Genomic DNA, 52,458 nt, shown 5'->3' with positions numbered 1-52,458 from the left:
TTTGTTCACTCTCGTGTAAACAACCATCATTCGAAGCTCTTAAAGCGATTGTCACCTGAGGCTAATTTCCGTAGAAGTTAATCTCTCTAACGCTGTGCGCTGGCTAGTTGCCTGCTTCACCGTGTCAGTGGGGTCGCATTATAGGGAGATTCGAAAAGAGCGCAAGCGCTTTTTATCAAATAAATGTTCGCCTGCTGAAGTTTTCTACAGCACCCCATTTTTAGCTTATTTATCCTACTTTTTATGACTAAATCTGCAGCAGTTTTGTGCTAGGTTATAGATAAAGTTCATTTTTTCAGCAACACACTAGTCTATTGGCTAATAATTCATTACCATATGGCAGGTTATTAACAGTTAGTTATCAATTCATTTATTCTTTAGAGATTATATTTATGCAGAAGTCATTCTTGATCGTCTTGGCCGTAGCCATTATAGGTGCACTCGCTATTTTTCAAATCGCACCGGATCTAAACGGCGCCATTGCTTTCTTTACTGGTGCTATTATCGCGAGCGTTATTTTTTCTCTTCAATCTAAAGCAACTGCTTCTACAGCAAGCAGCAATGAACCATATAGTGGTCCAACTATGACACTATATGTAGGTAATCTTCCTTATCGTGTACACGAAGGCGAAGTTAAAGCGCTATTTGGTGAGTTCGGTCCAGTTAACTCTGTACGTTTGGTTCGTGATCGTAAGACTGGTCGTCGTAAGGGATTTGGATTTATTGAGATGTCAGAAGCTGGCGCTAAAAAAGCGATGGCAAAACTGAATGAATTCGACTTCCAAGAAAGAACATTAAAAGTGCGTGAAGCTAAGTCTCAAGATTCAGATAAAAGTGACAACGCATAATAGTGGTATATAGCTAACCTTGATTAGCTGAAGAGCGTGACACTATAGTAGTGAAGCCTTTTTCAGCTAGTCGGGTTGTTAACCCCTCATTAATCCCCTCTGTAGTATAAACAGCTGACCAATGCTTTTGTTGCTGAGTTCTTGCTGTACTTCCTAGTTGGTCCAACAAAAAGCACACTCGCTGCGCAACCGCTTTACCTGAATCTAATAATGTAACGCCCAGCCCTAATACTTGCTGGATTTCTTTAGCAACGATTGGAAAGTGAGTACAACCAAGCACTAATGTATCCAAATTGGTTAGTTGAATTGGTTTTAGTTGCTCAGCCAGCTTTACGAGATCTATCTCTTCACCTGCGAGTTTGCCTTCAGCTAGCATCACTAACTCCGAAGAACCAAACAGATCAACCTTACAACCTTCAGCGAATTGCTCAATCAGCTCTCTAGTGTAAGAGCGTTTTATTGTGCCCGGTGTTGCTAGCAATCCTATATGGCGTGCTTTTGATAATTGCGCCGCAGGTTTTATTGCTGGTACCACACCGACAATAGGAATAGAGAGTTGCGATCTTAATGCTGGCAATACTAAAGTACTGGCAGAATTACAGGCAACAACGACCATACTGGCATTGATCCGTGCGACTTGCTCACAGATAAGCTCGACACAACCTGCAATTAATACTGACTCTTCTAGCTCACCATAGGGCAAACGTGCATTGTCGAATAGATAGCAATAACTTTGGTCTGGCAGTGCTGTTCTTATTTCATCGAATATGGATAAACCACCAATGCCCGAATCAAAAATTAGAATAGGTCCCGACAAAAGTATTCTCCACGATAAGCTAAAAACAGATGAGTTTGTGTGAGTTGAGCTGCTTAAACATAGCGACAAGCAGCAAGATTAACTATATTGCTTTAGAATTTTCCCACAAGCTAGGTAAAATCGGAAGCTAGAAACTGGACATCCCAGCTATCTAGTATAATATTCCGCCCCTAATTTAATGCCTACGGTGATCAAAATATGAATTTAGCAGCAATGGATCCTACAACCTATGATGTGCAGCTCGAAGCGAAGCGCGTCAAGTTAACTCAGTTATTTGCTGATTTTGACACTCCAGAGCTTGAAACATTTAGCTCAGAGCCTGCTAATTACCGTATGCGTGCTGAATTTCGTGTTTGGCATGAAGGCGAAGATCTTTACTATTATATGTTCGATAAAGAACTCAACAGTAAAGTGCGTTGCGATCAATTCCTACCTGCTAGCGAATTAATTAATAAAATGATGCCTGCTTTAGTTGAACTACTAAAACCAAACACCATTTTACGCCACCGTTTATTCCAAATTGATTTTTTGTCTACCTTAAGTGGTGAAATCTTAGTATCACTGCTTTACCACAAGCAGCTTGATAGCGAATGGGAACAGCAGGCTAAAATTCTAAAGCAAACACTTAGTACTCAGTTTAACGTTAACTTGATTGGCCGCGCCCGTAAGCAGAAAATCATCTTTGATAAAGACTTCGTTGTTGAGTCACTCAATGTTGCAGGAAAGCAGTTACAGTACCATCAAATTGAAAACAGCTTCACTCAGCCTAACGGTAAAGTGTCAGTAAAAATGCTTGAGTGGGCAATTGATGTTACTAAGAACAGTACCGGCGACTTATTAGAGCTTTACTGCGGTAACGGCAACTTCTCTATCGCGTTAGCACAAAACTTTGACCGTGTATTGGCAACTGAACTTGCTAAGCCATCGGTTGAGTCTGCTCAGTACAATATTAAAGTAAACCAAGTTGAGAACTTGCAGATCATCCGTATGTCTGCCGAAGACTTCACTGAAGCGATGGCTAAGAAGCGTAGCTTTAGACGCTTAGAAGGCATCGATTTAGATAGCTATAACTGCAATACCATTTTCGTGGATCCTCCACGTGCAGGTTTAGATGCAGATACCGTTAAGTTAGTACAAGGCTATGAGCGTATCGTTTATATCTCATGTAACCCGCATACTTTGCTTGATAACTTAAACGAACTGAGCAAAACCCATAACATCACTCGTTTTGCATTGTTTGATCAGTTCCCTTATACCGACCATATGGAGTCAGGTGTATTTCTTGAAAAGAAATAGATCACCACACCATTAGCAGTAACCAAAAACGGCATCCTAAGGATGCCGTTTTTGGTTAAGTCATTTACAGACTACTTCTGTTCTTTTTTATGCTGTAAGGCCTCTGCGCCTTTAGCAATCATATGCAACTGAATCACTAAACGATCAGCCAGAATTTTACGGTCTGCACGCTTCATATCTAATGCGGCGGCACCAGCGTTAAACACCAAAGTCACTAACGCCTCTGCTTGCGCATGGGCTAACTCAGGTGAACGATTAGCGGTTGCCTCTGTATAATGCGCCAATTCAGAAATAAAATGCTCGATTTCCCGAGCCACAGCGCCTCTAAAAGGTGCTGACGTTCCTGAACGTTCATGCAACAGAATACGAAATACGTTTGGGTTCGATTCAAGCACTTCCATAAAGGTTTCAACAGAAATACGAATCACACTACCGCCAGCTTCGGCACGTTGACGCCCTTTACGCATCATCTGCCTAAGGGTTAAACCACCTTCATCAACCATGGTTAAACCCAGTTCATTCATATCTTTAAAGTGGCGATAAAAAGAGGTGGGAGCAATATTCGCTTCACGTGCAACTTCACGCAAACTCAGGCTAGAAAAGCTACGTTCAGCACTTAATTGACTAAATGCCGCATCGACAAGTGCCCGCCGCGTTTTCTCTTTTTGTTGTGCTCTAATGCCCATGTTGAACCTACTTACATTGATTATGCTTCGAATAATAACGCTTTTTTACACAAAACGCAGCATCAACAAACTTGACCGAGATCACTATCCACGCTAAATTAGCGTACAGATGTACGCTCAAAGAGAGATAGAACAATAATGAAAAAACCTCCAATCATCTGGATGAATGTGAGTCTGTTTACCATCACATTTGCCTGTGCTGTAATTTTTGTACCTTGGTACGGCATTGCTCATGGATTCGAAGCTATCGAATGGATAGCATTTGTCGTATTAGCTTTTGCTAGTGGCTTATCAATCACTGGCGGCTACCATAGACTCTGGTCTCATCGCACCTACAAAGCCCACGCTTCAATCCGATTTTTATATGCTCTAGGTGGTGCGCTCGCCCTGCAAAATAGCGCCTTGCACTGGTCTTCTGATCATCGAGTGCACCATAAGCATGTCGATAATAACGACAAAGATCCTTACTCTGCCAAGATGGGATTTTGGTACAGCCATATCGGCTGGATGCTACGTGAATATCAGTCACAGCGTTACCATGATTACAAAAACGTCCGTGATCTACAGAATGATAAAATTGTGATGTGGCAACACAAATACTATCTGCCACTACTACTGATCATGAACTTTGGTCTACCGATACTATTAGGATGGCTTAATGGTGACATTCTCGGCATGCTACTGTTAGCTGGACTGTTGCGTTTAGTCGTTGTGCATCACTGTACCTTCTTTATTAACTCTTTAGCGCATATCTGGGGCTCACAGCCGTATACAGATAAAAATACCGCTCGCGATAATGGCTTCTTGGCGCTGTTAACCTATGGCGAGGGTTATCACAACTACCATCATATTTTTGAAAATGACTACCGTAACGGTATTCATTGGTGGCAGTACGACCCAACTAAGTGGCTAATTGATAGCTTAGCATTGGTAGGCTTAGCAGGTAGCCGCCGCGTGGTGCCGCAAGAAAGAATTGAACATGCACGCCTGCAAATGCAGCTGAAACGCACCCAGAATAAGGTGGCACACTTACCAAATAGTGAAGAGCTAATTGAAAAGCTGCAAGCTGAGTATGAAACACTAAAAACGCACCTTGCTGAATATTACGCAGCTAAAAAAGCATTGCTCGAAGCCAAGCGTCAACAGTTGGCAGATAAACACCTATTAAGCCAAGTAAAAGAGTTAAAGTTGCGCTTCAAGCAGCAACAAAAAAATTGGCATAGCTTAACCGCCAGTTTCAGTTAACCTCTACATAAACCAAAGCCGCTATTACAGCGGCTTTTTTGTTTATTGGGTCATGATTTACCAATTCAGACAAAAATAGCGCAATGCAATCTGGCTCAGGTCTCAACTTGTACTTGAGGCCGATTGAAGTCGCCGAGTTATGGGTCTATTATGATCGGCTACTTACCTTTTTAGGGCGATTTAAGCTCATGTCAAATTCAGAAATCAAACTTACCGAATATAGCCACGGCGCCGGCTGTGGTTGCAAAATATCACCAAAAGTATTGGGGACTATTCTTGCCACTCAACTACCTGTTTTTGATGACCCTAATTTACTGGTAGGTAACCAGACACGTGATGATGCTGCAGTTTATAAACTTAACGACACCACAGGCATTATCAGCACTACCGACTTCTTTATGCCAATCGTCGACGACCCATTTACCTTTGGCCGCATTGCAGCGACCAATGCCATCAGCGATATCTACGCTATGGGCGGCACACCTATGATGGCGATTGCCATTTTAGGTTGGCCGGTGAATAAACTGCCTGCAGAAGTGGCTCAAAAAGTAGTTGATGGTGGCCGTAAAGCCTGTGCTGACGCAGGTATTATGCTAGCCGGTGGTCACAGTATTGATTCGCCAGAACCTATCTTTGGTTTAGCTGTAACCGGACAAATTCCATTAGAAGAGCTCAAGCAAAACGATACCGCTAAAGCCGGCGATAAGCTGTACCTGACTAAGCCGCTAGGAATTGGTATTTTAACCACAGCGCAAAAGCAAAAGAAACTTGCCGATGCAGATCTAAATACGGCAGCCGAAGCTATGTGCCAGCTTAATATACTTGGACCTAAAATCGCTAAAATCCCTCAAGTTAACGCACTAACTGACGTAACAGGCTTCGGCCTTGCGGGACACTTACTTGAGATGTGTCACGGCGCAGACCTTAACGCCAAGATTGATGTGAGTTTATTGCCGTTGCTACCAAACGCACGTCACTACCTAGAGCTAGGTTGTATCCCTGGTGGCACTCATAGAAACTTCGATAGCTATGGTGAACATCTACCAACGCTGACCGACGAACAAAAAGCGATTATTTGCGACCCACAAACCAGCGGCGGATTGCTTATTGCAGTTGCCGAAGAAGGCAAAGCTGCACTAACTGCTCTACTCGCAGAAAACGGCATTGAGCCTATTTGTATTGGTCAGCTAATTGAAAATAATGCGGGTAAAACCGTGGAGCTGATTTAATGTCACTCAATAAAGTGCGTGCCAGCGAATATCGCCGCATACTCGTTAGTGATCATCCCATCATGGATGCGCGCGCACCGGTAGAGTTTGAAAAAGGCGCCTTTCCAGCCAGCGTGAATCACCCTTTAATGGAAGACGAAGAACGCCGCTTAGTGGGCACTTGCTATAAAGAGCAAGGCCAACAAGCGGCAATCGAGTTAGGCCATTCTCTGGTTCATGGTGATGTGAAGCAGCAAAGAGTTGCAGCCTGGATTAAGTTCTTTAACGACAATCCCCACGGCTACATTTATTGCTTTCGCGGTGGTTTGCGCTCTCAGTTAACTCAGCAATGGATTAAAGAAGCTGGCTTAGATATTCCTTTTATCGAAGGCGGCTACAAAGCCATGCGTCAGTTTCTGATTGAAACTATTGATAATGCGCCACAAGTTAAACCAATGCTCATTTTAAGCGGCATTACTGGCAGTGGTAAAACGGACTTCTTACTCAAGCGAAAAGAAGCCGTCGATCTTGAGGGCATCGCCCACCATAGAGGCTCAAGCTTTGGTCGTTACCATGAAGGGCAACCTAGCCAGATCAACTTTGAAAACGCGTTAGCAGTAGCACTACTAAAACACCAAGACAGCGATGCAAAACATCTGTTACTCGAAGATGAAAGCTACCTAATTGGCCGCTCAGCCCTGCCTCAAGCATTTTATGCTGGTATGCAGACTGCCAATGTATTGGTATTAGAAGAGTCGTTAGACGCTCGCTTAGCGCGCCTGTTAAACGAATATGTACACAAGATGCATAGTGGTTATATTCAGAGATTAGGCGAAGAGCAAGGATTTACCGCTTTTGCAGAATACCTAGCCCAAAGTATTACAGGAATTAAAAAGCGCCTTGGCAATAAGCAGCATGATGAGTTTCAAGCTATTATCACTAACGCCTTAGCTATCCAGCAAAGCCAAAATGATACCACCGCACACTTAGAATGGATTGAGTTGCTATTGGTCAAATACTACGACCCAATGTATCAATACCAAATTGATAAAAAGGCCGAACGAATTATCTTTAAAGGTGATCATCAGGCAATGCACCAATGGCTCGATAATTTATAAAAAGCACGCTCACTGGCAGACTATCACTTCGAGTAGTCTAGGCTGTTAGTGGGCTTAATTTTATCCGCAGTTTGCGATGATAACTGTGCTCGAACGTCAGTTGCACATATTGATAATCCAACAAATACCCGCCCGAGCGGATCGGTTCAAGCTCCGTATATTTAACACAAATAACGCTATCGACATCCATATCGTCTTGATTGCCTGATAACTGCCAACATAGGCGCCCTCGACTCAGTACGCCACTCTTGTCAGGTAAGGAGTTAACTAGCTGCTGACTAAAGTGCATAGGATGATTAAAACAGCCATAGATCACCGCTAAATCACGCCCAGCGAGATTGTCGACCACGACAATTAATTTAGGCTGACGATGTAAGCCATTAAGATCATCCAGCTCAACATAGCGCCTTATGCGACGATGATAATAACTACTCACGCTCAAGGGTAATTCAGACCAAGTAAAAAACAATAAGCCTAGCACCAGCAGATTAGTGACGGCCAAAACCAAGAATAGTTGCTCAATTTGCCACTGCAATACATTTAGCGTGAACATGGCAAACAACGCTGAGCTCACCATAAACAACGCATTAATAATATTATTGCTAGCGATTGCTTGCGCGCACTCACCGTCTTTCGCCCGAGCTTGAATATACGTGTACAGCGGTACGATGAATAAGCCGCCGCCAACGCCTATCATAAACAAATCAACCATAAGCCGATAATGGCTCGCCTCTGCTACAAAACTTTGCAAGTGATACAAAACATCCATTTGCGGTTTAGCGGGCAATGCAAAGTATAGGTCGATACCAAACCCTGCCAGTAAGACCAAGCCTAACGGCATAATGCCCAACTCAACCCTTTTGCATGACAAGCGTTCACACATAAAAGATCCGACTGCGATACCCACCGAAAATAGCAACAATAACAAAGACACCACTGTTGGGTCAGCGTGTAGCGTAATACGCGCAAAATTAGGAAATTGAGTCAGATAGGTTGCACCGACAAACCAAAACCAACTAATGGCTAAAATCGCCACCCAAATACCCGGAGTGCGACGTGCCTTGTTAATATTGGCAAGTGTTGCGCTAACAATAGAAAAGTGCGGCTTTTGCGTAGAGTGGGCCGGAATGCTTGGGATAAACCTGCTTGTAAACACCCCAATCAAAGCCAAGATAAATACACTGGCTGCCGCCCAATCCGTCGCATTGTTACTGGCGACAATCAACCCGGCAGAAATCGTTCCCGCTAAGATTGCGAGAAAGGTTCCCATCTCAACCCAGGCATTACCCGACACGAGTTCACTGTTATCCAGCACTCTTGGCAACAAAGAATACTTTACCGGTCCAAAGTATGCCGACTGTACGCCCATTAAAAATAACAGTAACAACATCACCATGTAGCTGTGACTAACAATCGCAAATACCGCGAACGACATGATCACTAACTCTAGTAGTTTTAATCTGCGGATTAGTGCGGATTTATCGACATAGTCAGCAACCTGGCCAGCGTGGGCGGAAAACAGTAAGAAAGGTAGGATAAATAAACCCGCCGCCAAGTTAACAAACAGGTTTACATCTATAGGTAACTCATCGACTTGGGAGTAAGCGACTAAGAGCAGCAGCACATTCTTAAATACATTATCGTTCAATGCGCCAAGGCATTGAGTGACAAAATAAGGTAAGAAGCGCCGGCTCAATAACATCAGTGTTAGGTGTGCTCCGCTTTCGCAAAGCGCATCAATAACCTTGGCTCACCTTTACCAAAGTAGTCAGCCTCAAAGCCATGCTCAATAAAACCATGGCGAGCATATAGCGCTTTAGCTGGATTGTCTGGTGCAACGGTTAGCTGCAAATAGTTAACCTCGGCCGGCAAGGTGCTGATCAGTCGTGAGATTAGCTGCCCGCCAATGCCCTGACCACGAGCAGTATCGGCGACAGCAACGGATAAGACCCAGTTGGTATCAATTTCTGCACTCGTCGATGCCAACAGATAGCCGAGCACAGAGCCTTGGCTTTCTTTAGCGATCAAAAAGCCATTAGGCCAGCAATCTAATGCTTGTCTAAAGAAAAAATCAGGGTAGCTATGCCCAGCAAAACATTGCTGTTCGAGGGCATCAATTGCGATTAGGTCTGATTTAGTCGCAAGGCAAAACTCAACCGCATCATTCATTGATTAAGATTTGATCCCATTCTAAAGCAGGAGATCCCACCACGATAAAGTTAGGGTTTTCTAAAGACTCACGCTCATTATAAGTTAATGGCTGCAGATTAAGATCCATGATTTGACCACCCGCCTCTTCAACAATAATTTGCGCAGCGCCTGTGTCCCACTCACCTGTTGGGCCAATACGTACGTAGCAGTCAGCGCGACCTTCTGCAATTAGGCAACTCTTTAACGCTGCGCCGCCTAGTACCACTAATTCACAGTGTTTATCTTGATTGAAGAGTTTAATCACTGACTTAGGATCTTGGCGGCGACTGACTGCTAAGCGCAGTGAATCTGAGTCATTGGTTAGCTGTTTACTACTAATGCGCACTTCGACGCCGTCTTTACGCTTGTAGGAACCTAATCCTGCAATGCCGTAATAACAAACTTCAGTCATCGGTGCATATACTACGCCCATAATCGGGCGATTATGTTCTACTAACGCGATAATCACTGAGAAGTCACCGCTGCCAGCGATAAACTCACCGGTACCATCGAGTGGATCCACTAACCAATAGCGTTGCCAGTCACAGCGGTCCGCAAAGGGGATGTCAGCATCTTCTTCTGAAAGAACAGGAATGTCTGGCGTCAACTCTGTTAGGGCGCGGGTAATAATTTCATGGGCAGCGAGATCTGCAGAGGTCACCGGTGTATTGTCAGACTTTATCTCACGCTCAAATTCACCTTTTTGGTAAATATCACGGATCTTTTTACCTGCAAGCGTGGCAATTTCAATGACTTGATCTACATAATTCTCTGGCTTCATAACTACTCCAACAGCCTAATACCCATGACCTACGTCGATTTGACTAACTTAGTTGTAGATGTTTTTGCGCTAAAAATAAAGCACTTACACTACGAGATTCGGAAAAATCTTCTTCATTCAACAAATCTTGCCAATTTGCTAGCGGCCAAGTCACCATATCAATCGGCTCTGGCTCGTCGCCTTCTAAACGACTTTCATAAAGATCTTCAGCAATAAAAATCTGCATTTTACTGGCAAAATAACCCGGTGCTAAGCTTAGCTCCATTAAATGAGTTAGCTTTTTAGCGCCGTAACCAATCTCTTCTTGAAGCTCTCGATTAGCCGCTTCATGGGCTTCTTCACCCGGATCGATTAGCCCTTTGGGAAAGCCCAGCTCATAGCTATGAGTACCTGCAGCATATTCTCGCCCAAGCAAGAGTTGATTGCCATTAAGCACAGGCACCACCATCACCGCACCACGATTATTGCCTTTCATACGCTCATATTGGCGTTCTACTTGGTTAGAAAATCTTAGGTGCACTTGTTCAATTTGAAACAGTCGGCTTTGTGCAACGACTTCAGCGTGCAAAATTTCCGGTTTCTGATTTTTTTTAGTCATACACATCCCAGTGCCGCTGCCGACTTGTCATTTAATTCAGTATAATCTTACTATTGTTCACCCAATCTACAACATGAATTTTCTAGGATCAGCTAACTATGTTTCCATGGACAGAAATTGACACCGTTTTGCTCGATATGGATGGTACGCTTTTAGACCTGCATTTCGATAATCATTTTTGGGTGCAGTTGATCCCTAAAGTACTCAGCAAACAACGCAATATCTCATTACAAGAGGCGAGTGATTGGGTTGAAGCATGCTATACCAGTGTGGCAGGCACCCTTAACTGGTATTGCTTAGAGTATTGGGAGCAGCAGATGGGGCTGGATATCATGGCGCTGCACCGCACGCTAGCTGAACGCATTCAAATGCGCCAAGACAGTATGCCGTTTCTTGAGGCTTTGCAGCGTGCGGGTAAATCTCGCATCTTGGTCACCAATGCTCACCCTAAAAACCTAGGATTGAAACTAGAACATACCGATTTAGCCTTAGGCCTCGATGCGATGATCTCCAGCCATGAAACGGGTTACCCAAAAGAGCATCCAGAATTTTGGCGAGAGCTATTTGAGCGTTTTAATCTTGAGCCAAGTCGCTGCCTGTTTATCGATGACAATGAAGCTATTTTGCATGCAGCTAAACTTGCAGGCGTAGGTTACCAGCTGGGGATAGCAAACCCAGATAGTCAAAAGCCAAATAAGGTGTTTGATGACTTTCCTGCTATTGAAGATTATCACCACTTGCTTGACGAGCTGCTGCAGCAAAAGTAGAGCATCAGCAACAGAAAAGGCGCTATATCAGCGCCTTTGTAAACTCTATCAAAAATGCTCTAACTAGATAGGTAATCGGCCTTGATAAGTTATCGGATAATAACCTTGGCTATCCTTTTTACCTAAGAAAGATAGCGCCTTTTTCAAGTCATCCGGCTGAGTGTTCACTTCGCGGATTTTGGCGTTAACTTGCACCATTTTTTGATCCGCCAGAACAATTGTTCCATCCAAACCTAAGCCATTTAACTTCTCATCTGTGGTCAATTCTACTTTGCCATCAAGACATGCTAGGCCTAGCGCAATATCACCCAGTGGGTATTTACCAAACTGGTTAGTGACATTCACTTGGTTTAAAAACAACTTACCAGATAACTGCTCACACCAAGGTAAACCTTGCTCAAACGTATCAACTAGCACACTTAAATCGCCATTGATTTTGGTTCTAAAAGGTAAGTTAGTACGTCCTAACAAAAAGCTACTTGGCGCTTCAAATCTTAAGCCTGAGGCATCGAGCCCCGACATTGAATATGCGATAGTACCTTTACCATTAACCGCACTAGCACGGCTACCAATCACTACATCAGCTTTAACCGTGCCAGTTAACAGCGACAGTACATTTAGATCCCAAGTAATCATTTCGACTTGGCGTTTTTGTACGCTAAGCATATCAATGCTACCTGCCCAAATAGTACCGGATACACCACTAATTGTGACATTACTTGGCAATGGAGCCAGCTTTACCGCCATACTTGCCGGAAACAACACCACTAAAAATACTAAGTAGATTAAAAAGCCTAACGCTATCTTTTTTGCTAATTTCACCACAACACCTTATTTCGACAGCTGAATACGACGCACATTAACGTAACCAGGAGTATCTGATTCAGCTAAGTCTAAACTCTCTAATGACAAGCCTTTATTTTGCACCAGCTCGTTAAGATAGTTCAGCAACGTATCGAATGGCACTTCGTCCATCCATACTTGAATTTTATTGCCTTGAGGTTGCATACGGGTAATCTCGAGCCCAAATGCACCTGCTGTTTGGTTAACTGCAGCGCTCAAACTGCCTCTAAACGCATTACTGCTACCACTTTGCTTTAGGCCTGCAATACGGTTGGCGGTTTGCTTAACGTAGTTCAGCGTGCTTTGCTGACCTTCAAGATTACGCTGCGCTTCAGCTTCAGCATTGGCAATTGGTGTCCAAACACCCCAATACAAAATACCAATAACTAACACCACACCACAGGCAGACACCATCTGCTTTTCACGCAAAACTAAGCCGTTCCACCAAGCTTTAAAGTTTTCCATCTTATTTGCTCCTTATGGTTAAGGTGCTGGTGACTTCTGACTCACCGCTATTCATGGCACCGCCAGTCAGCTGATAAGAACTCGCAATGATCTCTTTAAACTTTTCAATTTGCTCGTAGTTTTTAGCCGTTACTTGCATACGAATCTCACTACGATTGCTGTCAAAACGCAGCGTCGTTGGCTTAAGTGCAGGCACTTGTGCAAAGGCTTCTTGCATGCCGCTAAGCATGACAAAGAACTCACTACCACTGCCGCCACCTTGCAAGGTGCGCACATAACTGCCCATTTGTGAGCGTAGGTTAACCACCCGTGAGCTACCCGGTACAACCTGCTTATAAATTTGCTCGCTTTGCGCTTTTATTTCATCAGCAGCAGTATTCATTTGGTGAATGTTTAAGCCTTTATTGACCAAGGCCAATACCACCACAACAGCAAATGCAATAGCTGCATTACGCCATAATAGTAAGTGCTTACCGTATTCTTTCTTTGGCTTATAAACACCCGACAATAAATTCATTGGCGCATTGAGTATGCCTTTAGCTAAAACCAGCATCGGCAAATCAAGCGGCTGAACTTTAACGTCAGTGCCTGTAAGCTGCAGTTCGGTATAGCCAGCAACGGTTGTTTGCGTGCCAGTTGTTGGCAGCAACTGCGGCAGTGCCATATCCAGCCAGCCTTGGCTTAAGCTCACACCGTTGCCCGCTCCCGTTCGCAATAATACTTCATTGCCAAAGCGCATAGCGGCCCAATCGCACTCAGCCAGCGGCAGCGCTAAACAATCAGGAACAATACACTTAGCTTTAAGCCCTGCATCGCTAAGCCACTCGATCCACATTTGCATCTGCTCATGTGCAACCACAGCAATACTTAAGGCATCGCCATTACGTGGGCCAGTCACAAAATGCAGCTCATCAACATTTTGCGCTAAATTTTCTTCCAGCATAAATGGCAGCGCTTTAATTGCTTGGCGTTGGCTTTTTTCTGGTAGATCGACTTCGGTTAGCGTAATGCTTGATGCTGGTACTAATACGTCTACACCGCGATTACCCGCTCTTTCAGTAAGAGTCGATAGTGCACTGGCGTTACTAAGTTCGCCAGAACCTATAATTTCTTGTTCCTGCTCAGACCAAACGAGCCAAGAGCATGATTGCTCGGCGGTTTGCCCTAATCGGATAAATAGTCTTTCACTCACTGATTTATCTCCACGAGTCTCTCTAATTTCAATTAAAGGACTGTTGTTATTTTTGCCCACCAAACTGGCGAGATAACACTTCTAATTTTTTACTGTCGCCGTAAAGCACGCTTTCTAACCTAAATACCGCGGTATCAACTTTCGCGCCGGCATCGAGGAGGAAGTACTTACTCGTTACCCCAAAGCTCGACTTAAGCTTGGCGTCCCCCGCGAGTGATGCCACTGATGAGTTCTCCCAGAATTCATCAATTTTATCGTAACCATCTATCGGTCGCTGATTGATGATACTTTCAGCTTCACCAACAGAAATCTTGTTATCGAACATGCCCGCGAGTATCGCTGCGTGCTCAACAGGCACAGTATTAACGTTCAGCACCTGGGTGGTATTACCCGGAATAGCACACACATACGGTGCTAACTTCAAATACACATCTTGGGTAAAGCCCATCACGGCCCGCAATTCACTCTTATGGCTCATCAAGGTATTGGCTGCGCGATAAGGCACATTACGCGACTCATATTCGGCGTCTTCAGCGCCATAAGGCCCTGCCACAGTATCTTCATCGATATAATCTTTAAGCGTGTGCGCTAAGCGCTCAGCGGCAAACTCATCCATGCCTAATGCAACCAATAAACCTTTAAACTGCACCGCTGGCAATGGTAGTTTGGGCTGACCATTTTCCACTTTTTCGCTCTCTGCCGATAACGAGTTAACGTTAAAGCAGGCGCGCATATCACTAATCTTGCCAGCAATCTCACCTTTTTCGGCTGGAAATATTACATCGGCCAAGGCCCAATACTGCTGCAAATGCACAGTATCTGAATCTTCTAAATCTTGTTTCAGTACTTTTTTAGCTATCTCTTCAGCTGAAATGGCATACCAAAAAGCTTGATCGTACTGCGCCATATTCAAAGTGCGTCGAACCGATAACTGATTACGCGAAGTAATGTTAGTGGCAATAATTGCCACCATAGCCACAATCAGCAACACGACAATAAGAGCGACCCCACGTTGTTTAGAAGGCATAATTACTCTCCCCCACCTTGGCCGTTGTCGTCATCAGGCTTAGAGTCGTCATTATCCTTGTTATTGCCGCCGTTATTATTACCGTCGTTGTTGCTGCCATCATTACTGCCAGCAAGCGCGCCTTGGGGAACTAAAAACTTGCGCTGAACCTTACCGATATCTTCAAATTCAATTTCGATTGCGATGGCTTTTGGCAGCTTGGTCGCGTCAGTTTTTCGCTCCCACTTATCATCGGCAAAGAACGCGTACTCAACTGAAATGACTTTATCCATAATCATGGTTTTAATCGGCTCTGCACCAAACTCAGGCTCAGGGTATGGGTAATACCAACGCTGTAACTTGCCGTCCATCACTACATAAGCCACCGACTGCAAGCTGCCTCTTGGCAGCAGTCCGTCAGGATTTAACCAACCTAAGCGAAAAAACACTAATGACTCTGATTCCGAGTCGAGCATATTACTGCCAGTTTGAAATACGGTGGTGCCTCGTCCACCCTCAAGCAATCTTGGTGTACGCGCTACCATCTGATTCAAATCACGCTCAATAACCCCAAAACCTTGCTGCATCGCCTTTAGCTTGGTGGCAAACTCTCGGGTAGCCGTATCGTTTTTCATCACTGTGCTTAACACTGTATTTGCCGCTAAACCTAGCATGGCAAAAATCGCAATCGCGATAAGCATTTCAAGCAGCGTAAAGCCGCGCGCCGCCTTAATCTGCTTTAAGTACATAACTGCTCACCTCAGCAATGGTGCGAGTAAACCGTTCATCATCGCTAATACTAATGCGGATCATTCTAAAGTTATCATCGGTCGTTTTAATGACCTCTTTACGCCAATACCATTCTTGATTGGCCAGTTCGACTTGGCCGTCTTTACGACCAATTTCAGGAAACTTGGGATCCAGTCGCGCATCAACCATTTGGTTATGTGCCACCCATTGCGCCATGGTGCGCTCTTCTAAAATGGGCATATTGGCAATCTGCTCACCAAGACTTTTGGTGATCGACACTGCGGCAATGGAGAACACGGCTAATGCTACGATCACCTCTAGCAAGGTCATGCCTTTTTGTTTAATCGACATGGTTATAAGACTTCTTCATCTTCAAAGCCCATGCGTAAACGCCCAAGTGAATCACCCACTACCATGACTTCAATATCCTGCTGCGTTTCGTCTTCGCTCACAAATGACAACTCAAACGCGCTCATTTCGCCACTTGGGAAAAGTAAAATTTGTGGCTCAGGAAACTTCTTCTTATCTTCGGCTGATTTTTCAATTAATGGTTCATCGAACCACGAATCTTGTTCTTCATCTTCTTGCACTAAAGGTAAGCCATCTAGCACCAACACCATCTCAACGCCGGGCTCCATTTCACGCTCAACCAACAAACGATCTTGTTGTAATGGTTGCCACTTACCTTCGTCGTAAAACACATACTTATAGCTGGTGTCTTCGATAACAATGCCAACGAAGTGGCCGCTTAGCACAGTTTCATCGAGCACCATTTCAGTGGCTAACATAAACTGTTGCGCAGTGCGCTCAAGCGCCTGCTGTTTGCCTGCACCGCCCATACCTAAGGTGACAGCCGTTGCCGCTAGCCCCATAAGCAAAACAACCAGCAACACCTCCATTAAGGTGAAGCCGGTTTGGCGCGCTAAGTTAGTTCGCGGCAAGATCATCTTATTGGAAGTTCTGTAGGTTCCAGTTACCAATATCGTCTTCAGTACCTGGCTGGCCATCTGGACCTGAGCTGAAGATATCTAACTTACCGTTTTCACCTGGGCTCAAAAGCAGGTAGTCATTGCGCCATGGATCTTGTGGTAAACGCTTAACGTAACCATCTGCACGGTAGTTACGTGGCTCAGGCGAGATAGTTGGCTTTTGCACTAAGGCTTCAAGGCCCTGCTCTGTAGTTGGATAAACGCTGTTATCTAACTTGTACATGTCCAACGCATTTTCTAATGCAACGATATCTGAAACCGCTTTTTGTTGGTCGGCTTTATCTTTGTTACCCATCAAGTTAGGTACCACCATAGACGCTAGGATACCCAAAATAACAATAACCACCATGACTTCTAAAAGGGTAAAACCTTTTTGCTTATTACGTGTTTGCATTAACAAATTCCTTAAACTAAAAATCTCATGCTTCACGTGACAACTGTGTTGCCACTAGCGGTGAGTATTAACCACTAATCATATTATTCAGCGCCAAAATTGGCTGAAGAATAGCTAGAACAATAAACAGAACCACTGCGGCCATACTAACAACCAGCATAGGTTCAAACACCCCAAGAGCAATCGTCACATTAGACTCAAACTCTCGGTCTTGGTTATCGGCGGCGCGCTCAAGCATTTGCTCAAGTTGACCACTTTTTTCACCAGAGGTAATCATATAGAGCATCATTGGCGGAAAAAGTTTGGTATTGGCTAAAGCCGCGCCCAAACTTGTGCCCTCGCGCACACGCAATGTTGCATCTTCAACTGCCGCTTTGACCCTTACGTTGACCAATACGTCGCTAGCAATACGCATTGCATCAAGCAAAGGTACCGAGCTGGCAGTTAAGATACTTAATGTACGGGCAAAACGTGCGGTATTAAGGCTTTTACTCACCTTGCTGATCACCGGTAAACGCAGCAACATACTGTCGTATTTCATGCGGTTTTTCGGCGAGACTAATAAGCGCTTAGCAATAAAGAACAAGCCGATAATTACGCCTAATACAATTAGACCGTAATCACGGATAAAATCTGACGATGCTATTAGCAGCTCGGTAGTCCAAGGTAACTCTTGACCCATATGCTCAAACTGACCAACTACCTGCGGCACTACTGCGGCAAGCAAGATAGCAATGACACCAATGGCTACTACGGTAAGCACGATTGGGTAAATCATCGCTTGGGTCATTTTGCTTTTAAGTTGCTGACGACGTTCTGTGTAATCTGCTAGACGATTAAGCACCACTTCTAAATGGCCAGATTTTTCACCTGATGCCACCATCGCACGGTACAACTCATCAAAAATATGTGGAAACTCAGCCATTGAGTCAGCAAGGCTATAACCTTCAACAACACGGGAACGCACAGCCATAATCATACTGGCAAGACGATCTTTCTCGCACTGTTGCCCCACCGCTTTTAGCGCCTCTTCGACAGGCAAGCCTGCTGCTACTAAGGTGGCGATTTGGCGAGTGATCAACGCGAGCTCAGCGGTAGAAATACCACGCTTTAAAAAGCTCAATCCCGAAGATTTTGCCTTACTTTCTTTTTCTACCACTGGTGTAATCTCCAGTGGCATTAAGCGTTGCTCTCTGAGCTGAGTTCGAGCGTGACGGGCAGTATCAGCCTCAACCACACCCTTTTGCTGTTTACCGGTTTTATCTAAGGCTTTATATTCAAATGCTGGCATGGCTTACTCCTCTCGAGTGACACGCAGCACTTCTTCAAGGGTAGTTTTACCCGCAAGCACTTTACTCATACCGTCATGTCGAATACTCGGCACAGACTGACGAATATACTTTTCAATTGCTAATTCACCGCGACCCGTATGGATCAGCTCACGCACGTTATCGTCAACAACCAATAATTCATGAATACCGGTACGACCACGGTAGCCATTATGACCACATGCCTGACAACCTTTAGCGCGGAAAATCACCCGCGTATCGTCAGCTGTAATGCCGAGTAACTCACGTTCACGATCATCCGGTGTGTGCTCTTCCTTACAGCTAGGACACAAGGTACGGATCAGACGCTGCGCAAGCACACCAAGCAGACTTGAAGACACAAGGAAAGGTTCAACGCCCATATCTTGCAAACGGGTAATCGCACCTGATGCTGTATTGGTGTGCAAGGTTGAAATAACCATGTGACCAGTAAGTGATGCCTGTACCGCAATTTGTGCAGTTTCAAGATCTCGAATTTCACCAATCATTACCACATCTGGATCTTGACGTAGAATTGCACGTAGACCACGGGCAAATGTCATGTCGACCTTAGTGTTAACTTGGGTTTGGCCAATGCCTTCAAGCTCATATTCTATCGGGTCTTCAACCGTTAGAATGTTAGTGTCTTTTGAATTTAGCTCAGTAAGACCCGCATACAAGGTGGTACTTTTACCCGAACCAGTTGGGCCGGTCACCAGAATAATACCGTGCGGACGACGGATAAGTTCATCAAACTTATGGCGCACAGACTCCGTCATACCTAACTGCTCTAAATCCAAGTTACCGGCATTTTTGTCTAATAGACGCAGCACTACACGCTCGCCATGGCTCGATGGCATGGTTGATACACGCACATCTACCGCTCGCCCGGCGATACGCAGTGAAATACGGCCATCTTGTGGCACACGCTTCTCAGCAATATCTAGACGCGCCATCACTTTGATACGTGATACCAATAACGATGACAGCTTACGGTTAGGCTTAAGTACCTCTTTCAAAATGCCGTCCACACGGAAACGTACGACTAATTGCTTTTCGTAAGTCTCAATATGGATATCAGAAGCTTCTTCTTTAATTGCTTCAGAGAGTAATGCGTTGATTAACTTAATAATCGGTGCATCATCATCACCTTCAAGCAGATCTTCTGTTTGCGGTAGCTCTTCGGCAAGCGTGAACAAGTCCATCTCGTTACCGATATCTTCCATCATCTGCTGCGCTTCTGACGAATTAGCCTGATAAGCTTGAGTTAACCGCGACTCAAATGCTGCGTCTTCTAGCTTAATCAGCGGTAGCTCTTTACCACAGTAACGGCGCACTTCTAGTAGTGCGCTCAATGGCGTGCTTTGCGCATGATACAACGACAACTGTTCGTCATCATTAGGCGCTAATGCCACTTTAAATCGATGCGCAAAAGCAAACGGCAAACGTTCTTTGCTGCTTGAATGAAAGACCTGATCGGCCTCTTCTTCAGAAACTCGCCCAAGCTCATTTGAAACTTTGGCTAGCTCTTCATCGGCTTGAATTTGATTTTCAGTCATTGGCAGAATCTTTATCTGTCACGGCCGCATCGGCATCACTATCTTTGCTATTAGAAATGCTCTTTAGCGTTGGATCGGTTTGACGCATCTGTGTATCTAAGCCTTTACCCTCTTTGTAACGATTAAGCACTTCGTTTACATCATCAGGTAGATAGGCTTCTTGATCCCACTCCTCAAGAATTGGCACATCTGTATTAGGCATTAAGTTAACGCCACGCTCTTGCTGTTCAAGCTGCAATGCGCGGAAATAGTTATACTTGCGGCCAGCAATGCCTTCCATGGTAATACCATCACGAATAATGGTTGGCTTAATAAATACCATTAGATTGGTTTTCTTCTTACCGCTTGAAGATGACTTAAACAGATGACCAATAATTGGAATATCACCTAAGAATGGTACCTTCTGCACCGACTCTTGCACTTCCTCTTTGATTAAACCACCTAACACTACGATTTGACCTGAATCAGCCATCACAGTGGTGGTTAAACGACGGGTTGCAAAGGTTACGTCAACGCCTGTTTTACCGTTAATACCAGAGACTTCTTGTTCAATGGTTAGCTTAACAGCGTTACCTTCGTTAACCTGAGGTACCACTTTTAGCTTAACACCCACCTCTTTACGCTCAACGGTTTGGAATGGGTTACTATTACCATTACTTGAATTTTGGCTACCAGTAAGAATGGGCACTTCGTCACCCACAATAAATGAGGCTTCTTGATTATCAAGTGTAGTGATTGAAGGTGTAGCAAGTACGTTTGATTTAGTGTCGCTAGAAACCGCTTGAATAAGTGCACCAAAGTCACCCATAGCCACGCCCCAAGCCATGCCGTTGACTTTACCTAAAGCTTGCGCCAGCAAAGTAATATCGCCTCGAGAATCAGGGTTTTCAGTACAAGTACCGTCATTACAAACCGTAGAACCTTCTTCACCCTGTGCTTGCCAGATACCTGCGCCAATCTCACCAATCGTTGGACCTAAGTTATTAAACTGGGTACCACCACCCGCTTCAGTTGCCCACTGCACACCAAAGCCAACGTCATCGCCTTCACCCACTTCAACAATAATTGCTTCAACAAGCACCTGTGCACGACGGATATCTAGCTGGTTGATCACACTTTCGATGGTACGCATTTGATCAGGTTCAGCACTGATCACCAAGGCATTGGTATCAGTGTGCGCCATAATATTGATTTCGTTACGACGCTTACTGCCGCTACCCGCTTGCGGTGCACCTTTGTCATCAACAAGTTGCTCAGCAAAACCGGTTAGTACTTCAACCAGATCTTCCGCTTTGGCGTAACGCAAGTAACGCACTTTAGTGTTGCCAGTATTGGCCTGCTCAGCATCGAGGTTTTTAATCAACTTAACCACGCGCTCACGACTCTTTTCATCACCACTAACAACAACGGCGTTAGTACGTTCATCGGCAACCACTTTGGGGGCTTGACCAGGCATTTGCGCTTGGTTGGCTGTTGAACGGTAAAGGGTATCAACAATACGCACGATTTCACCCGCAGAGGCGAATTCAAGCTTAACCACCTCAACAGCTGTATCGCCTTGTTTATCAACACGGCGCACAATTTCAACTAACTTGTTAACCACTGCAGCACGGCCTGAGATCATCAACACATTTGATGGGTCGTAGTTAACTACGTTACCGCCACCGGCGTTATCGTTTAACTGACGCAATAGAGGTGCAAGCTGTTTAGCTTCAGTATTATAAAGCGCGACGATACGGGTAACCATCTCGTCACCTAGGCCTGGCGCATTATCATCGGCAACACGGATAGAAGCGGTTTTAGCGTCTTTATCCTTAATAACCTTGATAATGTTGTTGTCCATCTCGACAACGGCATAACCGTAGACTTGAAGTACGTTGAGGAAGAATTGGTAATACTGTTCGTCGTTAAGTAGATCATAACTACGTACATTAATTTTACCGCGAACAGTCGGGTCAACAATAATAGTCCGGTTCAAGTTTTTACCAACAATATTGATAAATTCTTGGATATCGGTGCCCTTAAAGTTAGCCGCATATTGCTCAGACCAAGCGAGTTGTGGCGCTAGTAAAGAAGCTCCCATAACCATACCGGCGATTAGTCTGCGTCTAATCCGCTTATTATTCATTATTATACTTCCCCTAAACCCTTTCGTTGCCGCAAATACCTATGTGTATTACTGCAAATTTTATTGTTATTTCTGCTCAAATTACTCTGGCAGACTAAACATTATTTCTATTAGCTGACCATCACGTTCTACCATTAAGGCAACTTCAGTCATCTCAGGTAGTTGCGCCATCACTTCTAATGCTTGACCCATATCCGTTAGGTCATAACCATTAATTGACTTAGCTAAATCGTTTGCTTTGAAACCAGCTTGCTTAAACAGTTCCCGGTCTTTACCCGAATTGAGACGATAACCCGCAAGTTCGCCACCACTTTTCACCGGTGAGATAGACAAGTAATCTGTAATTTTGCTTGGATCAGCCAAGATTTGTTCACGCGACTGACTCAGTTCAGCAGCCACCGCATGGTTTTGGCGGTTATCGATAGTTTTACCTTTCGATACACTCTTGGCTTTTTGCAGGTGCTGATTCGCCGCGCCATTAGTGTTGTATTCAAGGCCATCGAGCATCAAAGTCTCGTAACGACCACTATTAGTGATAATAATACGATCGGCATAGACTTCTTTTAATGACGCTGAAGTCCCTTTAATTTTATCACCTAAGCTATAAGTATCTTGGCTGCCGCTCGAAGCAATAACCGCTAGGCCTTTCTTTTCAGTGGTTGAGGCAACCACACCTGTCAATTGAATCGACAGCGAAGTTTTAGGCGCATCGGTAATAATCTCTTCAACCGGTGCAGCTTTGGGTTTAGTACCTTGCGCATCTGGCTTACCGAATAAAGAGAGTTGCTGCAGACCAAGTACATTGACTTGGCCGCTAGAATTAGAAGTGACGGGGGTTGGCACCCAGCGCACAGGATCGGAGTTATCTGGAATGAGCTTCCAAGTGATTTGCGCAAGCAAATACAGAGCAATAATCAATCCAAGACTAAATATTGCAGTACTAACAGGCTTTTGGGGCACTCCGGCCGCTTTGGTTAAAAATTTATCTAATAAATCCATATTTATGTGGACCCTCTGTACAGGTCTCTGTTCTGATTATAATAATTTAGCAAAACGGGACTCATGCTAACCCACACAGCTCAGTGCAACAAGCCTATAACAGCAGCAATGTTGGCGATATTTGACCGAATATGCTAACTTTACGCGCCTAAAAAGGGTGTGAAGCCTGCCACTATTCTGCCAGCTAGAGCGTAAAGTTTTGTATATTCTTGCTGAGCTTGTGAAGTTCCCCCTACTTTACTAAAGGTTAAACTACCACTGGAGTCGCTCATGAACGAAAACGAGCAACCGGCAATACAAGTCAGGCTTGATAAATGGCTCTGGGCCGCACGTTTTTATAAAACCCGTGCCATCTCAAAAGAGATGATCAACGGTGGTAAAGTACACTATAACGGCCAACGTACCAAATCGAGTAAATTTGCCGAAATAGGTGCGACAATTAGATTACGACAAGGATATGACGAAAAAGAGATTGTCATAAAAAAACTGTCAGAATATCGCCAAAAAGGGTCTATAGCACAAACCCTTTATGAAGAAACACCGCAGAGTATAGCTAAAAGAGAAACCTATGCCGAGCAACGACGTTTAAACATTCTCAATAACCCAGCTCCCGATCAGAAGCCGGATAAGAAGCAACGTCGTCAAATAATGCGCTTTAAAGAAAGCTAAAAATTGGAAAACTGTTATGACTGAGAAAATGAGTAAAGATAATTTATACCGCTACTTATTCGAAAACGCGAGCGTTCGCGGCGAGCTAGTACAGCTAGAAAGTAGCTACCAAGAAGTGATTTCTGCCCACGAATATCCATTGGCTATTCAAAAAGTATTGGGTGAGTTAATGGCATCAACATCGCTATTAACCGCAACCCTAAAGTTCAGTGGTGACATAAGCATCCAGCTGCAAGGCGATGGCCCTGTGTCACTTGCGGTGATTAACGGCAATAACCTACAACAGCTTCGCGGCGTATCACGTTGGGATGGCGAAATTGCTGATGACGCAAGCCTGCAACAGATGTTTGGTAAAGGCTATATGGTCATTACGCTAACGCCTAATGACGGCGAACGTTACCAAGGTGTAGTTGGTCTAGAGAAAGAGACCTTAGCGGAATGTCTGGAAGATTACTTCCAACAGTCTGAGCAGCTACCGACTAAAATCAAGCTATTTGCAGATACTAAGCAAGCGGCAGGCATGTTCTTACAGGTGTTGCCAACTGATGGCAACCATAATGAAGAATTTGATCACCTATCAATTCTGACTGAAACCGTTAAGCAAGAGGAGTTATTTACCCTTGAAGCGGAAGAAGTCTTACACCGTTTATACCACGAAGAAGAAGTACGCCTATACGAACCTGTAGCGGTTACTTTCAAATGCACTTGCTCAAAAGAGCGCAGCGCTAAAGCAATCCGCACCGTTTCAAAAGAAGAAATCGATGCGATTATTGCTGAACTAGGAAAAGTGGAAATGGGTTGTGAATACTGCAACAGCAAGTATATTTTCGATTCTATCGATATCGAAGCTATCTACGCCAATGCACCAAGCAACGATGTTACTCAGTAAGCATTAATAAACAACCACATAAATAAACAACCACATAAAAGGCGCCGATTAAGGCGCCTTTTTTATGCTTAACATTCAAATACCAACCAATAATACCATCGGTTAAGCACACTTTGATGTCAGTAGTTGTATCTGCAAATCACTTTTTAGCGTTTTTTTTGATCATCCGCACATATTGTGTGCAGCATAAGTTACAATCGGCTAATACATAAAGCTGGCATTAAAGATCAGCAACAGACTATGACCTCAAAGATGGAGACCTTACCTATGGCGGATGGATCAAACCGCGAGTACCTCAACCTTTCAACAGGCCAACTTGTCGAACTTGCGTTAGCACGCGGTGAAGGCGAACTAACAGCAAACGGAGCATTAGTCGCTAAGACTGGAGAACGCTCTGGTCGCTCTCCAAATGACCGCTTTATCGTCAAAGAGCCAAGCTCGGAAGCGGATATCGAATGGGGACCGGTTAACAAGCCTTTTGAAGCCACTGCTTTTAACGCGCTTTGGCAGCGAGTTGAAGCTTACCTAGCCGATAAAGATACTTTCGTGTCAGAGCTCGAAGTAGGTGCCAGTGCAGAGCATTACCAACCCGTTAAAGTCACCACTCAGTATGCTTGGCACCAATTGTTTGCACGTAACTTATTCATCGTGCCACAAGCGTTCAACGCCAGTGACAAGCCAGTGTGGCAGATCATGAACGCACCTGAATTTGAATGTGTGCCTGAGCGCGACGGAACCCATTCTGATGCGACTGTAATTATTAATTTCGCCGAACGTAAAGTGCTACTAGCTGGCCTTAAATACGCCGGTGAAATGAAAAAATCGATGTTCTCAGTACAAAACTTCTTGCTGCCAGCCAAAGGCGTACTGCCGATGCATTGCTCGGCAAACGTCGGCGCAGATGGCGACACCACGTTATTTTTTGGCCTGTCAGGCACAGGTAAAACAACGCTTTCAGCCGATCCTAAGCGTTTTCTTATCGGTGATGATGAACACGGCTGGGCACCTGGTGGCGTATTCAATATTGAAGGCGGTTGCTACGCCAAATGTATCGACCTAAGCCAGAAAAACGAGCCTGTTATCTGGGATGCAATTCGCTTTGGTACCGTGCTTGAAAACGTAGTTACCGATGACAATCGCGTACCTGACTATACCAACTCGAGCTTGACTGAAAACACTCGTGCAGCTTATCCGCTTGAGCATATTGCCCAACGTAAACTCGATAACTGCGGTGCAGAGCCACACGCAGTGGTGTTCTTAACTTGTGACGTGTCTGGCGTTTTACCACCAGTATCTAAGCTAACCAAAGAGCAAGCGGCTTATCACTTTTTGTCGGGTTACACAGCTAAAGTAGGCTCTACTGAAATGGGCTCAACAGCAGCAATTCAGTCAACCTTCTCAACGTGTTTTGGTGCACCTTTCTTCCCACGCCCCGCAGGTGTTTATGCTGAGCTACTGATGAAGCGCATCGAATCTTTTGGCAGCCAAGTTTACCTTGTAAACACAGGTTGGACGGGCGGCCCTCACGGGATCGGTAAACGTTTCAATATTCCAACTACTCGTGCGATCGTCGATGCTATTGTGTCGGGCGAACTAAAAGATGTTGAAACTGAGTACCTAGAGAAACTTAACTTACACGTACCCGTTGCCGTGGCGGGTGTAGATAGCCAGTTACTAAACCCGATTAACACTTGGGAAGATAAAGCTAAGTATGCAGAATTTGCACAGCACCTTGCTGAAAGCTTCCAAGCAAACTTTGAAAAATATCAGGTACCAGATTCAATTAAAGACGCCGGCCCAAACGCATAATCAAAAATGCTCAGACAATAACTAGCCTGTTGTATTGAGTGTGACTCGTTTTGCCAATAAAAATCCCAGCTTAGGCTGGGATTTTTTGTTTAGTTCGAGGCTAGAAGTGCTCTGAGATAATAATAAGAATTACATATTGATACCACTCTATCCTTGTCCACATCATGTAAAGCCAAGCAAACTTAAAGTAAAGCACGCTTGACTTTGGTTACATGCTTAGCTAAGTTTTAAGTCAAGTAAGCTTTACATTGAATAAAACACCTAGCCAAAACACAAGGAACTGTCACATGAAGATACTCGATGCGATATGCGCTAAAGGATTACCCAAACGCGATCTAAAAAATGCCAACCGCGTGAACTTATTAGCGCTATTGTGGGCAGCCACCTTAATGCTCAGCACTTATCTAACCGAAGGTGAACAACTTAACAGTGTCATTCTTGCTATCGTCTTCAGCCTGCACACATTGATTGGCATTGCCATGCTGGTCAGTTATCGCCACTTCTTAATCCAACTCGACGAAATGGAGCGTAAAGTGCAATTAGAGGCTTTAGCTTTATCTGTGGGCGTGACCATTATCAGCTTTTCCAGCTATTCAATTTTAGAAAATGGCGCTATTGTGCCTCCTCTCAATGCCGCTTATCTCATTGCATTGATGGCCTTGACCTACATGGTAGGCATTATTAAAGGAAGGATTAACTACCGATGAAGAACCGTCTAAAAGTGCTCCGAGCAGAGCGCGACTGGACCCAGGCTGACTTAGCAGAAAAGCTAGAAGTATCACGCCAAACCATCAATGCCATTGAAAAAGGCAAGTACGACCCAAGCTTGCCTTTAGCTTTTAAAATCGCTCGATTATTTGCGATACCCATTGAAGCAATTTTTGAAGATGAAACAGAAGTAGAAACGAGTCCAAGTTAATCGCTAAATAGGCGTGCAATGCACGCCTATTCTTTTCTGAAACAATTACAGTTAAAGCTTAAAACTACTGACACTATCTCGCAGTCTTATCGCCATCGCGTTTAACGATTCAGAAGTCTTTACGTTGGTCTGCACATCTATCGATGTCTCTCTAGCAAGGTCATTTACTGTTACAACACTTTGATTCATCTCCATAGCAACTTGAGATTGCTGCTCCGACGCCGTCGCAATTTGATGGTTCATATCTTGAACTCGTTGGATTTCTGTTTGAATGGCTTGCAATGCCAAGCTCGTTTGTTCCGCCATCGTCGAAGTCTTCTGTGCGCTACTCGCATTTTCGTCCATTAATGACACCGACTGAGTCGCCCTCTCTTGCAATAAGCTAATCATTGTCTGGATTTCATTAGTACTCTGCTGTGTTTTAGTCGCCAGAGAGCGTACTTCATCGGCAACAACGGCGAAACCTCGGCCATGTTCGCCTGCACGCGCGGCCTCAATAGCCGCATTTAATGCTAATAAATTAGTTTGATCGGCAATGCCACGAATGACATCTAAAATACCACCAACATTTTCAGTTTCTGCATGTACACTGCGGATCACGTTCTGCACTTTCAAGATATCAGCCGATAGATGCGAAATATCTGTATTCATATCTGCGACTAGGCTTAACCCCTGCTGTGAACGAGTATTCACATCTGTGGAAGAGCTAGAGGCTTCCACTGCGCTTTGCGCTACTTCTGTAACCGTCGCCGTCATTTCATTCATTGCCGTTGCCACTTGCTCTAGTTGGCTCATTTGTAATTGGCAAGAACTATCAACCTTTGTCGACGATGACTCTAAGCTCCCCGATGCTTCGATTAGCAGCTGCGATGAATGGTTAATGTCCTCAATCATTTCTTTAAGCTTAGTAGCCATAAGTAAAGTCGATCTGTAGACACCTAGCGATTTATCATCAACTTGAGGGATATCAGTCAGGTCACCATTAGCAATTTTATCTACTAACGCTTCAATCTCTTTAGGCTCACCACCGATTGGTTTATACATTAACCTTTGTATCAGAAACGACACCCCTGCAATGCCCAGAATAATGAAAATCAACCCAGAAATCAGATTAGTAACAACAGCATCTCTTGAGGTCGCATTAATGTCTTGCCAGCTTGAAAATGCCCAAACAGTCCAGTTCAATGCTTCCGACTTATCTGAAATAACATAGTAGTCACCTCGACCGGGAAGGTGATAGGTGTGGGTACTCGTCCTTTTTGCAGCATGCGCTTTATATGACGGGCGCAATTCAAATAAATTTTTACCCACAAGTTCGGCATCATAAGCCGCCATAATGAAACCATCTTCACGGGACACAAAAATATTATCATCAACGCTCAATTTATTAATAAATGCGGTTAAGTCATCCATCAATAAACTTAAGCCAACAAGTGCAATAACCTGACCGTTTTGCTTTACCGGCACAGCCAACGAAATTGACATATTTCCAGAGCTGGCTTTAAACGGTGTAGTGACCACTCGGTCTAGACCTGTCATGCCCTTTACGTACCACTCTCGCAGCTGCGAAGCTGCGTTAAATGTTGGGTGCAGCCCCTTAGAGAGAGCGTCATACATTGAACCATCTGGTAGACCGATAAAATAATTAGAAATATCTAAACGCTCATTACTTTTAATCAGAGCCTGAATAGCTTGATCATCGACAATCACTCTGCCATCGACGACTTCTAAAGAAACTGCTAATGCCTCTAGACTCGTAAAATAAGTATTCACTTTTTGTTCTGTAGCTGAAGATATTAATGACGTGGTGTTTGAAAGATTACGCTGAAAGCTATTAGTTGATGAGTTACTCACTTGCAAATAACCCAAGATAGAAACAAAAGAGATCGTAAAAACTATCAATAAGCCTATTGATAATAATAATTTATTTTTTGCACTCATATATGCACCGTATGAATAAATAAGCCATTACTTTGATTTTTTAAATCGTCGATTAGCACTTGCCTAATTAATATCATTTTGTCTTTTCCAAAGGGTTTAAAGTGACTTTTTCAATCAATACAAGATCGAAAAAATGTCACCTGAGGTGTTTAATACTTGCAAATTAAGACAGGACAAAAATTCTACTGAATCTTTTAAATTACATATAATAAAAAAACAACAACAAGACAAACTCAACACAAAAAGATGAGAAATGGTTAACATATTGAAAATCAACAATATGTAATAACAAAAATCGCATAACTGCAAGCAAACACAAACAACTCCACCACTCATCAATAGCCACTAATTAATGCCAAAAACAACCTAAAAATAAGTACTTAAACCTAAACGACAAAGAATAGTATTCGAACATTTCGACACAGTTACTCAGTTGCACTTGTTAGCATTTTATTGAAAGATATTCGCCTAATAATAATGCAAATCAGATCTCTAAATTGGGTACCTTACAATGCGCTTAATCCCCTTATCGGCTATTGCTTTAGTGGCTGCCAGCACCAGCAACTTTTGCCTTGCCGCAGATCCACAGCCCGCTAGCACACCTCAGCGAGCAACCACCTTTGTTAACGATGCAATTCTGCCGCTGATCAAACCTTGGCAAGGTGCGAGCGAATCGCTTGTCGTTGCAGCAGACGCAAAATGGGCAACGCCTTTTGAGCAAAATGGCCTTAAAACTAGCCCTAGTTATGATGAAACCTTTATCTGGCTAGATAAGTTGATTGCCCAGAGCGATATGCTTAAAAAAGTCAGCATTGGTAAAAGCCCGCAAGGAAGAGATATTTGGATGATTGTCGCCTCCAAAGAAGGCGCTGATGATGCAGCAAGTTTATCGCGCAATGACAAGCCTACCTTGTTAGTACAAGCCGGTATTCACTCTGGCGAAATCGACGGCAAAGATGCCGGGATGATGTTACTGCGTGACATAGTATTTAACGGCAAAGCCTCGTTACTTGATAACGCCAACCTGCTTTTTGTACCGATTTTCAGTGTTGATGGTCATGAACGCTCAACTGAATATAACCGCGTTAATCAACGTGGGCCGGTGAATATGGGCTGGCGCACCACTGCGCAAAACCTCAATTTAAACCGTGATTACGCCAAAGCCGATGCACCAGAGATGCAGCATATGCTGCGCGCCATCAATATTTGGCAGCCAGACCTGTATATCGATGTGCATGTCACCGACGGTATCGACTATCAATATGACGTTACCTTTGGCTATAACCTTGCCGAGGGACAAAGCCCAGCAATCTATCAGTGGTTAGAGAGTAGCTATCGCCCAAGTATCGAGTCTGCACTTACTGAGCAAGGCCATGTTCCCGGCCCATTAGTTTTTGCCATTGATAACACTGATATTACTAAAGGCATGTCATTGTGGAATGCCAGTCCAAGGTTTTCTAACGGTTACGGCGATGCCCGCCACCTACCGACTATCTTAATTGAGAATCATAGTCTTAAGCCCTATAAGCAACGCGTGCTTGGTACCTATGTGATGCTCGAATCGAGCCTGAAAGCAATTGCAGATGACAGCACCAAACTCACCTCTGCTATTCAACAAGATAAATACCGCTACTCGCCTCGAGTGACTCTGTCATGGCAACAAGAGCAGCAAGCACAAGGCTGGGACTTTAAAGGTATAGGTTATACGCTAGAACAAAGTGCCATCAGTGGCAATGAGATTGTACGTTGGAATGGCGAGCCTAAACTCTACCCTAACCTGCCAGTTATTGGTGGCACTAAAGCGGATGTAACTATCAACCGCCCAGCGGCTTATTACATTCCACCGCAATGGCAAGAGGTAATTGAACGTTTAAGTGTACATGGTGTACGCATGACAACACTGACTAAACCACAACAACAAACTCTACAGCAATATCAGTTGAGCGAGCCAAAGTTTGCCGCCAAAGATTACGAAGGCCGTCAGCGCGTCAACGCAACAGTGCAAAGTGAATCGATCAATATAACTTTGCCAGCAGGCACTGTTCGTATTGATACTAAGCAGCCATTAGGCGATCTCGCCATCTTATTATTAGAGCCACAATCGCCAGATTCGCTATTTCAATGGGGCTTTTTCAATCCCATCTTTACTCGCACCGAGTACATTGAAAATTATGCGGTAGAGCCTTTGGCTCAGCAAATGTTAGCCAATGATCCAAACCTACAGGCCGAGTTTGATAAAGCGCTTAGTGACGAAGCATTTGCTGCTGACGCTAAAGCCCGTCTGCGTTGGTTTTACGAGCGCAGCCCCTACTACGACAATCAGTATTTGAAGTACCCAGTATTAAGGGGCAATCAATAACTACCAGCTAACCATAAAAAAACAGCGCTTCAAGCGCTGTTTTTATTTCTAAGCTTTATATAAATATAAGTTAAACTTTCTTCGTCGCCGATATTGAATAGGTTAACGGCAGCCGCTGACCTTTATGCTCAACGAAATAACGCTTACAAGATTGCCGTCCACCAGCTAACTCGACTGTTACCGTTTCTTCAGTTAATCCGGCAAAACACTTGTAGGGGCTAAAAGGATATTCATCTAAGCGATGGATTTCTAGTCCAGCCTTGATCAATGCATTAATCACGTCAGCTAACGAATGCGGCCAGCTCATAAAAGTATGCGCGTCATCATTGGCATTTTCGGTATAGGTCGCTTCATCTTCAACATCTGGCGCATCCTGATGAAAATAGTTATAGCCCTCAAATACCGCTTGAGCAGGGTGGAACTCCACCATATAAAACTGCCCACCAGCCACTAACTTGCTGGCGATAACCTGTGCCCATTTATCAAGGTCCGGTAACCAAACGATGGCGCCGTATGAAGTGAAAACCACATCAAATTCGCCTTTAACCCTGTCGGGCACACTATAAACATCACTACAGATAAAGTCCGCCGTTAGTCCAGCTTGCTCAGTCAACGATTTAGCTTGAGTGATAGCTGCGGGAGACAGATCAATACCTGTTACGTCGGCTCCCATTCTTGCCCAAGACAAGGTATCTAGACCAAAGTGACATTGCAGGTGCAATAAGCTTTTGCCAACGACATTAAGTTGCGCCAGCTCGATCTCTTGCAGCGAGCTTTTACCTTGTAAGAAACCTGCAACGTCATAAAACTCAGAAGTCACATGGGTTTGCACCCGTTTATCCCAGCTTTGCTGGTTAACCGATAAATAATCCATATTTGGTCATCCCTAAGATTTCTACCTTATATGTTTACGGTTTTGCCGCCGCAGCAGCTCATATAAGTCATTGAGTAATTTCACTAATAAATAAACATTCAGCGTAAATTAATAAGCTAATTCACCACAATCGGTGATCACCACTTAACAAAAAACCAAGATAACATAGTTAAAACAATTAGATAACCTATTGGCACGCTTTCTGCTTATTCATCAATATCAACATTAAGCAGCTTGCCATGCTGCCAACCAAAAATAATAAAAGGACGTTACCCGATGAAATTCACATCTACCTTGCTTGCCGGCGTAATCGCTATGTCACTTTCTGGCTGTATCATCAATGTCAATGGCGCTAGTGCAGGCCCATTAAATCATCAAAAAAAGCAATTACAGATCGATGCCAACCAGATTGATACTTTAGTGGCTGAAACCGCTGCTGGTGATCTTAATATTCAAGGTGTTGATGGCTTAACCCAAATTAAAGTAACTGCTGATATCTATACCTATGGTGATATCGACACTAATCTCAGCCTCAAGCAGAATGGCTCAACCGCAACCTTAGTGGCTGATTTTGACAGCAGCATTAACTTTAAGCGCTCCCCCTATATTGACCTTACCATTCAAGTTCCTAGCAACATGATGTTAGACATTGATGATGGCTCAGGTGATATCGAAATCAAAGGCGTTGCCGCTAACATCAAAGTCGATGATGGTTCAGGTGATGTGTGGATTAAAGGCGGTAACAACCTCGATATCCAAGATGGTTCTGGCTCAGTTGATATTAGCAACACCACAGGCAAGCTAACCCTTGAAGATGGCTCTGGCTCAATTAGCCTGCAGGGAATTGGTGGCGACACCCATATTGACGACGGCTCTGGTGACTTAAGCGTACAAAATGTAAATGGCACAGTTGTAATTGATGATGGCTCGGGCGATATCGAAGTCGATAACACCCTTGGCCTAAGCATTATCGAGTCAGGCTCTGGCGATTTGAGCGTTGATAACATCAACGGCTCTGTCAGCATGCATTAAATACTGACATAACAGCAAACATCTTCCCGGCGCAGGTGCTACAGCAGCAAGACAGATCGGACTAACGTTTTATCTATTTATCTGCTGTGGCACCCTGCCCACCCCATTTAGTCGAGGCCTTTATGAACAAACTCAAACAGCTTTGGAAAACTCATCGTCAGCTAGTGCTATTCATTCTATTGATGTCGGTTTTCAGAAGCGCTGTTGCTGATTGGTATTCGGTACCAACAGGCTCTATGCAACCGACTATCAAAGAAGGCGACCGCATCGTCGTAAATAAAATGGCTTATGATCTTAGAGTGCCGTTTACTGATGCCTCTATTCTAGCAACTGGTCAACCTAGCCGCGGCGAAATAGTGGTATTTGAATCGGTTGCGGCCAACAAACGCTTAATTAAACGTGTTATCGGCCTACCAGGTGATACGGTGAGCTTACGTAATGAAATACTGTTTATTAATGGTCAAGCCTTAGACTATGCCGTGATCTCGAACGACACTCAGCAGTTGCTCGCCAAAGAAAATCTGTTTGGTTTAGTCCACGATATTCGCATTGAAAAAACGGCAAGCGATAAACTGAGCCAGTTTGATACTGTCACTGTGCCAGATAATCACTACCTAGTGATGGGTGATAACCGCCGTAATAGCGCCGACTCTCGGGTTTATGGTTTTGTGCCTAGAGACGAACTAAAAGGCAAAGCAACCCGCATTGCATTCTCGGTAGATTATGATGACTACTATCTTCCAAGGAAAGAACGGTTTTTTACCAGCTTATATGCTGAATAGCTTCATCACTGCACATAAACAAATGGCGTAAGCTCGCTTGGTTAAACAAACTAGTTACGCCATTCTTATTCAAGCCAATACAACAACTATCGCTCACTCGAATGCAGCAATAAGGGCTAGCTTCTGCGCCCGAGACCATTTCTTAAGTGCTATTTCACGTTTCAGCGCATCAGAGTGGCTGCCTACCGTTTCTGAGTAAACTAAGGTTAATGGCCCTTTGCCGCGTAAAAACTTGGCTGATTTAGCACTACCACTTTGATGTTCGCTAAAACGCCGAGCCACATCCGTGGTGATCCCAGTATATAGCTGGCCTTTAGCGCAGCGCACCATATACAGGTACCACAATCTTGTACTGACGTCAGTTGAGCTTTGTTTCACCGCACTAACTTTATCTTGTACCTTGGCAGCTGTTAACACCTCGGTACATTGCTCTGCAGGAGCGATCACTTTAGCCACATTAACCCTTAGCGCTATTGTTTAATTATCTCAGCATCTAAGCCTAACAAGCCGATAAAGAAAGCGTACTCTTTGGCGGTATCATCAAATTGGCGATACCGACCACTCTTACCGCCATGTCCCGCTTCCATATCAGTATCAAACAACAGCATATTGCTGTCTGTCTTATATTCACGTAGCTTAGCGACCCACTTAGCAGGCTCAAAGTATTGCACTTGTGAGTCATGCAAGCCTGTTGTCACTAATAGGTGTGGATAGGCTTGGGCGCTAACATTGTCATAAGGCGCATAGCTAAGCATGTAGTCAAAATAAGCTTTTTCGTTAGGATTGCCCCACTCGTCATACTCGTTAGTGGTTAATGGAATCGACTCATCAAGCATGGTGGTGACCACATCCACAAACGGTACATGCGCTGCTACGGCAAAGTAACACTCCGGCGCTTGATTAATTACGCCGCCCATAAGCAAACCACCGGCACTACCACCGGCTGCAACCACCTTATCTTGGGCGCCATAGCCTTGCTCAACTAAAGCTTTGGTGACATCAACAAAATCGTTAAAGCTATTTTGCTTATTCAACATGCGGCCGTCGTCATACCAAGCGCGGCCAAGCATCTCTGAACCCCGAACGTGAGCAATGGCATACACCACACCGCGATCGAGTAAGCTCAATACCGATGAGCTAAAGTCTGGCTCGATAGTGTAACCATAAGAGCCATAGCCGTATTGATACAAAGGATTGCTACCATCCTTATTGAATAGCGCTTTACGGTATACCAAGGTCACCGGCACTTGTTTACCATCTCGCGCCTCAATAAACAGCCGCTCAGCTTGGTAATCATCGGCATTAAACTCACCCAGCACTTGCTCTTGCTTTAGTAATTTACGCTCATTAGGCTGCGCTAGAGCATATTCAAATACCGACTCTGGTGTGGTTGGGCTCGAATAATAAAGGCGTAATTTATCGCTACTTTGGCTTGGGTTAACATCAAAGCCAACCACATAGGCGGGATCATTAAAGGCTAACTCAAATGATGCTTGGCCATTAAACGGATAAACCCGAATGCGGCTAATACCACGCTCGCGAGTTTGCACCACCATATAGTCATTTAGCAGCAACACATCTTCAATGCGCGAATTGATATCGTGGGCAATAACGTCCTGCCAAGCATTCTTGTCTGCTGCTTGAGCGATATCCACTTTCATTAAACGGAAGTTAGTCGCTTGCCAGTTAGTCAATATGTAGTAACTGTTACCTAGCTTAGAAACTGAATACTCATGGTCTTCTTCTCTTGGCAAAATAGCCGCAAATTGACCTAAAGGCTGATTGGCATCAAGCACACTGACTTCACTGGTCACAGTGCTTTCGGCATATAGCTCGATACTAGATTCATCTAGTGACTTACCTAAGCCAATGTAAAACGCATCGTCTTGCTCTTCATACACTAAAACATCGGCAGACTGCGGCGTACCTAACTGATGACGGAACACTTGGTAGCCCAGTAAGGTCTGCGGATCTTTAGCGATATAAAACACATGTTGGTTATCGTTAGCCCAAACCACCCCACCATCAGTGCCTTCTAGCTTATCTTGTAACAACTCGCCGCTGGTTAGATCTTTAAAATACAGAGTGTAGATACGACGACTCAGCAGGTCTTCAGCGAATATCAACTTAGTTTCATCAGGGCTTACCGACACTTGGCCTAAACCATAAAAGTCTTCTCCCTCGGCGCGTACGTTCACATCAAGTAAGATCTGCTCGTCATCACTATCAAGCGCTGCTTTACGGGCAACAATCGGATATTCAAAGCCTGTTTTGTAATAACGGTAATACCAGTGCTTATGCCAGAAATAAGGCACGCTAGATTCATCTTTATCTAAACGTCCCACCAGCTCATCAAACAACTGTTGTTTAAGAGCGGCAAACGGCTGGAACTCTTGTTGGGTATAGGCGTTTTCGGCATTTAAGTGGGCGATAACATTGTCAGCTTTACGCTCGTCATCCCGCATCCAGTAGTAATCGTCAACACGCGTGATGCCATGAAGTGTCATGCTGTGAGGCACTTTAGCCGCTTGAGGTGGCATTACTGGGAGTTTCGAGGTCATATCATTACATCCAAATAGTCATATCGCGGGGAGTTGACGCGCGAAGTGTTAGTACACTTTAATCGATATTTTTGTTCATTTATTGCGCTAGCGCGCCATTTTGCCACGTCAGCTTGTCATTTTATTCAATAAGGGGCAACATAGCGCCACTTGATTAACGCGCATAATTGTATGCTCTTTAACCAAGATAATTCTCAGGGCGGGGTGTAACTCCCCACCGGCGGTAAGTTATAAGGTGAGTCATTGCCATATAAAAGCCCGCGAGCGCCTAGTTTACGCTATATAAATAGCGCTGAATATCAACTAGGGTCAGCAGATCTGGTAAACAGACCTTAACTACGACGCCCGTCGTTTCTAAGGTTGTACCTACTCCAGAGCCGACGGTAATGAGTATTGATGTAAGTCAGTACACTGAGTCCGGATGAAAGAGAATATAAGAAAAAACCAGAGAACCTTAAGCTATGGTTGGCTTTATGGGGCTCTGCGTTGATCTTATTATGCGCATCCCTTAATGCCACTTTTGGCTATAGGTATGTGCCATTTTCTGCACGCCCTGATTCTGGTCAACCCAATGTCGTATTTTAAGGATGTTATCCATGAATCAGTCTTTACTTGCCGCTTATGGCAATCCAATCGAACGTGTTAATGCTGCGCTTACCGCACTACGCCAAGGCAAAGGTGTGTTAGTGGTAGATGATGAAGATCGTGAAAACGAAGGCGATCTGATCTATTCAGCCGAAACCCTAACCAACCAACAAATGGCACTGCTTATTCGCGAGTGCAGTGGCATTGTTTGTCTTTGTTTAACTGACGAACGAATCGAGCAGCTACAGTTGCCACCAATGGTTAGTGATAACAACAGCCAGTACGGCACCGCATTTACTGTGAGTATCGAAGCCAAAGAAGGGGTGACAACCGGCGTTTCAGCTGCTGATCGTGTTACCACGATTAAAGCAGCGATTGCTGATAGCGCTAAACCTGATGACTTAGCTCGCCCAGGCCATGTATACCCACTACGTGCCCGCCCAGGCGGAGTATTAGAACGTCGCGGCCACACTGAAGGCACAGTAGACTTAATGAAACTTGCCGGGTTAAAACCTTTTGGGGTGTTATGTGAAGTGACATTGCCTGATGGGACTATGGCTCGCTTACCTGAAATCATCGAATTTGGTCAGCAGCACGATATGCCGGTACTGACAATTGAAGATATCGTGGCTTACCGTAATAGCCAATAGTCTTTAGTCAAAAGAGTCGCACCGATAGGTTTAGCAACTATTCCCTCTAATAGTTGCTAAACCATATTAAGAATGTCAATAATCATCAACACCTTATCCCAGTAACAATTAGTATTCCTTCTCTACAAAAATGCAGTAAAATACCCTCAACAGCCCAATTATGGTCACATATTTGATTCAAGCGATTAAAAATCGTGACATAGATTAGACTTCCATGAAGTATCTGAGACACCTTACAACTTATATGGTTATATCTTACACTTTTTACATTTTCATCCTTAACTAATTAACACGGCGCGAATTGCACCCCGTGGAGGGTTAGAATCAAATGTTACCCAAATTAAGCCGATTGAGCTTAAAGAAAAAACTCTTTTTGTCAGCTTCTTTGCCTGTATTTATATTGGTATTATTGGCGATAGTGAGCACCTCAACATTGCTCAAGCAGTATCAACTTGCTGATACCAATGTGCAGGCAATCAAAGCTTCTCTCGCCATTGAAAGCCTTATCAATGAACTACAAAAAGAACATGGTCTATCAACTGGGTACCTAAGCAGCAATGGGCAACTATTCAAACAAGCATTGCTGTTACAGTGGCAGCAAACCGATAAAAGTATTGATAAACTGGCTGGCGCGCCTTCTCTCGCAAAGACACTACTGAATATAAAAAAAGATGCAGAACTGTTTGATTCTCTAGAAGCTCAGATTCACCGGGCTAGCAGTGCCCGAAAGAATCTCATTACAGCAAGACAACGCATTATTGAGCTAAACTATCCGGATCACTTCAATTTTTACTCTCAAGCGACGCAAAAGCTAATTAACTTTAGCTCTCAATTACGCTTTAAAAGTGATAATTCTTATCAAGTTCTTATTCAATCTGATTTACTCAATATTTTAAAAATTCAGGCATTAGCCAGCCAAGAACGAATGTTAGTTAATCAAGCATTGTCGTCACCTACATTTATCATCGAAGACTTTGAAAGAATCAGCCGACTAAACAATCAACTCAAAAATGCTATCGATAATGCCTTCGTTATTATGACCAAGGATAATCTAGCGAAATTTAGTTTGTTTATGACAAGTCCTCACCATCAACAACTTTCAGAAATTCGAACAAAAATAAGACAACAAGCACAGTTTACCAAGCAAGTTAATATGATTAGCAATCTGTTTGGATATAAAGGGTTAATCGATAATTTTAATAGCTATATCACAACCCTTAATCCAAATTACCTAAACAGCTTTAAAGAGAGCGCGTTTGCAATCCAAACAGCCTTAATTCAGTTAGAGAACAAGCATGCACTAACTCAAAATCAGCAACAACTCATAGCTCAACTCAAGCGAAGCAATAACCACTATCAAGCGCTGATAACCCAAACAGAATCCACTAAACAGCCAATACTTAATTCCAATTCGGAATTGGTACTTTTAGACAAAGTTACTCATGAAGTTTTACAGCAGTTAAAGCAACAACCCTTGTTAAAAAGCACAGACTGGTGGCAAGCATCAACATCAACTATCAATGATTTACACCTATTGAGTACACAATTGGCAGAGAAGATTGCGCGCCAAAATGAGATCGAAAAGCAGCGGTTATTATCCTATTTATACATTAGTTTATTTGCCGGCTTATTGCTTTTTTACCTCGTATATTTAATCGGAAAAAGCATTGCTGACAACCTGATAAACTCTGTCACAAATATCGTTACTGATGTCGAAAAGCTAGCTCAGCAACCTGACTTAGCATTAGATTTAGCCGTTCAAGGAAGTGATGAACTTGCGCAGATTTCTGCAGCAATTAATCAAATGGTCTCAGAACGAATGAAATCTAAGTTAGCGCTGCATCAAGCCTCTGCCGTGTTTAGCCATTCAGCAGAAGGGATCATGGTGACCGATGCCAATAATTGTATTGAACTCGTCAATCCCGCATTTACTAAAATTACCGGTTACCAGCTAGCAGATGTAAAAGGCAAAAAAACCAGCATTTTAAGCTCTGATCACCATCAGAGTGATTTTTATCAGGAGTTATGGCAATCGTTAACAGACAACAATTGCTGGGAAGGTGAGATATGGAATAAGCGCAAAGACGGCCAAATTTATCCCGAATACCTTAAAATTACCGCGGTAAAAAATGACCTCAACGAAACCGTTCAATATATCGGTCTATTTCTTGACGTTAGTAACAATAAACAATATGAACAAGACCTTTGGTATAAAAGCAATTATGACGCCTTAACCAAGCTGCCTAATCGTCACCTATTTTCTACTCGCCTACAACATGCCATTGATAATGCAAAAAAAGACAACAGCCAAGTTGCTATTTTCTTTATCGATTTAGATAGATTTAAGTATATTAATGAATTACATGGCCATGCAGCAGGCAATAAAGTCCTTAAGCAATCAGCAACACGGCTAGAAGCGGTTTTAGGTGCAAGTGATTCCGTTGCCCGTATTGGCGGTGATGAGTTCCTTATTATTGCTCCACTGAATAGCAAGAGCTCAGGCGTTGAGTCTTTAGCACAAAAATTAAGTGATGCGCTTTCTCGCCCATTTTATCTCGACGGTAAAGAAACTAGCATTTCATCAAGCTTCGGTATCGCTTTCTATCCGGAAGATGGCCAAGATATTGAAATACTTCTACATAACTCAGAAACAGCAATGTATCAGGCTAAGCGTGATGGTCGCGCCCATTATCAATATTTCTCACCAGAAATGAACGTTGAAATGCTCGCACGCATGCACCTAGAGCAAAGACTGCGCAAAGCAGTGAAACTGTCAGAGTTTTATCTTGAGTATCAACCCATCATAGATATGCGCAGTGGTGCAATTACCAGTGTAGAGGCGCTGATCCGTTGGCAAGACCCAGAGTTTGGCCTAATTTCGCCAGAAGATTTTATTCCAATAGCAGAAGAAACGGGATTAATTGATCCTTTAGGTGAGTGGATATTACATCAAGCTTTAACCGATCTCGCTCAGCTACACGCCCAAGGCTTAATGATCAGCATGGCGATTAATGTCTCCGGTCGTCAGTGTATTAATTCAAAAGGGATCAGTTTTTACAATGTGCTCAAAGACGCCCTTGCTGAACACGCAATAGCAGCAAAATATATCCATATTGAGATCACCGAAAGCATTTTGATTGAAGATAAACCGCAATGCTTGCAGATCTTAGATGCCATCAAACAACTCGGTGTTGATATCTACCTTGATGATTTTGGTACCGGTTATTCGGCATTAAGTTATTTAACTCAGTGCCCTATTTCCGTCATTAAAATCGATAAAAGCTTTATCGATAAAGTACTGGTTAACACCTCAGATAAGAAGCTAATCAAAGCCATTGTCATGATGGCAAAAAACCTTGACTTACCTTTAGTCGCTGAAGGGGTTGAAACCGTTGAACAATGGGACTTTTTGCGAGATTTAGGCTGTGATTATGCTCAAGGCTATTTAATGTCAAAGCCATTATCGAACATTAAGCTATTAGCCCACTTGCTACAAGCAAAGCCATTTGACTACTTAACTTTGCCAACTGAATTAGCGGCAGTGCAATAATCAGAAACAAAAATAGCAGCCATAGGCTGCTATTTTATTAAGGAAATTAACGCTTATTCTGCAGCGCTAGTCATCACACTTGCAGATTCTTCAACAGCCATTTGAGCTAAATCTTTATCTACAAAGAATAACGCTTTGCCGTCTTCACCCACTAGGCGAATTTTATCTACGATAGACTTAAATAGCTTTTCTTCTTCATGCTGCTCAGACACATACCACTGCAGGAAGTTAAAGGTCGAGTAGTCTTGATTGGTAAATGCTGCGTGAGCAAGCTCGTTAATTTTCTTGGTAATCAACTGCTCATGTTCGTAAGTATATTCAAACAAAGCCAGTAATGATGGGAAATCAGACTGCGGTGCTTCAATGGTACCAAGCAATGGCATACCACCGGTTTCACTAACATAAGTAAATAGGCGGTGCATGTGCCCCATCTCTTCATCCGCATGAGCGCGCATAAACTTAGCTGCACCTTCAAAGCCTTTGTCTTCACACCATGCACTCATTTGTAAGTACAGGTTAGAGGAGAAGAACTCCATATTGATCTGGTCATTTAACTGGTCAATCATCTTCTGGGCTAGCATATCTATTCCTTAAGGCTTTCTGTTTATGCCCACATTGTTATAAAGCTAGTAAACAATTGCAATAAAATTTACTTAAGTGATTGTTAATTAAATAATAATAGTTTTCATTTACAAAGTTTTGAGTTACCTTAATTCCGATAGTTTTTAACAAAAAAGTCAGTTAAATCAGGGTTAAGGAAAACATGATGCTCGACAAAACCTAAACTGAATCAGGGCTGATTAAATTCACGCTTTTTTTACTGGTTTTAAAAACTGCCGCGCAGATCATAGCCATCTGTATTCACCGTGGCATAATGCACTATATTCGTTTTTACTTAATGTTCCGATTTACCTCTCAAGGATAGATAGATGCAGACTCATGCAGATCCATGTTCTCAACCTAGCCTAATGCATCCCGATCAGGCTATCGTTAAATTACTCGAGCAAGTAAAACCCATCACAGACTCAGAAGTCGTGACATTGCCACAAGCATTAGGCCGAGTGCTAGCAGAAGATCTCGCTTCACATATCGATCTTCCACCATTCAATAATTCAGCAATGGATGGTTATGCCTTTAACTTTGCAGATCTATCTACTGGTACACCGCTAACATTAATTGGTCAGTCTTTTGCCGGCCACCCGTTTGAGGGTAAATGTATCCAAGGTGGTTGCGTTCGTATTATGACTGGCGCACCGTTACCAAGTGGTTACGATACAGTGCAGATGCAAGAAAAAGTCAGCGCTGATGGCGACCAAATCAGTATTGAAGCCCCGAAAGAACTAGGTGCTAACGTACGTCTTCGGGGCGAAGAGCTCACCAGTGGTACCAAAGTATTAACTGCTGGCACCTTAATTGGTGCAGCCGAAATGGGCGTGCTTGCCACTATCGGTGCTAGCCAGCTGCGCGTTAAACGTATTGTTAAAGTGGCATTTTTCTCAACTGGAGATGAGCTGCGCCCAGTGGGCAGTGAATTAGGCCCAGGCCAAATCTACGACTCAAACCGCTACAGCATTCAAGGCTTACTTAGCCGTGGCAATATTGAATGGATTGATTTAGGCGTGATTGAAGACGACAAAGAAACCATTCGCCAAGCATTTAAAACAGCCTCAGAGTGTGCCGATATGGTACTGACATCTGGTGGGGTATCTGTCGGTGACGCCGACTATACCAAGCAAATTTTGGATGAAGAAGGCCAAATCACCTTTTGGAAACTCGCCATTAAACCCGGTAAGCCCTTTGCTTTTGGTCACTTAGGTGACGCGATATTCTGTGGTCTACCTGGTAATCCAGTATCTTCTATGGTGACCTTTTACAAGCTTGTGTGGCCATTGCTAACTAAAATGCAAGGCCTACCGCAAACCAAACCCGTGACACTCACCGCTACACTTAAAGGCGAGATCCGCAAACAAGCTGGCCGTGTTGAGTACCAACGTGCCATTTTAAGCTATAACGCAGCAGGAGAGGCTGAAGTCGTTATTACTGGCGGCCAAGGCTCTGGCATGCTGACATCAATGACACTCGCCAACTGTTTTATCATCCTAGCCCAAGACTGTGATGGTTTAAGCAATGGCGCCCAAGTTACTGTAGAGCCTTTTAATGGCGTGCTTTGCTAAACATATTTAGCGTAAATATATGAGATCTATTTGATGTCCGAAAACCATGCAACAGACGAAATATTATCTGACGCTGAGATTTTGCGTTATAGCCGCCAAATATCGATTAAATCGATGGACTTCGACGGCCAAGAAAAGCTGAAACAAGCCAAGGTACTGATTATCGGTGCAGGCGGTCTAGGCTGCGCTGCGAGTCAATACTTAGCGGTTGCAGGCGCAGGCGCAATGACCTTAGTCGATTTTGATACTGTTGAGATCTCGAACTTACAGCGCCAAGTGTTGCATCAAGATGCCAATGTTGGCCAAGCAAAAGTCGACTCAGCTAAGCAAAGCCTGATGGCGCTAAACCCGCATATTCAGATTGATACCATCAATGCGGTGCTGGACGACCATGAAATTGATGCTCTGGTTGCCGAGCATTCGATTGTGATGGATTGCACCGATAATGTTGCCGTACGTGAACAACTCAATCAAAGTTGCTTTAAACATAAAAAGCCATTGATTTCAGCAGCTGCTATTCGCATGGAAGGCATGGTCACGGTATTTGACTATCAAGACAGCACGCCTTGTTATCATTGTTTTAGTAAACTATTTGGTGAGCAGCAGCTTAGCTGTGTTGAATCAGGCATTTTAGCACCTGTAGTGGGTATGATTGGTTGTTTACAAGCAGTGGAAGCCATTAAGGTAATAGCCAATATGGGTAAGACCTTAGCGGGACGCATTTTGATGATCGATGCCATGACCATGGAGTTTCGCGAAATGAAGCTACCAAAAATGCCGCAATGCAAAATCTGTGGCTAGGCAGAAGCGGGTTGTTTTACCTTTTTAAAAGTGGCCCATTGTGGCCACTTTTATTTTAAGCGCTAAAACTGTAATTCTTTATTCCGCGATAACAAACTCAGTAACTTGTGATACATACCCGGCTGGCGTAAATTAATCTACCAATGGATAACCCTTTTTAGCCTGTATGACGTTTATAGAACCATTACCAGCTTAGAGATCAGCAACGGAGCAGCCAATGAACCAGATTAACTTTACACTACACCAGCTAAAGATTATCACCGTCACTGCGGGGGCCTTATTGCTATCCGCATGCAACCCAGCAACAGAAAATACTCCGCCAACCACGCAGCTTACCAATCCAGCGTCGACTTATTGCGTATCGCTAGGTGGTAAAGTCGATATTGAAAAACAAGCTGAGGGTGAAGTAGGCTATTGCAGCTTACCAAGTGGCGAACGTATAGAGGAGTGGACCTTGTACCGTAAAGATCATCCACAAAGAACAGAAGCAGCAACAACGAGCGTAGAACATAAGCCTCAGGTCGGTTTGCCGAACCCGGCAACTAAAAACTGTATCGAACAAGGTGGTACTGTGGACTTAACCACTAGCATTTGTACCTTACCGAGTGGAGAGCAAATCGAGCAATGGCAACTATACCGTCGTGATAAAGATGCCGCACAGTAAGCCATAATCACTATCACTGTAAGGCTCTGCTACAAATACAGAGCCTTGCAGTTCATTGTTAATCGCTTTACTCCACTGGACGGGCGGACGCCATTAACAAACCTTTCTCGACCCAAATCGCAACAGCAACACCTCTTACAATATGCTCTATAGGTTGCTGATCCGCCTCAATAACCGGCAGTTCACCATATAAGGCTTTATCATATTGCACCTCATACAAGGTCACTGCTTGCTCTTGATCGATAAACCGAATTTGTGCCGCCGTTAAACCTTGAATAGAGCAATAGCGTCCTCCCAGCATCAAGCTATTTGGGCTCAATCGGCTTGAACTGACAATAGTAAAATCTAACTCGGTAAAATAGCCCCTCAGCTGCGCTAAATTTTGCGCCTGTACCTCTAATGGTTTTGCCTTAATATGATTTTTAGCCACTTCATCGGCAATGTTCCAACTCACAGTTTGTGGCACCAGCGACGGCTGATGATCTAATGGACTGTTTGATTCAATTTGCCACTGAGTATACGGATAGAACTGCAGGGCCAATGCGATAAGCAACATACTCGCCGCTGTAGCGAATAACATGTTAAACCTTTGCGAAGGCCAACGACCTTTAGCATGCGGTTTACCTGACTCCCGCCCATAGCAAGCGTCTTTGCTCTTTAATTCAGCATCTAGAGTGGATTCTTTTTCTTTCCCGCCTTGCACTCCAGCATGCCCAGCGTTGGCTAACAAGGCTTCTATGTTCGCCATCCCCTGCTCACTCAAACAGTGACCTTCAATGTGCAGTTTAACCCTATCTTTAAAACGAGTAGCGGCCGCATCTTTTTTTGTCATCATTATTACTGGCCTCCTATCATCTGTGTCGATTGCGCCTGCATTATCGTTGCTGACTTTAATTTAATCCGATGCAAACGCGATAATATCGTTCCCCTCGGTTGACCTAGATCCGCACCAATTTCAGCAGCACTATACCCCTCAACCGCCCATAGATAGAGCACCTCTCTTTCTGCTGCATTGAGCTGCGAAAATAAGTATTCAATTAAGTCTTGTTGAATATGTAGATCTTCTAGGCATGACTCATCTAACAATGCAGGTGCGTTGTCATCGAGAGGTGCGAAGTCTACCCGCTTTAGCCTGCGACAATCATCAATGAATTGATTACGGATAATGGTTCTAATATAGGCCCGAACATTGGTAGGTGTGGCTGTTGATTTGAGCCAGCGCTCAATAGCCGTTTGCAATAAATCTTCCGCCTGTGCGGGATTTGCCGTTAAGCAATAACAATAGCGATATAAGCTTTGTAACAACGCGCTATCCATCGCTTTGCTCTATTGCTGATAACGTAAAACCACACACCCAGCGCCGTGTTATCAAGCCAGGCAATAGGCTTAAATCTAATTCCAATGCGGTAATACTTGATAATGTTTGCCCTGCAGCAATGGCTTGTAATAACTGCATCTCAGCAAACTCAACACCAGTAAACAAGGCTTGATAACCTTGGCGGTAAACAACCAAATGATGCAATTCATCATCTTGCTTTGTCATAAATGCCGCAGGTCTCGGCTCCGCTTTCACCTCTACGAACTGCTTACCAGTTTGGTGGCGATTAACAACGTGGTGCACTGGGTATCGGCAGGTAAATAAGCTTACATCTGGCGCCAACAGTAAAGTAACTTTTGACTGTTGGACGTCAGTTAAAGCAGCCAATTCTGTCAATTCATAGTGTCCCGCTTGCATAAAGCAGGCTTTGTCCATCGCGTAATAACTTTGATTAAGCAGCCACTCTAGCTGCGCCAACTCACCTAAATAGGGTAAAGCAGCAAAACCACTGTGCTGGCGAATCTCAGTCGCGAGCCAAGTCGAAAAATGTTGTCCATAGCTGTTCAAGTTAAGTTCGGTTAATGGATTCTGCCGCATATAACCTTTTACCAACTGACTAAAGCAACGCTCACCCACCACGATTTGGCAAACTGAAAACAGCTGTTGCAGCGCATTGTTTAGTGCCTGAAAAGCATTGTTATGGTAAATTTTTAGCCTATCTTGCTCGCCTTCTTTAACTAAATCACTCAACGGTGAAGAATCGCCCTGGGGAGACAGCGCCTCAACAAACGCCAACTGCCAATCAGCTAAACGCATTGTTCACCCATAGTAGAGTCTTGATCGGTACCCTTGTAAGTATTGGCCTTTGCTGCCAGTAAAATATCTGCTGCAATACGCCTTTCTTCTAATAACCGCGGCAAACTTGGTAGCTCACTATCCCACTCAATCATACTGGGAATAGCCCCATGCTGATTGATATATGCGGTAAACGCAGCCCATACATTGGTATCGACGGGATGATTATGCGCATCCAACAAGTAATCACCTTTATCGTGAAATCCTGCAAGATGGATCTGTTTAACTCGCTCGACTGGGATAGCCTGCAAAAACGATGACATCGATTGCTGTAAGTTCACGCTAGTGACAAAGGCATTATTGATATCGAGCAACAAATAACAATCCGCCTCTGCTGCGATTGCAGCAATAAACTCCCCTTCACTAAGTTCGTTATGACGACAGCTCATATAGGTAGAGACATTTTCTAATAAAATCCTTTCACCCATAAAATCCTGAGTTTGCCTAATCCTTTGGCTAATATGCATCACAGCTTCTTGGGTGTATGGCAATGGTAATAGATCTGCCACTTTATTTGTTTCGTTACCAGAAAAACTGGCGTGCTCAGAATACCAGTGAGCACCGGTTTGCTGTTTAAGCATTTTGATTTGTTGCAGGTAATTAACATCGAGCGGGTTTGGGCCGCCTAGAGATAAACCAACACTGTGCAATACGATAGGGTATCGTTCACTTACAGCCTGTAATAAATGTTGATTGAGCCCACCAGCAACCAGCCAATTGTCAGCAAGCACTTCAAGCCAAGGTACCTCTATACTTTCATCGGCCAATAGTTGTTGCGCATGAGGTAAGCGCAAGCCAATGCCTGCCCCCGATATCGCCGCCTTAAGCACTAACTTTTAGCCGGTTTAACTGCTTTAACTTCGCCACCGGTAATTTTGTCGCAGGTGCCCGCTGGAACGTACACCCATTCTGTAGGCATATTGTCTTCTTTGGCTTGTCCCGCACAGCCATGACTGCCATCTAACGCACCACAGTCATTAGCGCCAGCTTTGGCAATACCGGCACACTTTTCCCACTCTTTAGGCTGGTCAGGCACAGCTTGAGCACCGATTGAAATACTCGCAGCCAGAATACCCGCCACTGTGGCACCCACTGCCGTTTTAGTCGATTTCATGTTAGTAATCCTTTTGATTGGTAAGATGTTCAATAGCTATAACGAATGAACTGGGCTATTGATTGCGTCACAGTCAAAAGTAATTCTAGTCGAACCTGAAATTAACGCGGGCAAGTCCCCCCTTCACAACGCTGCTTTCCGGTTAAAAGGTAAGAAATGCGGTATCTATGTTTGGCAAAAAAACGGTAGCCGAGATCAGCTGCGGGCTTAAACAGGGGACACCTTAGTAATTTTACGTAGCGTTCCTTACCTACAGCAGCCCACGCCTCGTAAGTCACATCTAAGCCTTTGATTAAGGTACCATCAGCCAGTTCACCATGCAGAATACGGTTAGCGAGGGTAAAATCGATATAGGGGTATTTCTCAGAAAAGTCATCTTGATTGAGATCTTGTAGCTCAATATCATCATTATGGTCGAGTGCTTTTATCTGCTGCATTTCAGCATCACAAAGCGGACACAATGAGTCGTAGAATATTCTTAATTTCATCTTTACCCTCCAAACAGAATATTTATCAACATCAAAAAATGCGTCAACAGTGCCACGCTAGTCAACCTCACTCGCATACGGCGATACTCTTGATCGACAGGTAAGTTTTGACAGTTTTTTTCGATGCTAAGCAAACTAAAGTAACCGAAAGACAAAGTTACCAATCCCACAGCAGGAACCGCTAACAATAATGAAAACCACGCCAGCAATGCATAAAGATTGCTTAAGATAAGCAAGTTGCCGATGTTATTGCTGGCGTACAAAGACAGAACTCGGCCCCAGAGCGTACCGGCCAAAAAACTCAAAATGGTGGCGCTGTAACTGATAAATGCAAATTTAGGATCCAGCCAAGGTGTCACCCAGCCAGCCCAACTCATTACTGTGGTGATAATAAAGGGCAACAATCCTGCGTATCCTAAACCTAGCCAAATTGTTTTCTCACTTTTCATTGCATTTATCTCAGCCTAAATAGTAAAAATAAGTACGCATCAACAAGCGATTTAGATCTTTACTACTGAGCAATAAACGGTAACAGATGATCTAAATTACTGAATATTGCGTACTCTGGCCTATAGTTAAATGAAAAGGACTGCCTATGACCACCAGCAATGCGATCATCAAAATAACCAATTTACGTCTGCGGACCTTTATTGGATTCAATCTAGAAGAAAGACAGAAAATGCAGGATGTGGAGATAAATATAGAAATTCACTACCCGGCTCAAAACGCTATTCGCGAAGATAATGTAGAAGAAGCACTGAACTATAAGAAGATCACCAAAGCAGTGATTCAACATGTTGAGGAAGGTCGTTTTCTACTGCTAGAAAAGCTGGTATCTGACATTTTAGATATTAGTAGTGATCACCCGTGGGTGCAGTTTGCTCGTGTAACAGTCGACAAACCGCATGCCTTACGTTTTGCCGATTCAGTATCGCTCAGTCTTGAATATCACCGAGATTAATACACAAAAAATTCAAGCATAAGCTAGGAGGTACTTATGAATTCACCACAAGCAGAGCAAGTACGAAATGCCCTAATCTCTCAAGGGCTGGAAACACCACTGACTCCATCTGATATGGATAACCAGCAAAAATATGAACGCATTAAAGGTTTAATGACGGAGGTCGTATCGACGCTAGGGCTAGATCTTACAGATGATAGCCTTTGTGAAACCCCACACCGCATTGCCAAAATGTATGTAAATGAAATTTTTGCAGGGCTTGATTACGCTAACTTTCCTAAAATCGCCCAAATTGAAAATAAAATGGGTGTCGATGAAATGGTCAAGATCAGCGATATTAGCGTTGTCAGCACCTGTGAACATCACTTTATTACCATCGATGGTTTAGCGAGTGTGGCCTATATTCCCAAAAACAACATCATCGGCTTATCTAAAATTAATCGTATCGTGCGTTTTTTTGCTCAGCGCCCGCAAGTGCAAGAACGTTTAACTAAACAGATTATGGTGGCCTTACAAACTTTGCTAGGGACTGATGATGTGGCAGTCATCATTAACGCCACTCATTACTGCGTGAAGTCTCGCGGTGTTATGGATACCCAATCACAGACCCAAACCACAGCGCTAGGTGGAAGTTTTAAATCCGATCCATCAACCCGTAGTGAGTTTCTCAGACAAAATAGGTAGCCCATGACGCAAACAATATTAATTACCGGCGTGGGTAAGCGTGTCGGGCTTTATTTAGCAACTCATTTGACTAATGAAGGCTATCAAGTCATCGGCACCTATCGCACCCTGCGTCCGGAGTTACAGCAACTAGAAGCTCTGGGGGTACAACTATACTGTTGTGATTTTTATCAGTCAGAGCAAACCGAGCAGTTGATAGCAAACATCAAACAGTCATACTCGAGTCTCAGAGCCATTATTCATAATGCATCTGACTGGCTACCAGACGCTGATGACGCCAATCCGTTAGCCACAATAGAACAGATGATGCGTATTCACGCTAGCACTCCCTACGCCATTAATCAGGCGCTAACGCCCTTGTTGCACCATAACGCCTCCCCTTTTGCCGATATCATTCACATTACCGATTACGTCGTTGATAAAGGGAGTAAGAAGCACGCTGCCTATGCCGCGAGTAAGGCAGCATTGCATAGCTTAACTTTGTCTTTTGCTGCCAAACTGGCTCCCAAGATAAAGGTCAACAGCATTGCCCCTGCCATGTTGATGTTTAACCTCGATGACGATGATAACTATAAGCAAAAGGCACTTAAAAAAGCGCTTATTCAGCAAGAAGGCGGTGAAGCTGAAGCGTTAAAAGCGGTGAAGTATCTACTCGACAGCCAATATATGACCGGGCAAAGCTTGAAAATTGATGGTGGACGCCACCTGGTCTAATTCAAATTTATCAGCTGGTTTAACACTTAGTCATGTCGAATTAAAAACTAAAAGGCACGCTCTGCGTGCCTTTTAGTGTGTGCTAGTTATTACAGGATAAAGCCTAGATACCCCTGCAACACAATTAGATTAACGATGTCGATGAAAAACGCGCCGACAATCGGCACCACCATAAACGCTTGTGGTGAAGGACCGTTGCGTGAAACTAAGGCTCCCATGTTCATCACTGCTGTAGGAGTGGCTCCCATACCAAAGCCACAGTGCCCCCCGGCCATAACCGCAGCATCATAGTTTGAACCCATCACTTTAAACGTCACAAAATAAGCAAAGCAAGCCAAAACGACAGTTTGTACCATCAAGATAATCAACAATGGAATGGCTAAGTCAAAGATCTCCCAAAGCTTTAAGCTCATTAGCGCCATAGCTAAGAACAACGACAGCGCCACCGTACCTAAGATATCAACGCATTCGTTATTCATCTTATAGCCGCGGGTCATCTCCGTTAGATTAGTGATCACCACCCCAAGAAATAACGCATAGACAAAGTCTGGCATTTTAAGCCAACTAATATCAAAGCTTGCAACTAAATGGCCAACCCACCTAGCACCAGCCACGCACAACATGATGATAAACAAAGTTTCTAACACGCTTTTCGCAGTGACATTGTCTTCTTCAAGCTGGTCATAAGTAACCAAATCTGGGTGATCTTTGTGGTGATTACCGCCCACGCCATAAGAAGACACCAGCTTATGTTTATTGATCAATCGCTGTGCAACGGGCCCACCAATAATACTGTAGTGGTCAAGTAAAACTGGACACGGACTTGTACGTATTCCAAAATCTTCGTTCAGATTCATTTGGGGTCAAGCCGCCATTATA

At 43.9% G+C, this 52,458-nt stretch carries 52 protein-coding genes, 1 pseudogene and 1 riboswitch; of the genes and pseudogenes, 22 read left to right on the top strand and 31 right to left on the bottom strand.

Features of this window, described 5'->3' with window-relative positions; translation table 11 throughout:
* Positions 1-392 precede the first annotated feature (392 nt).
* Positions 393-848, top strand: coding sequence for an RNA recognition motif domain-containing protein (locus tag L2748_RS15390; protein ID WP_220780962.1), 456 nt, complete (start codon positions 393-395; stop codon positions 846-848).
* 13 nt (positions 849-861) lie between these two features.
* Here the strand turns inward: L2748_RS15390 and murI are convergent, their stop codons facing one another.
* Positions 862-1,665, bottom strand: coding sequence for a glutamate racemase (gene murI / locus L2748_RS15385; RefSeq protein WP_220780961.1), 804 nt, complete (start codon positions 1,663-1,665; stop codon positions 862-864).
* Between the two features lie 198 nt (positions 1,666-1,863).
* On the opposite strand from murI, the gene trmA reads away from it, so the two are divergent.
* On the top strand, positions 1,864-2,961 hold the full coding sequence (gene trmA / locus L2748_RS15380; protein ID WP_220780960.1) for a tRNA (uridine(54)-C5)-methyltransferase TrmA: 1,098 nt from the start codon (positions 1,864-1,866) through the stop codon (positions 2,959-2,961).
* A gap of 71 nt (positions 2,962-3,032) precedes the next feature.
* Here the strand turns inward: trmA and fabR are convergent, their stop codons facing one another.
* On the bottom strand, positions 3,033-3,647 hold the full coding sequence (gene fabR / locus L2748_RS15375) for an HTH-type transcriptional repressor FabR (RefSeq protein WP_202723586.1): 615 nt from the start codon (positions 3,645-3,647) through the stop codon (positions 3,033-3,035).
* 138 nt (positions 3,648-3,785) lie between these two features.
* Between fabR and L2748_RS15370 the strand changes: the two genes are divergently transcribed.
* The 3 genes from L2748_RS15370 (at position 3,786) to mnmH (ending at position 7,218) form a co-directional block, all read left to right on the top strand.
* Positions 3,786-4,892, top strand: a complete 1,107-nt coding sequence (locus L2748_RS15370) for a fatty acid desaturase (RefSeq protein ID WP_220780959.1) — start codon at positions 3,786-3,788, stop codon at positions 4,890-4,892.
* Positions 4,893-5,080: 188 nt separating this feature from the next.
* Positions 5,081-6,121 carry a selenide, water dikinase SelD gene (selD, locus tag L2748_RS15365; RefSeq protein WP_220780958.1) on the top strand — a complete coding sequence of 347 codons (1,041 nt, stop codon included), beginning with the start codon at positions 5,081-5,083 and terminating at the stop codon, positions 6,119-6,121.
* Positions 6,121-7,218, top strand: a complete 1,098-nt coding sequence (gene mnmH / locus L2748_RS15360) for a tRNA 2-selenouridine(34) synthase MnmH (protein ID WP_220780957.1) — start codon at positions 6,121-6,123, stop codon at positions 7,216-7,218. The genes selD and mnmH overlap by 1 nt, the downstream gene beginning before the upstream one ends.
* Positions 7,219-7,255: 37 nt before the next feature.
* Here the strand turns inward: mnmH and L2748_RS15355 are convergent, their stop codons facing one another.
* From L2748_RS15355 to nudE, 4 genes are read right to left on the bottom strand one after another with little or no spacing between them, the layout of a single operon-like run.
* Positions 7,256-8,920, bottom strand: coding sequence for an MFS transporter (locus L2748_RS15355; RefSeq protein ID WP_220780956.1), 1,665 nt, complete (start codon positions 8,918-8,920; stop codon positions 7,256-7,258).
* A gap of 5 nt (positions 8,921-8,925) precedes the next feature.
* Positions 8,926-9,387 carry a GNAT family N-acetyltransferase gene (locus tag L2748_RS15350; RefSeq protein ID WP_220780955.1) on the bottom strand — a complete coding sequence of 154 codons (462 nt, stop codon included), beginning with the start codon at positions 9,385-9,387 and terminating at the stop codon, positions 8,926-8,928.
* The gene (gene cysQ, locus L2748_RS15345) at positions 9,380-10,189 is read right to left on the bottom strand and encodes a 3'(2'),5'-bisphosphate nucleotidase CysQ (RefSeq protein WP_220780954.1); all 810 of its coding nucleotides are present in this window, start codon (positions 10,187-10,189) and stop codon (positions 9,380-9,382) included. Before cysQ ends, L2748_RS15350 begins: the two co-directional genes overlap by 8 nt.
* A 43-nt stretch (positions 10,190-10,232) precedes the next feature.
* Positions 10,233-10,787 carry an ADP compounds hydrolase NudE gene (nudE, locus tag L2748_RS15340; protein WP_220780953.1) on the bottom strand — a complete coding sequence of 185 codons (555 nt, stop codon included), beginning with the start codon at positions 10,785-10,787 and terminating at the stop codon, positions 10,233-10,235.
* A 98-nt stretch (positions 10,788-10,885) separates the two neighbouring features.
* On the opposite strand from nudE, the gene yrfG reads away from it, so the two are divergent.
* Positions 10,886-11,554, top strand: coding sequence for a GMP/IMP nucleotidase (gene yrfG / locus L2748_RS15335; RefSeq protein ID WP_220780952.1), 669 nt, complete (start codon positions 10,886-10,888; stop codon positions 11,552-11,554).
* Between the two features lie 63 nt (positions 11,555-11,617).
* Here the strand turns inward: yrfG and L2748_RS15330 are convergent, their stop codons facing one another.
* The 12 genes from L2748_RS15330 to gspC all read right to left on the bottom strand — a co-directional run bounded on the left by L2748_RS15330 (position 11,618) and on the right by gspC (position 23,186).
* Positions 11,618-12,376 carry a type II secretion system protein N gene (locus L2748_RS15330; protein ID WP_220780951.1) on the bottom strand — a complete coding sequence of 253 codons (759 nt, stop codon included), beginning with the start codon at positions 12,374-12,376 and terminating at the stop codon, positions 11,618-11,620.
* 9 nt (positions 12,377-12,385) lie between these two features.
* Positions 12,386-12,862: a type II secretion system protein M gene (locus tag L2748_RS15325; RefSeq protein ID WP_220780950.1), complete on the bottom strand. Its 477-nt coding sequence runs from the start codon at positions 12,860-12,862 to the stop codon at positions 12,386-12,388.
* 1 nt (position 12,863) lies between these two features.
* Positions 12,864-14,054 (bottom strand): type II secretion system protein GspL, encoded by a 1,191-nt coding sequence (gene gspL, locus L2748_RS15320; protein ID WP_220780949.1) that lies wholly within the window; start codon positions 14,052-14,054, stop codon positions 12,864-12,866.
* Between the two features lie 46 nt (positions 14,055-14,100).
* Complete coding sequence (gspK, locus tag L2748_RS15315) at positions 14,101-15,081, bottom strand: type II secretion system minor pseudopilin GspK (protein WP_220780948.1); 981 nt, start codon at positions 15,079-15,081, stop codon at positions 14,101-14,103.
* A gap of 2 nt (positions 15,082-15,083) precedes the next feature.
* Positions 15,084-15,809, bottom strand: coding sequence for a type II secretion system minor pseudopilin GspJ (gspJ, locus tag L2748_RS15310; protein WP_220780947.1), 726 nt, complete (start codon positions 15,807-15,809; stop codon positions 15,084-15,086).
* Positions 15,790-16,161 (bottom strand): type II secretion system minor pseudopilin GspI, encoded by a 372-nt coding sequence (gene gspI, locus L2748_RS15305; protein WP_220780946.1) that lies wholly within the window; start codon positions 16,159-16,161, stop codon positions 15,790-15,792. Before gspI ends, gspJ begins: the two co-directional genes overlap by 20 nt.
* 2 nt (positions 16,162-16,163) lie before the next feature.
* Positions 16,164-16,757, bottom strand: coding sequence for a type II secretion system minor pseudopilin GspH (gene gspH, locus L2748_RS15300; RefSeq protein WP_220780945.1), 594 nt, complete (start codon positions 16,755-16,757; stop codon positions 16,164-16,166).
* A gap of 1 nt (position 16,758) precedes the next feature.
* A complete protein-coding gene (gspG, locus tag L2748_RS15295) occupies positions 16,759-17,193 on the bottom strand; it encodes a type II secretion system major pseudopilin GspG (protein WP_202723570.1) in 435 nt (144 codons plus the stop codon).
* 67 nt (positions 17,194-17,260) lie between these two features.
* Positions 17,261-18,484: a type II secretion system inner membrane protein GspF gene (gspF, locus tag L2748_RS15290; protein WP_220780944.1), complete on the bottom strand. Its 1,224-nt coding sequence runs from the start codon at positions 18,482-18,484 to the stop codon at positions 17,261-17,263.
* Between the two features lie 3 nt (positions 18,485-18,487).
* Positions 18,488-20,059: a type II secretion system ATPase GspE gene (gspE, locus tag L2748_RS15285; protein WP_220780943.1), complete on the bottom strand. Its 1,572-nt coding sequence runs from the start codon at positions 20,057-20,059 to the stop codon at positions 18,488-18,490.
* Positions 20,052-22,187 (bottom strand): type II secretion system secretin GspD, encoded by a 2,136-nt coding sequence (gene gspD, locus L2748_RS15280; protein ID WP_220780942.1) that lies wholly within the window; start codon positions 22,185-22,187, stop codon positions 20,052-20,054. The genes gspE and gspD overlap by 8 nt, the downstream gene beginning before the upstream one ends.
* 81 nt (positions 22,188-22,268) lie before the next feature.
* Positions 22,269-23,186 (bottom strand): type II secretion system protein GspC, encoded by a 918-nt coding sequence (gspC, locus tag L2748_RS15275; protein WP_220780941.1) that lies wholly within the window; start codon positions 23,184-23,186, stop codon positions 22,269-22,271.
* Positions 23,187-23,456: 270 nt separating this feature from the next.
* On the opposite strand from gspC, the gene hslR reads away from it, so the two are divergent.
* From hslR to L2748_RS15250, 5 genes are all read left to right on the top strand, one after another.
* Positions 23,457-23,855, top strand: coding sequence for a ribosome-associated heat shock protein Hsp15 (hslR, locus tag L2748_RS15270; protein ID WP_220780940.1), 399 nt, complete (start codon positions 23,457-23,459; stop codon positions 23,853-23,855).
* 28 nt (positions 23,856-23,883) lie between these two features.
* A complete protein-coding gene (hslO, locus tag L2748_RS15265; protein ID WP_220780966.1) occupies positions 23,884-24,744 on the top strand; it encodes an Hsp33 family molecular chaperone HslO in 861 nt (286 codons plus the stop codon).
* Positions 24,745-24,996: 252 nt separating this feature from the next.
* A complete protein-coding gene (locus tag L2748_RS15260) occupies positions 24,997-26,553 on the top strand; it encodes a phosphoenolpyruvate carboxykinase (RefSeq protein ID WP_220780965.1) in 1,557 nt (518 codons plus the stop codon).
* A 287-nt stretch (positions 26,554-26,840) separates the two neighbouring features.
* A complete protein-coding gene (locus L2748_RS15255; protein WP_220780939.1) occupies positions 26,841-27,260 on the top strand; it encodes a hypothetical protein in 420 nt (139 codons plus the stop codon).
* Complete coding sequence (locus L2748_RS15250) at positions 27,257-27,472, top strand: helix-turn-helix transcriptional regulator (RefSeq protein WP_220780938.1); 216 nt, start codon at positions 27,257-27,259, stop codon at positions 27,470-27,472. Before L2748_RS15255 ends, L2748_RS15250 begins: the two co-directional genes overlap by 4 nt.
* 51 nt (positions 27,473-27,523) lie before the next feature.
* Here the strand turns inward: L2748_RS15250 and L2748_RS15245 are convergent, their stop codons facing one another.
* Positions 27,524-29,326 carry a methyl-accepting chemotaxis protein gene (locus tag L2748_RS15245; protein ID WP_246616147.1) on the bottom strand — a complete coding sequence of 601 codons (1,803 nt, stop codon included), beginning with the start codon at positions 29,324-29,326 and terminating at the stop codon, positions 27,524-27,526.
* A gap of 598 nt (positions 29,327-29,924) precedes the next feature.
* On the opposite strand from L2748_RS15245, the gene L2748_RS15240 reads away from it, so the two are divergent.
* Complete coding sequence (locus L2748_RS15240; RefSeq protein ID WP_220780936.1) at positions 29,925-31,772, top strand: M14 family metallopeptidase; 1,848 nt, start codon at positions 29,925-29,927, stop codon at positions 31,770-31,772.
* Positions 31,773-31,842: 70 nt separating this feature from the next.
* Here L2748_RS15240 and L2748_RS15235 read toward each other — a convergent pair whose 3' ends face one another.
* Positions 31,843-32,646, bottom strand: coding sequence for a class I SAM-dependent methyltransferase (locus L2748_RS15235; protein ID WP_220780935.1), 804 nt, complete (start codon positions 32,644-32,646; stop codon positions 31,843-31,845).
* 276 nt (positions 32,647-32,922) lie between these two features.
* Here L2748_RS15235 and L2748_RS15230 point away from each other — a divergent pair, with 276 nt between their 5' ends.
* Together L2748_RS15230 and lepB are read left to right on the top strand one after the other, a co-directional pair.
* On the top strand, positions 32,923-33,678 hold the full coding sequence (locus L2748_RS15230; RefSeq protein WP_220780934.1) for a DUF4097 domain-containing protein: 756 nt from the start codon (positions 32,923-32,925) through the stop codon (positions 33,676-33,678).
* Between the two features lie 122 nt (positions 33,679-33,800).
* Positions 33,801-34,460 (top strand): signal peptidase I, encoded by a 660-nt coding sequence (gene lepB, locus L2748_RS15225; RefSeq protein ID WP_220780933.1) that lies wholly within the window; start codon positions 33,801-33,803, stop codon positions 34,458-34,460.
* 93 nt (positions 34,461-34,553) lie between these two features.
* Here the strand turns inward: lepB and L2748_RS15220 are convergent, their stop codons facing one another.
* Together L2748_RS15220 and L2748_RS15215 are read right to left on the bottom strand one after the other, a co-directional pair.
* The gene (locus L2748_RS15220; protein WP_246616148.1) at positions 34,554-34,934 is read right to left on the bottom strand and encodes a GIY-YIG nuclease family protein; all 381 of its coding nucleotides are present in this window, start codon (positions 34,932-34,934) and stop codon (positions 34,554-34,556) included.
* The gene (locus L2748_RS15215) at positions 34,931-37,021 is read right to left on the bottom strand and encodes a S9 family peptidase (RefSeq protein ID WP_220780932.1); all 2,091 of its coding nucleotides are present in this window, start codon (positions 37,019-37,021) and stop codon (positions 34,931-34,933) included. The genes L2748_RS15220 and L2748_RS15215 overlap by 4 nt, the downstream gene beginning before the upstream one ends.
* Before the next feature lie 186 nt (positions 37,022-37,207).
* Positions 37,208-37,458: riboswitch (FMN riboswitch) on the top strand.
* A 159-nt stretch (positions 37,459-37,617) separates the two neighbouring features.
* Here L2748_RS15215 and ribB point away from each other — a divergent pair.
* The gene (gene ribB / locus L2748_RS15210) at positions 37,618-38,256 is read left to right on the top strand and encodes a 3,4-dihydroxy-2-butanone-4-phosphate synthase (RefSeq protein ID WP_220780931.1); all 639 of its coding nucleotides are present in this window, start codon (positions 37,618-37,620) and stop codon (positions 38,254-38,256) included.
* Between the two features lie 328 nt (positions 38,257-38,584).
* The gene (locus L2748_RS15205; RefSeq protein ID WP_220780930.1) at positions 38,585-41,806 is read left to right on the top strand and encodes an EAL domain-containing protein; all 3,222 of its coding nucleotides are present in this window, start codon (positions 38,585-38,587) and stop codon (positions 41,804-41,806) included.
* Positions 41,807-41,859: 53 nt separating this feature from the next.
* Here L2748_RS15205 and ftnA read toward each other — a convergent pair whose 3' ends face one another.
* Positions 41,860-42,387, bottom strand: a complete 528-nt coding sequence (ftnA, locus tag L2748_RS15200; RefSeq protein ID WP_220780929.1) for a non-heme ferritin — start codon at positions 42,385-42,387, stop codon at positions 41,860-41,862.
* A gap of 348 nt (positions 42,388-42,735) precedes the next feature.
* On the opposite strand from ftnA, the gene moeA reads away from it, so the two are divergent.
* The 3 genes from moeA (at position 42,736) to L2748_RS15185 (ending at position 45,445) form a co-directional block, all read left to right on the top strand.
* Positions 42,736-43,980, top strand: a complete 1,245-nt coding sequence (moeA, locus tag L2748_RS15195; RefSeq protein WP_220780928.1) for a molybdopterin molybdotransferase MoeA — start codon at positions 42,736-42,738, stop codon at positions 43,978-43,980.
* Between the two features lie 33 nt (positions 43,981-44,013).
* Entirely contained in the window at positions 44,014-44,781 is a 768-nt protein-coding gene (gene moeB / locus L2748_RS15190; protein WP_220780927.1) for a molybdopterin-synthase adenylyltransferase MoeB, read from the top strand.
* Positions 44,782-44,998: 217 nt separating this feature from the next.
* On the top strand, positions 44,999-45,445 hold the full coding sequence (locus L2748_RS15185; RefSeq protein ID WP_220780926.1) for a DUF333 domain-containing protein: 447 nt from the start codon (positions 44,999-45,001) through the stop codon (positions 45,443-45,445).
* A 67-nt stretch (positions 45,446-45,512) separates the two neighbouring features.
* Here the strand turns inward: L2748_RS15185 and L2748_RS15180 are convergent, their stop codons facing one another.
* The 7 genes from L2748_RS15180 to L2748_RS15150 all read right to left on the bottom strand — a co-directional run bounded on the left by L2748_RS15180 (position 45,513) and on the right by L2748_RS15150 (position 49,669).
* The gene (locus tag L2748_RS15180) at positions 45,513-46,280 is read right to left on the bottom strand and encodes a hypothetical protein (protein WP_246616146.1); all 768 of its coding nucleotides are present in this window, start codon (positions 46,278-46,280) and stop codon (positions 45,513-45,515) included.
* 2 nt (positions 46,281-46,282) lie between these two features.
* Positions 46,283-46,762 (bottom strand): RNA polymerase sigma factor, encoded by a 480-nt coding sequence (locus tag L2748_RS15175; protein ID WP_220780925.1) that lies wholly within the window; start codon positions 46,760-46,762, stop codon positions 46,283-46,285.
* Positions 46,755-47,579, bottom strand: a complete 825-nt coding sequence (locus L2748_RS15170) for an HvfC/BufC N-terminal domain-containing protein (RefSeq protein WP_220780924.1) — start codon at positions 47,577-47,579, stop codon at positions 46,755-46,757. The genes L2748_RS15175 and L2748_RS15170 overlap by 8 nt, the downstream gene beginning before the upstream one ends.
* Positions 47,570-48,448, bottom strand: a complete 879-nt coding sequence (locus tag L2748_RS15165; RefSeq protein ID WP_220780923.1) for an MbnB/TglH/ChrH family RiPP precursor modification enzyme — start codon at positions 48,446-48,448, stop codon at positions 47,570-47,572. The genes L2748_RS15170 and L2748_RS15165 overlap by 10 nt, the downstream gene beginning before the upstream one ends.
* Entirely contained in the window at positions 48,448-48,732 is a 285-nt protein-coding gene (locus tag L2748_RS15160) for a BufA1 family periplasmic bufferin-type metallophore (RefSeq protein WP_220780922.1), read from the bottom strand. Before L2748_RS15160 ends, L2748_RS15165 begins: the two co-directional genes overlap by 1 nt.
* A 101-nt stretch (positions 48,733-48,833) precedes the next feature.
* Positions 48,834-49,220, bottom strand: coding sequence for a thiol-disulfide oxidoreductase DCC family protein (locus tag L2748_RS15155; protein ID WP_220780921.1), 387 nt, complete (start codon positions 49,218-49,220; stop codon positions 48,834-48,836).
* Positions 49,221-49,222: 2 nt separating this feature from the next.
* Positions 49,223-49,669, bottom strand: a complete 447-nt coding sequence (locus L2748_RS15150) for a DUF3429 domain-containing protein (protein ID WP_220780920.1) — start codon at positions 49,667-49,669, stop codon at positions 49,223-49,225.
* Positions 49,670-49,815: 146 nt separating this feature from the next.
* Between L2748_RS15150 and folX the strand changes: the two genes are divergently transcribed.
* The 3 genes from folX to folM are packed head-to-tail and all read left to right on the top strand — an operon-like array spanning position 49,816 to position 51,579.
* Complete coding sequence (gene folX, locus L2748_RS15145; RefSeq protein WP_220780919.1) at positions 49,816-50,181, top strand: dihydroneopterin triphosphate 2'-epimerase; 366 nt, start codon at positions 49,816-49,818, stop codon at positions 50,179-50,181.
* A 36-nt stretch (positions 50,182-50,217) separates the two neighbouring features.
* On the top strand, positions 50,218-50,865 hold the full coding sequence (gene folE / locus L2748_RS15140) for a GTP cyclohydrolase I FolE (RefSeq protein WP_220780918.1): 648 nt from the start codon (positions 50,218-50,220) through the stop codon (positions 50,863-50,865).
* 3 nt (positions 50,866-50,868) lie between these two features.
* Positions 50,869-51,579, top strand: a complete 711-nt coding sequence (folM, locus tag L2748_RS15135; protein WP_220780917.1) for a dihydromonapterin reductase — start codon at positions 50,869-50,871, stop codon at positions 51,577-51,579.
* Positions 51,580-51,668: 89 nt separating this feature from the next.
* On the opposite strand, the pseudogene L2748_RS15130 reads toward folM, so the two are convergent.
* Positions 51,669-52,370 (bottom strand): annotated as a pseudogene (locus tag L2748_RS15130) (sodium/glutamate symporter); the annotation flags it as partial.
* Between the last annotated feature and the right edge of the window lie 88 nt (positions 52,371-52,458).

It is taken from the genome of Shewanella sairae, assembly GCF_023283535.1.
GTDB classification, from domain to species: domain Bacteria; phylum Pseudomonadota; class Gammaproteobacteria; order Enterobacterales; family Shewanellaceae; genus Shewanella; species Shewanella sairae.
This window is presented reverse-complemented; position numbering and strand designations above follow the sequence as displayed.

Excerpts from the sequence above, each read along its gene's own strand:
- L2748_RS15255 (WP_220780939.1), top strand. The coding sequence starts at position 26,841 with ATGAAGATACTCGATGCGATATGCGCTAAAGGATTACCCAAACGCGAT.
- gspD (WP_220780942.1), bottom strand. The coding sequence starts at position 22,187 with ATGAATAATAAGCGGATTAGACGCAGACTAATCGCCGGTATGGTTATG.
- moeB (WP_220780927.1), top strand. The coding sequence starts at position 44,014 with ATGTCCGAAAACCATGCAACAGACGAAATATTATCTGACGCTGAGATT.
- gspJ (WP_220780947.1), bottom strand. The coding sequence starts at position 15,809 with ATGTACTTAAAGCAGATTAAGGCGGCGCGCGGCTTTACGCTGCTTGAA.
- L2748_RS15205 (WP_220780930.1), top strand. The coding sequence starts at position 38,585 with ATGTTACCCAAATTAAGCCGATTGAGCTTAAAGAAAAAACTCTTTTTG.
- mnmH (WP_220780957.1), top strand. The coding sequence starts at position 6,121 with ATGTCACTCAATAAAGTGCGTGCCAGCGAATATCGCCGCATACTCGTT.
- L2748_RS15230 (WP_220780934.1), top strand. The coding sequence starts at position 32,923 with ATGAAATTCACATCTACCTTGCTTGCCGGCGTAATCGCTATGTCACTT.
- L2748_RS15180 (WP_246616146.1), bottom strand. The coding sequence starts at position 46,280 with ATGATGACAAAAAAAGATGCGGCCGCTACTCGTTTTAAAGATAGGGTT.
- ftnA (WP_220780929.1), bottom strand. The coding sequence starts at position 42,387 with ATGCTAGCCCAGAAGATGATTGACCAGTTAAATGACCAGATCAATATG.
- folE (WP_220780918.1), top strand. The coding sequence starts at position 50,218 with ATGAATTCACCACAAGCAGAGCAAGTACGAAATGCCCTAATCTCTCAA.
- selD (WP_220780958.1), top strand. The coding sequence starts at position 5,081 with ATGTCAAATTCAGAAATCAAACTTACCGAATATAGCCACGGCGCCGGC.
- cysQ (WP_220780954.1), bottom strand. The coding sequence starts at position 10,189 with ATGAAGCCAGAGAATTATGTAGATCAAGTCATTGAAATTGCCACGCTT.
- L2748_RS15175 (WP_220780925.1), bottom strand. The coding sequence starts at position 46,762 with ATGGATAGCGCGTTGTTACAAAGCTTATATCGCTATTGTTATTGCTTA.
- moeA (WP_220780928.1), top strand. The coding sequence starts at position 42,736 with ATGCAGACTCATGCAGATCCATGTTCTCAACCTAGCCTAATGCATCCC.
- L2748_RS15325 (WP_220780950.1), bottom strand. The coding sequence starts at position 12,862 with ATGGAAAACTTTAAAGCTTGGTGGAACGGCTTAGTTTTGCGTGAAAAG.
- nudE (WP_220780953.1), bottom strand. The coding sequence starts at position 10,787 with ATGACTAAAAAAAATCAGAAACCGGAAATTTTGCACGCTGAAGTCGTT.
- fabR (WP_202723586.1), bottom strand. The coding sequence starts at position 3,647 with ATGGGCATTAGAGCACAACAAAAAGAGAAAACGCGGCGGGCACTTGTC.
- gspK (WP_220780948.1), bottom strand. The coding sequence starts at position 15,081 with ATGCCTTCTAAACAACGTGGGGTCGCTCTTATTGTCGTGTTGCTGATT.
- gspE (WP_220780943.1), bottom strand. The coding sequence starts at position 20,059 with ATGACTGAAAATCAAATTCAAGCCGATGAAGAGCTAGCCAAAGTTTCA.
- L2748_RS15350 (WP_220780955.1), bottom strand. The coding sequence starts at position 9,387 with ATGAATGATGCGGTTGAGTTTTGCCTTGCGACTAAATCAGACCTAATC.
- L2748_RS15250 (WP_220780938.1), top strand. The coding sequence starts at position 27,257 with ATGAAGAACCGTCTAAAAGTGCTCCGAGCAGAGCGCGACTGGACCCAG.
- gspI (WP_220780946.1), bottom strand. The coding sequence starts at position 16,161 with ATGTCGATTAAACAAAAAGGCATGACCTTGCTAGAGGTGATCGTAGCA.
- L2748_RS15160 (WP_220780922.1), bottom strand. The coding sequence starts at position 48,732 with ATGAAATCGACTAAAACGGCAGTGGGTGCCACAGTGGCGGGTATTCTG.
- yrfG (WP_220780952.1), top strand. The coding sequence starts at position 10,886 with ATGTTTCCATGGACAGAAATTGACACCGTTTTGCTCGATATGGATGGT.
- gspG (WP_202723570.1), bottom strand. The coding sequence starts at position 17,193 with ATGCAAACACGTAATAAGCAAAAAGGTTTTACCCTTTTAGAAGTCATG.
- L2748_RS15390 (WP_220780962.1), top strand. The coding sequence starts at position 393 with ATGCAGAAGTCATTCTTGATCGTCTTGGCCGTAGCCATTATAGGTGCA.
- gspC (WP_220780941.1), bottom strand. The coding sequence starts at position 23,186 with ATGGATTTATTAGATAAATTTTTAACCAAAGCGGCCGGAGTGCCCCAA.
- hslO (WP_220780966.1), top strand. The coding sequence starts at position 23,884 with ATGAGTAAAGATAATTTATACCGCTACTTATTCGAAAACGCGAGCGTT.
- L2748_RS15240 (WP_220780936.1), top strand. The coding sequence starts at position 29,925 with ATGCGCTTAATCCCCTTATCGGCTATTGCTTTAGTGGCTGCCAGCACC.
- L2748_RS15150 (WP_220780920.1), bottom strand. The coding sequence starts at position 49,669 with ATGAAAAGTGAGAAAACAATTTGGCTAGGTTTAGGATACGCAGGATTG.
- L2748_RS15215 (WP_220780932.1), bottom strand. The coding sequence starts at position 37,021 with ATGACCTCGAAACTCCCAGTAATGCCACCTCAAGCGGCTAAAGTGCCT.
- ribB (WP_220780931.1), top strand. The coding sequence starts at position 37,618 with ATGAATCAGTCTTTACTTGCCGCTTATGGCAATCCAATCGAACGTGTT.
- L2748_RS15170 (WP_220780924.1), bottom strand. The coding sequence starts at position 47,579 with ATGCGTTTAGCTGATTGGCAGTTGGCGTTTGTTGAGGCGCTGTCTCCC.
- gspH (WP_220780945.1), bottom strand. The coding sequence starts at position 16,757 with ATGATCTTGCCGCGAACTAACTTAGCGCGCCAAACCGGCTTCACCTTA.
- trmA (WP_220780960.1), top strand. The coding sequence starts at position 1,864 with ATGAATTTAGCAGCAATGGATCCTACAACCTATGATGTGCAGCTCGAA.
- folM (WP_220780917.1), top strand. The coding sequence starts at position 50,869 with ATGACGCAAACAATATTAATTACCGGCGTGGGTAAGCGTGTCGGGCTT.
- L2748_RS15185 (WP_220780926.1), top strand. The coding sequence starts at position 44,999 with ATGAACCAGATTAACTTTACACTACACCAGCTAAAGATTATCACCGTC.
- lepB (WP_220780933.1), top strand. The coding sequence starts at position 33,801 with ATGAACAAACTCAAACAGCTTTGGAAAACTCATCGTCAGCTAGTGCTA.
- L2748_RS15155 (WP_220780921.1), bottom strand. The coding sequence starts at position 49,220 with ATGAAATTAAGAATATTCTACGACTCATTGTGTCCGCTTTGTGATGCT.
- L2748_RS15355 (WP_220780956.1), bottom strand. The coding sequence starts at position 8,920 with ATGTTATTGAGCCGGCGCTTCTTACCTTATTTTGTCACTCAATGCCTT.
- hslR (WP_220780940.1), top strand. The coding sequence starts at position 23,457 with ATGAACGAAAACGAGCAACCGGCAATACAAGTCAGGCTTGATAAATGG.
- folX (WP_220780919.1), top strand. The coding sequence starts at position 49,816 with ATGACCACCAGCAATGCGATCATCAAAATAACCAATTTACGTCTGCGG.
- L2748_RS15235 (WP_220780935.1), bottom strand. The coding sequence starts at position 32,646 with ATGGATTATTTATCGGTTAACCAGCAAAGCTGGGATAAACGGGTGCAA.
- L2748_RS15370 (WP_220780959.1), top strand. The coding sequence starts at position 3,786 with ATGAAAAAACCTCCAATCATCTGGATGAATGTGAGTCTGTTTACCATC.
- L2748_RS15260 (WP_220780965.1), top strand. The coding sequence starts at position 24,997 with ATGGAGACCTTACCTATGGCGGATGGATCAAACCGCGAGTACCTCAAC.
- gspF (WP_220780944.1), bottom strand. The coding sequence starts at position 18,484 with ATGCCAGCATTTGAATATAAAGCCTTAGATAAAACCGGTAAACAGCAA.